This window comes from Rhodococcus sp. G6(2025), from assembly GCF_058628105.1.
In genome coordinates, this window is the sequence record NZ_CP179754.1 from 57,672 (window position 1) to 115,342 (window position 57,671).

Annotated in this window: 39 protein-coding genes (2 of these 39 cut by a window edge); 18 read left to right on the forward strand and 21 right to left on the reverse strand. The window is 64.2% G+C overall.

Features of this window, described 5'->3' with window-relative positions; genetic code table 11:
- Together ACLIVD_RS43970 and mobF are read right to left on the reverse strand one after the other, a co-directional pair.
- Nucleotides 1-952 carry the 5' portion of a hypothetical protein gene (locus tag ACLIVD_RS43970; protein ID WP_242324418.1) on the reverse strand. Its footprint begins 398 nt before the window's first position, so only the first 952 of its 1,350 coding nucleotides appear in the window; the start codon lies at nucleotides 950-952; its stop codon lies beyond the left edge, outside the window.
- Nucleotides 953-1,012: 60 nt separating this feature from the next.
- Nucleotides 1,013-5,374 (reverse strand): MobF family relaxase, encoded by a 4,362-nt coding sequence (gene mobF / locus ACLIVD_RS43975; protein ID WP_242324416.1) that lies wholly within the window; start codon nucleotides 5,372-5,374, stop codon nucleotides 1,013-1,015.
- Nucleotides 5,375-5,609: 235 nt separating this feature from the next.
- On the opposite strand from mobF, the gene ACLIVD_RS43980 reads away from it, so the two are divergent.
- The 3 genes from ACLIVD_RS43980 (at nucleotide 5,610) to ACLIVD_RS43990 (ending at nucleotide 9,060) form a co-directional block, all read left to right on the forward strand.
- Entirely contained in the window at nucleotides 5,610-6,242 is a 633-nt protein-coding gene (locus tag ACLIVD_RS43980; RefSeq protein ID WP_242324414.1) for a hypothetical protein, read from the forward strand.
- Between the two features lie 192 nt (nucleotides 6,243-6,434).
- Nucleotides 6,435-7,010 carry an HNH endonuclease gene (locus tag ACLIVD_RS43985; RefSeq protein ID WP_242324412.1) on the forward strand — a complete coding sequence of 192 codons (576 nt, stop codon included), beginning with the start codon at nucleotides 6,435-6,437 and terminating at the stop codon, nucleotides 7,008-7,010.
- 145 nt (nucleotides 7,011-7,155) lie between these two features.
- Nucleotides 7,156-9,060 carry a hypothetical protein gene (locus tag ACLIVD_RS43990; protein WP_491933895.1) on the forward strand — a complete coding sequence of 635 codons (1,905 nt, stop codon included), beginning with the start codon at nucleotides 7,156-7,158 and terminating at the stop codon, nucleotides 9,058-9,060.
- Between the two features lie 180 nt (nucleotides 9,061-9,240).
- Here ACLIVD_RS43990 and ACLIVD_RS43995 read toward each other — a convergent pair whose 3' ends face one another.
- Nucleotides 9,241-9,783, reverse strand: coding sequence for a hypothetical protein (locus ACLIVD_RS43995; protein WP_242324407.1), 543 nt, complete (start codon nucleotides 9,781-9,783; stop codon nucleotides 9,241-9,243).
- A gap of 192 nt (nucleotides 9,784-9,975) precedes the next feature.
- Nucleotides 9,976-10,272: a hypothetical protein gene (locus ACLIVD_RS44000; protein ID WP_242324405.1), complete on the reverse strand. Its 297-nt coding sequence runs from the start codon at nucleotides 10,270-10,272 to the stop codon at nucleotides 9,976-9,978.
- 178 nt (nucleotides 10,273-10,450) lie between these two features.
- Here ACLIVD_RS44000 and ACLIVD_RS44005 point away from each other — a divergent pair, with 178 nt between their 5' ends.
- The 3 genes from ACLIVD_RS44005 (at nucleotide 10,451) to ACLIVD_RS44015 (ending at nucleotide 15,069) form a co-directional block, all read left to right on the forward strand.
- Nucleotides 10,451-13,738 (forward strand): CHAT domain-containing protein, encoded by a 3,288-nt coding sequence (locus ACLIVD_RS44005; RefSeq protein WP_491933880.1) that lies wholly within the window; start codon nucleotides 10,451-10,453, stop codon nucleotides 13,736-13,738.
- An 81-nt stretch (nucleotides 13,739-13,819) separates the two neighbouring features.
- Nucleotides 13,820-14,374, forward strand: coding sequence for an RNA polymerase sigma factor (locus ACLIVD_RS44010; protein WP_242324402.1), 555 nt, complete (start codon nucleotides 13,820-13,822; stop codon nucleotides 14,372-14,374).
- Nucleotides 14,371-15,069 (forward strand): hypothetical protein, encoded by a 699-nt coding sequence (locus ACLIVD_RS44015; RefSeq protein WP_491933881.1) that lies wholly within the window; start codon nucleotides 14,371-14,373, stop codon nucleotides 15,067-15,069. The genes ACLIVD_RS44010 and ACLIVD_RS44015 overlap by 4 nt, the downstream gene beginning before the upstream one ends.
- Before the next feature lie 339 nt (nucleotides 15,070-15,408).
- Here the strand turns inward: ACLIVD_RS44015 and ACLIVD_RS44020 are convergent, their stop codons facing one another.
- The 16 genes from ACLIVD_RS44020 to ACLIVD_RS44095 form a co-directional block, all read right to left on the reverse strand.
- Nucleotides 15,409-15,612, reverse strand: a complete 204-nt coding sequence (locus tag ACLIVD_RS44020) for a hypothetical protein (RefSeq protein WP_242324398.1) — start codon at nucleotides 15,610-15,612, stop codon at nucleotides 15,409-15,411.
- Nucleotides 15,609-24,653 carry a helicase-like domain-containing protein gene (locus ACLIVD_RS44025; protein ID WP_242324397.1) on the reverse strand — a complete coding sequence of 3,015 codons (9,045 nt, stop codon included), beginning with the start codon at nucleotides 24,651-24,653 and terminating at the stop codon, nucleotides 15,609-15,611. The genes ACLIVD_RS44020 and ACLIVD_RS44025 overlap by 4 nt, the downstream gene beginning before the upstream one ends.
- Before the next feature lie 77 nt (nucleotides 24,654-24,730).
- Entirely contained in the window at nucleotides 24,731-25,390 is a 660-nt protein-coding gene (locus tag ACLIVD_RS44030; protein ID WP_201453180.1) for a hypothetical protein, read from the reverse strand.
- A gap of 190 nt (nucleotides 25,391-25,580) precedes the next feature.
- Nucleotides 25,581-25,793, reverse strand: a complete 213-nt coding sequence (locus tag ACLIVD_RS44035; protein WP_037198229.1) for a hypothetical protein — start codon at nucleotides 25,791-25,793, stop codon at nucleotides 25,581-25,583.
- 25 nt (nucleotides 25,794-25,818) lie between these two features.
- On the reverse strand, nucleotides 25,819-26,241 hold the full coding sequence (locus tag ACLIVD_RS44040; protein ID WP_242324395.1) for a hypothetical protein: 423 nt from the start codon (nucleotides 26,239-26,241) through the stop codon (nucleotides 25,819-25,821).
- 23 nt (nucleotides 26,242-26,264) lie between these two features.
- Complete coding sequence (locus tag ACLIVD_RS44045; protein ID WP_242324393.1) at nucleotides 26,265-26,639, reverse strand: hypothetical protein; 375 nt, start codon at nucleotides 26,637-26,639, stop codon at nucleotides 26,265-26,267.
- Between the two features lie 763 nt (nucleotides 26,640-27,402).
- Entirely contained in the window at nucleotides 27,403-29,034 is a 1,632-nt protein-coding gene (locus ACLIVD_RS44050) for a ParB/RepB/Spo0J family partition protein (RefSeq protein ID WP_242324391.1), read from the reverse strand.
- A gap of 88 nt (nucleotides 29,035-29,122) precedes the next feature.
- Complete coding sequence (locus tag ACLIVD_RS44055) at nucleotides 29,123-29,473, reverse strand: hypothetical protein (RefSeq protein ID WP_242324389.1); 351 nt, start codon at nucleotides 29,471-29,473, stop codon at nucleotides 29,123-29,125.
- A 1,009-nt stretch (nucleotides 29,474-30,482) separates the two neighbouring features.
- The gene (locus tag ACLIVD_RS44060) at nucleotides 30,483-31,232 is read right to left on the reverse strand and encodes a DUF4429 domain-containing protein (protein WP_339329497.1); all 750 of its coding nucleotides are present in this window, start codon (nucleotides 31,230-31,232) and stop codon (nucleotides 30,483-30,485) included.
- Between the two features lie 72 nt (nucleotides 31,233-31,304).
- Nucleotides 31,305-32,102, reverse strand: a complete 798-nt coding sequence (gene imuA', locus ACLIVD_RS44065; RefSeq protein ID WP_242324385.1) for a DnaE2-dependent mutagenesis accessory factor ImuA' — start codon at nucleotides 32,100-32,102, stop codon at nucleotides 31,305-31,307.
- Between the two features lie 153 nt (nucleotides 32,103-32,255).
- A complete protein-coding gene (locus ACLIVD_RS44070) occupies nucleotides 32,256-32,756 on the reverse strand; it encodes an N-formylglutamate amidohydrolase (protein WP_242324383.1) in 501 nt (166 codons plus the stop codon).
- A 126-nt stretch (nucleotides 32,757-32,882) separates the two neighbouring features.
- Nucleotides 32,883-33,056, reverse strand: coding sequence for a hypothetical protein (locus tag ACLIVD_RS44075; protein ID WP_242324382.1), 174 nt, complete (start codon nucleotides 33,054-33,056; stop codon nucleotides 32,883-32,885).
- A gap of 12 nt (nucleotides 33,057-33,068) precedes the next feature.
- Complete coding sequence (locus ACLIVD_RS44080; RefSeq protein WP_242324380.1) at nucleotides 33,069-33,611, reverse strand: DnaB-like helicase N-terminal domain-containing protein; 543 nt, start codon at nucleotides 33,609-33,611, stop codon at nucleotides 33,069-33,071.
- 536 nt (nucleotides 33,612-34,147) lie between these two features.
- Nucleotides 34,148-34,624, reverse strand: coding sequence for a hypothetical protein (locus tag ACLIVD_RS44085; protein WP_242324378.1), 477 nt, complete (start codon nucleotides 34,622-34,624; stop codon nucleotides 34,148-34,150).
- Between the two features lie 893 nt (nucleotides 34,625-35,517).
- Nucleotides 35,518-36,222 carry a DUF3800 domain-containing protein gene (locus ACLIVD_RS44090; RefSeq protein ID WP_242324376.1) on the reverse strand — a complete coding sequence of 235 codons (705 nt, stop codon included), beginning with the start codon at nucleotides 36,220-36,222 and terminating at the stop codon, nucleotides 35,518-35,520.
- A 498-nt stretch (nucleotides 36,223-36,720) separates the two neighbouring features.
- The gene (locus ACLIVD_RS44095; protein ID WP_242324375.1) at nucleotides 36,721-37,068 is read right to left on the reverse strand and encodes a histone-like nucleoid-structuring protein Lsr2; all 348 of its coding nucleotides are present in this window, start codon (nucleotides 37,066-37,068) and stop codon (nucleotides 36,721-36,723) included.
- 611 nt (nucleotides 37,069-37,679) lie between these two features.
- Here ACLIVD_RS44095 and ACLIVD_RS44100 point away from each other — a divergent pair.
- Both ACLIVD_RS44100 and ACLIVD_RS44105 read left to right on the forward strand, forming a co-directional pair.
- Nucleotides 37,680-39,020, forward strand: a complete 1,341-nt coding sequence (locus ACLIVD_RS44100) for a zinc-ribbon domain-containing protein (protein ID WP_242324373.1) — start codon at nucleotides 37,680-37,682, stop codon at nucleotides 39,018-39,020.
- A 321-nt stretch (nucleotides 39,021-39,341) separates the two neighbouring features.
- Nucleotides 39,342-42,173, forward strand: a complete 2,832-nt coding sequence (locus tag ACLIVD_RS44105; RefSeq protein WP_242324371.1) for a double-stranded RNA binding motif domain-containing protein — start codon at nucleotides 39,342-39,344, stop codon at nucleotides 42,171-42,173.
- A 230-nt stretch (nucleotides 42,174-42,403) separates the two neighbouring features.
- Here the strand turns inward: ACLIVD_RS44105 and ACLIVD_RS44110 are convergent, their stop codons facing one another.
- Nucleotides 42,404-42,592 (reverse strand): hypothetical protein, encoded by a 189-nt coding sequence (locus ACLIVD_RS44110; protein WP_242324370.1) that lies wholly within the window; start codon nucleotides 42,590-42,592, stop codon nucleotides 42,404-42,406.
- Nucleotides 42,593-43,544: 952 nt separating this feature from the next.
- Between ACLIVD_RS44110 and ACLIVD_RS44115 the strand changes: the two genes are divergently transcribed.
- The 10 genes from ACLIVD_RS44115 to brxL form a co-directional block, all read left to right on the forward strand.
- Nucleotides 43,545-43,673 carry a hypothetical protein gene (locus ACLIVD_RS44115; protein ID WP_277932495.1) on the forward strand — a complete coding sequence of 43 codons (129 nt, stop codon included), beginning with the start codon at nucleotides 43,545-43,547 and terminating at the stop codon, nucleotides 43,671-43,673.
- Nucleotides 43,674-43,712: 39 nt separating this feature from the next.
- Nucleotides 43,713-44,120, forward strand: coding sequence for a restriction system modified-DNA reader domain-containing protein (locus ACLIVD_RS44120; protein WP_242324368.1), 408 nt, complete (start codon nucleotides 43,713-43,715; stop codon nucleotides 44,118-44,120).
- A 506-nt stretch (nucleotides 44,121-44,626) separates the two neighbouring features.
- Entirely contained in the window at nucleotides 44,627-45,259 is a 633-nt protein-coding gene (locus tag ACLIVD_RS44125) for a DUF1819 family protein (RefSeq protein WP_242324366.1), read from the forward strand.
- 62 nt (nucleotides 45,260-45,321) lie between these two features.
- Nucleotides 45,322-45,882: a DUF1788 domain-containing protein gene (locus ACLIVD_RS44130; RefSeq protein WP_491933885.1), complete on the forward strand. Its 561-nt coding sequence runs from the start codon at nucleotides 45,322-45,324 to the stop codon at nucleotides 45,880-45,882.
- Nucleotides 45,882-49,448 carry a BREX system P-loop protein BrxC gene (brxC, locus tag ACLIVD_RS44135; RefSeq protein ID WP_242324362.1) on the forward strand — a complete coding sequence of 1,189 codons (3,567 nt, stop codon included), beginning with the start codon at nucleotides 45,882-45,884 and terminating at the stop codon, nucleotides 49,446-49,448. Before ACLIVD_RS44130 ends, brxC begins: the two co-directional genes overlap by 1 nt.
- Before the next feature lie 269 nt (nucleotides 49,449-49,717).
- Nucleotides 49,718-53,281: a BREX-1 system adenine-specific DNA-methyltransferase PglX gene (pglX, locus tag ACLIVD_RS44140; RefSeq protein ID WP_242324360.1), complete on the forward strand. Its 3,564-nt coding sequence runs from the start codon at nucleotides 49,718-49,720 to the stop codon at nucleotides 53,279-53,281.
- A complete protein-coding gene (gene pglZ / locus ACLIVD_RS44145; RefSeq protein ID WP_242324358.1) occupies nucleotides 53,278-55,815 on the forward strand; it encodes a BREX-1 system phosphatase PglZ type A in 2,538 nt (845 codons plus the stop codon). Before pglX ends, pglZ begins: the two co-directional genes overlap by 4 nt.
- Before the next feature lie 62 nt (nucleotides 55,816-55,877).
- Nucleotides 55,878-56,528, forward strand: a complete 651-nt coding sequence (locus ACLIVD_RS44150) for a type IV toxin-antitoxin system AbiEi family antitoxin domain-containing protein (protein WP_422631253.1) — start codon at nucleotides 55,878-55,880, stop codon at nucleotides 56,526-56,528.
- Complete coding sequence (locus ACLIVD_RS44155; RefSeq protein WP_242324356.1) at nucleotides 56,525-57,304, forward strand: nucleotidyl transferase AbiEii/AbiGii toxin family protein; 780 nt, start codon at nucleotides 56,525-56,527, stop codon at nucleotides 57,302-57,304. Before ACLIVD_RS44150 ends, ACLIVD_RS44155 begins: the two co-directional genes overlap by 4 nt.
- Nucleotides 57,301-57,671, forward strand: partial view of a BREX system Lon protease-like protein BrxL gene (gene brxL, locus ACLIVD_RS44160; protein WP_242324354.1) — the start only. 1,708 nt of this gene lie beyond the right edge of the window; only the first 371 of its 2,079 coding nucleotides appear in the window; its start codon is at nucleotides 57,301-57,303; its stop codon lies off the right edge, out of view. Before ACLIVD_RS44155 ends, brxL begins: the two co-directional genes overlap by 4 nt.

A 57,671-nucleotide genomic window follows, 5' to 3' on the forward strand; every position in this document is an offset into this window, starting at 1 on the left:
GGGCGAGCTGGTCGTAGGCGGGCAGTCCTCTCGCGGCGACGTATCCGAGTGCGACGGCGGATGCTGCGTCGAAGACGCGGCGGTCGTTGGTCGTCTCGCGCTCGATGCGCTCTTGGTCGGCGGGGGCGATTTCTTCTTTCGTTGTCTCGTTGGCCGTGTGGAAGAGGATCGCGTTCCGGCGTTCGTGCTCGCGCAGCGAGTGCAGCCGTACATCGTTGTCCTGGACGAGCTTGTTCAAGCGTTGCGCGTTGGCCGACTCGGGGCCTTCGAGGTGGCGCGCGGCCGCGGCCGCGGCCAGGACCTGGATTCTGGTTTGGTCGATCGGTGCGCCGCGGTAGACGCCCAGCACCTGTTCGATCGGTTTGGGGCGGGCGACTTTCGCGCCGGTTCGATGGCGCGTCTCGACGTCGGTCAGGAACGCTGCGATGTCATGCACTCGTTGGTTCGGCGGAGGTGCGGTGCGCTGCGGCGGGCGTTTCGACTGCGTGTCACGCGGTACCGCGGCGATGGGGTCGACGCGTACTCCGTCGTCGACAGCTCCTGTTGGGGTGCGGGTGGGTGCGGGTTCTTTGGCGAGGTTCGCCGAATGTGCGTAGTGGTCTGATTGGCCGGTGGCGGTCGGGCCCACCTGAGCGCTGTCGTCGCCTGTTGCCCAGGATGGGTCGAGGTCGAGTTGCTCTTGCGGTTCGAGCGAGCCTGCGTCGGCCGCCGCGGATTCGTTGGACCGGCCGGGGCTCGGTTGGATGCCGGCCTCGCGGTCGTCGGGCTCCTGCTCGTGGTACTCCCACTCTCCCGAGGGAGTTCGTCTCGGTACGAGTGGTCGTCGCGGTGCGTCGAAGTCGAGTTCCTCCTCGTAACCGGTCACCTCTTCCTCGTCGTAATTCCTTTCGGCCCAATCGGCTTCCTCGTCCATGCGTTGCTGGTACTCGTCGGTGGTTCGGTCGATGGCCATGTCTTCTCCTCCTCGGTTCCCCCCTCGCTGGTGCCGGCGAGGATGTTCGGTGGTCCGCTGCTACAGCTCCGGCCCTCGATCGTTTTCCTCGCCATAAGGCGGTTCATCGTCGTACGGCGGCGGCGGTTCATCGTCGTACGGCGGCGGTTCCTGGTCGTAGATCGGTGGTGGTTCCTGGTCGTAGATGCGCGGTTCCGGGTCGTAGCGCGGTTCGGTGACCGGTGCGTTTCGGCGCTGGGGTGTGCGGGTGCTGCTGTCGGGCCGGCGGCGTTGTTCTGCCTCGAGCAACGCCAGCCTCTTCTCGTCGGCGGTGAGCGATTTCTCGAGTCGCGCGATGCGGGTCTGGATCTGCTCGATCACCCGATCGTCGGTCTGTTGGGCGCGATCGAGGCGGCCGCGGTTGGCGCGGTTCGCGGCGGCGGATGCTTCGATGGCACCCCACCGTCGTTCGTTCGGTGCGTCCGCTTCGGCGGACTGCCGTGCGGCGCGAGCCTGCTCGATCTGCTCGGTGGTGGCGGCCGGATCCCGCTGGATCCGCTCATGGACCTCGCGTGCCTGACGCACGGCGAGGATCTTCTGCGCGTCGGCTTCGACGTCGGCGATGACCGAATTGACCGCGCCGGTGTTCGATTGGTGGGTGGCACGGTCGAGTTCGTGCTTCGCCAGTGCGAGCATCTGCCGGGTGTCGGAGATGCGGCGGCGCGCGGCCGCGGCGGCAGCATTGAGCTCGTCGGTCGCGTACGCCGAGTAGACACTGGTGGCCTGGCGTGGCGCGGTGATCTGCTCGATCTGCTTCTTGACTGCGTCGGTGCGGATCTCGTTCAGCGATGCGAACGGGTCGGCCACGTCGTCGCCGACGTTCCACAGAATCCGTGAGACCGCGACCTCGCTGGCGGCGCTGTGGAACAGGGCTTGCTTGCGCGGATCGGTACCGGGGTCGCCGAGTGCTCCGACCCATTCCGCGCCGCCGTCGATCGCCTTCGCGATGTAGGTGTCGACGTAGGCGTGCATCTGTTCCTGGTGCTGGCGGGCGTAGGCGGCGAGAATCTTATCCTCGCCGGCCGCGACCGCGGATAGGAACGGAACGCGGTATCGGGCAACCGCGTCGGTACGGCGACGCGGCAGCTTTCCTTGTGCGGTTGCCTTCTCGAGCGCGTCGGCCATGACCTTGCCGGGGGTGTTCTTCTCGTCGTCGAGCTTGCCCTTCTTGCCGACCGCCCGCATCACATTGGCGGCGTCGGTGAGGAGCTGGCGGGTGTCCCACCCGAACGTCTCTGACTGTGCGACGATCTCAACGATCTTGTCCCAACCGCCGAATGAGTGGACCCAGGTGAACTGCTTGTCGGTGAGGATTCCGTCCAGCAGGGTGGCGGTGTGTTCCTCGTACAGGGCACTGACGGCGGCGATGTAGCCGTCCTTGATGGCGTCGAATGACTCGGCGTGGGCGCGGGCCTCTTCGATCATCTGGTGCGCGGTGCGCTGCGATCCGTCGCGGGCCAAGATCCCCTCGATGACCCCGCGAGCACCGGGGTGCTCATCGGGCAGGTGCTCGAAGTCCCAGTCGGGGAGTTCGTCTTCGGCCGCGTAGGCGATGTTCTTGCTCTTGCCTCGTGTCATCGCGACGTAGAAGCCCTGTCGGTCCATCCCCGCGGAGGTGAGGACGTGGCAGGACCCGACCGTCATTCCCTGCGACCGGTGGACCGTGGCGGCATAGCCGAGTTGGACGTTCTCGGCGATGTAGTCGGAGGCGACGACAACGCGGCCGCCGCTGGCGTGGTTCTCCAGGCGCAGTGAGCCGTCGGCGCCGATCTCGACGATGGTCCACAGATCACCGTTGTTGACGCGTCCGGTGCGCTTGCCCCTGTCGTCCTTCACGACGTACTTGCTGTTGTTCTTGCGGGTGACCACGACGTCACCGACCGCCCCTTCGAGCCCATCGGCGAGCACGATCCCGGGCCCGGTGACGGTGCCGTTGTCCCGGTAGTACGCGGTGGCTTTCAGGTTCAGCTCGCGCACCAGGTCGTTGGTCGGGGCGACCATGAGGGTGACCTCGTCGTCTTCGACGTCGGCGACGTAAGCGTTGAAGACCTTGTCGGCGAGCTCATGAGTCATGGCCGACTGAATGCGGTCGTTGTCCTCGTACCACTCGATCGCGCTCTCGTCGCCGTCACGGAGCATCAGGCTCGCGGCCGCTTCACCCTCGGTGCGGAACCGGTGGATTTTCGACAGGAACGGTGCGAAGGTCCGCTCGGCGAGATCGCGCAGGACACCGCCGGACTCCACGGACGCCAACTGCTGGTGATCGCCGAGAAGGCGCACCACTGCCCCGGCATCCGCCGCGATTCGAGTGAGGTCGGCAAGGTTTCGAGCCGATGCCATGCCAGCCTCGTCCACCAAAAGCAGGTCTCCGGCCTCGATACCAGTCGGGACGCCGTGCTTGTCGCGCGTCAGGATGTCCGCGATGGTGCGGCCCTCGACCTCGATCTCCGATCCGAGAACTTCCGCGGCGCGGGCAGATGGGCCGAGCGCGATGACCTTGCCGTTCGTCTGCTCCCATGCTCGGGCGACAACTTTGGCGGCGGTGGTCTTTCCGGCGCCCGCGGCGCCGACGGCCACAGCGACCATCTTCTTGGCGGTGAGGAAGTGCTCGATCATCGCAATCTGATCGGTTCCGAGGTGGAACCCGTCGATCTTCGTCTCCTTCGCGACGGTCTTCTCGATCTTCCGGATCTGTCGCCGGATGACACGATCCTCGACTGTCAGTTCGCTCTCGGCGTCAGCCTTGCTGCGCATGAATGACTCAGCGGCGAGGACCGACTCGGAGGTGTAGCGCATGGTGGTGCGGTCGACGGTGTGCAGCCGAACCAGACCACCCTCAATTGTCTCAGACAGCTTGTCCGGGGCGACGTAGATCTCGGTGAACACGGGGATGCAATGGTTCTTCACGAGGGTGTCGACAGCCGCGCTGACATAGACGTCAAGGTCGAGGTTGTCGGCGAAGCTGAACGCTCGGGCGTGCCTCTGAACCTCGGCGGCGAGGCCGTAGACGGTCCAGGTTCCGGCCTTGCGGGACAGGTCTTCTTCGACGGTGCGGATCAATTCCGGGAGGTCGGCGGGACCGAACGGAGGTCGATTGTCGTGACCGGTCTGCACCTCTTCCACCAGCTGCCGGGGTGAGGTGTCGACGATGATTGCGCGTGCTCGCTCGTCCCACTCGGCCCGCAGTTCTGCCATCGAGCGGGGCGGGTTCTTCGCGTTGCGGGTGTCCAACGTTGCTTGCTGCGCTTGCGCGAACTGGACCTTCTTCGGCGGGTTCTTGCCGTGGCGGGCGGTGTATTCGCGGGCCAGTTCTGCCTGCCGGTCCACGATGGCCTGACGGCGCGAGAACTCTTCGATCAGTGAGAGTGGGATGCCTTCAACTTCGTATACCGGCTGCTTTCCGGCGGGGGTGTCGGCGCGTGGCGCGAAGCTCACGCCGAGGTCGCGGGCCACCAGATCCGCGACGCGGGTGTTGTACCGCTCGGACGCCGAGACGGCCGCCCGGTAGAACATGCGGCCGTCGATGGTGGTCCACTTACCCTCCGCGTAGACCCGGTTCAGGACCGCGCAGTGGGTGTGCAGGTTCGGGTCGCCGACTCGGTTGTCCCAGTGGTCGAATCGGGCGATGAGCAGACCCTCGGCCTTGATCATCCGCGTTCCTCCGGCGCCGCGCCGGGTGTAGGTCAGTTCGTCCTCGACGTGTCCCAGGGTCTCGTCGACGGCCTGGCGGTGCGCCGCCTCGATGATCTCTTTGACGCGTGGATCGCCCAATCCCCACAGCAGCGAAACCGACTTCATCGGCGTGAAGACCAGGTCGTAGCCCGCGACCGGTTGCCGCATCTTCCGGTAGCTGTCGGCGATGAACTTCGTCACCTCGGCGTCGTCGAGCAGAGCGGCCTTGGCGCCCTTCGCCTTCCCGAGATGGCGCATCGCGACGTCCCGCTTGATGGCGTCCTTCGCCGCGGATTCGGGAAACTTTCCGGTGACGCGCTTGTAGTCGTTGCACCGATCCACGACCTCGTGGACGTACTCCTGCGAGGCGGTGAACCAGCTAAACGGCCGCCCGAGCGCCGTTGCGGCGGACCAGTCGTAGCGCTCCGACTGGGAGGCGGTGACCGGCGGCATCGTGGCGAACGCGTTCGGAGTTCGCGCGGCGCCGAACGACGAGCGCATCGCGCTTTCGGTGACTTCGTCGCCGACGGCGACTCCGGCCCGCGCCGTTGCCTTCCCGTACCAACGCCCGGGCGGGGTGCCCTTGGCGTTGTAGTAGTCGATGACATCGCCCTTTTTCGACTCGGTCGCGTCGCCGGCCGCGACGTGGTTCGTCAGGTACGTGTATCCATCCCCAGCTGAGAGCTTGTGGATGGTCATCATGGCGACCATTGTGCCAGGTGGCACCTTTAGTGCAAAAGGTGTGTAAAAGATTGTGGCCCTGCCGCAGGCAGGGCCTGTTTATACGGTGCCTTCAGGCTCAATTTCTTCTCGCCGGAGGCGAGGGTGTTAGGTAGTTGCTCGCTCGAACGTTGGATGTGTCGATTCACTTCGGATCTGATTTCACAGATCGCTGTCTCCGCGTTGCGCCCGCCCCCGCGCGTGCCGAGCCGATACACTTCGCGCCATGGCCACCTCATCTGAAACGGCGGCGATCCGCTCCCGCCGACTGCATACCGTCAAGAACGTCGAAGAGAACGTCAAGGCAGCACGGCAACGCGCGCTCGAACATCAGAAGCGCATCGAAAGCTTGGCGAAGCCACTGAACTCGGTCTCAGAGAAGCTCGCCCGCCTGGACCGCGAACGGGACTCGGTCGCCGCGGCGCGTGACCGACGGATCGAGTCTTTGCAGAGCGGCCTAGAGAAGAAGATCGAGAAGCTCAAAGCCGATACCGCCGCGAAGATCGAGCAGACCAAGAAGGACACAGAGACCAAGCTCGCGGAGCTTCACAACTCGCAGCGTGGGTCCGAGGATGCACTGCTACTTGAGTACGCCGAGGCGATCGTGCAGTTCTCCTTCGGCGGTTCGAACGCCGACCTCGCCACCGTTCTCGGTGTCTCCCAGAAGGAAGCGAGGAAACTGATCGCGTCGTCGACGGCCGAACTGGAGAAGGCCGGCATCACCGCCTCTCGGTCCGCCGATGCAACGACCGTCACGAACTCTTCGGCGTCGGCCGCGGAGCAGCCCGCGCCCGCAACGGAAACCAAGGACGAGGCGCAGCCCGCGCCGGTCGACGCACCCGCCCTCGCCTCGGCGTGAGGGACCGGACCGGGGCTGAAAATTTCGGAAGGCTAGACCATGACCCTCTACGACGTGGCCCCGTGGTTGCAGCCCGTGTGGCAGGGCGCGATCGACCTGTGGCTCTCGCTGTGGTGGCCGGGGTCGATATGAACGACATGGACCGGCTAGGTAGATCTGACCGGGCGGCACAGGCGCGGGTTCGGGTGATCGGTGATTGAAGAAGTCGAGCCGGGGTTGTGGCCTGCAGAAGAATCTGACGGCGACGGCGACGGCCCCGGCTCCGTTGACGTTCCGGCCGGCACTCGCCGACGGCGCTCCGTCGATACGACACTTGCCCCGAACGCGCGCGCGATTGCGCTGTTCTGGTCGAAGGTAGTGAAGTCCCCGACGTGTTGGTACTGGACTGGTGCAATCAGCGCACCGGACGGGTACGGCCGCTTCAACTACCAACGCGACAACCGCCAGCGGACGGTGCTCGCGCACCGCTTCTCGGTGGAGCTCGTGCACGGTCCGATGGACGACGGGGTCGTGTGCGAGCACAAGTGCAACGAGCCCCTCTGCGTACGTGTGCACGCAAAGCATCTGGTGCAATCGACGTACTCCGAGAACGTCCGCTTCGCGATCGCACTCGGCCGGCTGTCCGGCCACACGCTCCTCGACGGGAGCGGGCGGTCGCGTGTCGACCGCTCCCTCGCCATTCGGGACGCACTGCGGTACGGCTACAACGAAGAGGCTGTGATGCGGGCGAAGACGGACCCCGGCCCGGACCAAGCGACGTTGTTCTGATGGAACCGGTGCGCTAACTCACTGCCTGCGAGTCGCTTCCGAGGTGGTCTGCTGAAGTCGCACGTTGGCAGACACGGAGAGCGCAGTCGAGCTTGTCGGTACCGGCCGTCATAATTGATCCGTGGATATTGGACGCTTGCTGCGTATGGATGACGGTAGCCCCCACATCGCCCGATCAGATGACGTGCCTGCCCTGACATACCTCGACGCTGAAGCCCGCCGTGAGCTGTGGCAGAGAGTGGGCCTCGTGCCCACCCTCGAATGGCTGTCACGCATTTTCGCCGATCTCGATCTGTCGCGTATGAACAACAGCGACGACGACATTGTGCTGGCGTTTCTATCAGACGTAAGTGAACCTGCTCGATCCCAGACTGCGAACGTGTTGGCTCAGGGACATGCCGTGCTTCATCCCATGCCGTTGTTCCTCGCGATCAAGGAGGTCATCGTCAGTGCCGACGAGGACGGTGGTTCTGCGCCGACGAGCGACGAACTCCTAGCCGCGTTCTTGAGTCTGGCGGCTGAGGCGCACGAAGCCGCGATGCCGACGGCGGGGGCTGGGTTCGACCAAACGCTCGCCGAGATGACACTCAACCGCGTAACCCAGGCGACGCTGCTCTTTCCTGAGCCATTGGAGTTTGTCTCCGCGTCGACGGAGGGCATCTGGTTCCGAGGCTGGTCCGACAGGACAGCAGCGAAGACGAAGCGGGATCTTGCTGCAGGACCTGCTGCCCAGTGGGCTGAAATCACAGGGGTCAAGCTTGATGACTTCCTGTCGCTAGGTTGGCTGTTCTACAACCTCTGGAAGCATGAGGGATTCACGCGGATCGATCGAGACTTCTTCGTCCGGAACACGGTCGCGCCGAAGGCAATGGAATTCCTAATCGAGCATTGCACGATTCCGATTGCGGAGCTGAGAGATCAACTAATGATGGAGCGCAGTGAGAACGCTTCATTGTGGACTCGCTACAAGCTGCAACAGACTCCATTCGTGCGGTTGGACGACGGCACATTGCTCCCGATCAGGTTTCAATTCGTGGTACAGCGCATCTTTGGTGATCACCTCTATCTTGAGACCGAGTACATGCTCAGGCTGAAGGATAAGACGAAGGCGGACCACTACGCCGAGGCGATGCGCAACATTTTTGAGGAGCGCGTCGGTGAGGTTCTAGATCGAATCTGCGGGTACGACGCGTCTGGAGAAACGGTTCTCGTCGAAGAAGAAGATATGAAACGTAGCTGGCGTGCGAACAAATCAAAGCTGCCGAAGATCTGCGACTTCGCGCTGTTTCGCAGTCATGGTTGCATTCTCGTCGACGCGAACATGCGTCTCTTGCCTCAACCGTTCGCCGAAGGAGAGGCGACGATCCAACTACTGGAGCAGGAGATCGAGCAACGGTTCACGACCACAAAGTTCCAGCAGTTGCTGAGCACCGTAGAGCTGTTCACGACCAGAGGGTGGAACAAGCTCCGAACGGCAGTCACCGGCCGGACGCGATTCGTCCCCATAGTCGTCGTCCCCGACGCGGGAATCCCAAGCGAGATAACGATGGAGAACGCCGTGTACACGAGGGCATTCGAACTCGTTCGCAAGTACAACGACAACCCGAACTACTTCAGGGTTCATGTGCCGGCGATTCTGACGTGGCGCGACCTGCTCAGGCTCGACGGGTTGGCCGAACGTGGCGTCGACATCTTCGTGGAACTCAAGCGTTGGCGAAATATTGACCCGCTCGGTCTCAACGGGCGCGAGCCACTTCCACTGCCGCTGAGCGAATTCCTCGATCGTCGCCATCCAGGATCGTCGCCCATTAGCCAGGCTGAGCACAGACGCGGTTGGGACCTGTTCGAGCATCTCCGTTCGCACGTCGAGCGACGCGCGATCGACGCAACACCGCCGCCTATGCGTGAATTCTTCGCGAGGCAGCTTGCTGAGCAGCGAAGTCAACTGCCTACGTTCGATAACCGGCACGAGTTCATCGAACGCGATGGTCGAGCGGTACGTCGGTCCGATGCAGAAGGTTCGGCCGGAACCACAACCTCGGTCGGGTGATGCCCTGACGGGTATCGCTGACGATGCGAAGTTCCACTGGTCTCGCGCCAGTGGGGGCGCGCTACCGCTCGTGTCCGGTATCACGCGCGGGCGACCGCTCCGGACCGCGTGCTTCCTACGCGCACGAGCGGCGATCCGGATCTCACTTGAAATGCCGGACCGCCGCTCGTTGGTCGTGCGCTACTTCTTCCAGTTGCAGCTGTAGGGGGTCACGGTGACGATCCCGACCGTGGTCGTATCGAGTCGAGCACACATCCTTCGGCTTGCCGCGTAGTCGAGCTTCGACGCCTGGTCCTGGATGTACCACGCACCAGCTCCGACAATGGCTCCGCAAGCGAGTCCAGGAACCACCGCAACCAAACCCCCCGCGGCGCAGACCGGGAGCGCCGCAGCTGCGCCGCCCCCGGCCGCGACATCCGCCATCCGACGGAACGAGGGCTGAAGCTTCTTCACTTCGGACTGCGAGTACCAAGTCGACTTACCCCACCAGTAGTTCGTGGTGACGCTGGCGTCGGCGGTGGGCGCAGCGGCCGTGCCGATCAGTCCAGCAGCCCCGACTGCCAGGGCAACCGTGCAGATCTTCCGTAGCGGATTCATCACGTGCGTCCTTCCCTTGTGACCAACGAACGGGAACTTCCGGGATATTCGCAGTGGCCGGGTCTTGCTCCCGTCCTTGCCGTAGGTGTTGCGCATCCCGGAGCGGGACTCGTAGGGGTTCGCCATCTCTGGACCTCCTGTAGGGGTTCTGTCCGGAATCCCCGGGCCGGGGCGGAGCACAACCTGTATGTCACGTAGACGCACCCCAAACGAGGAATCTGCGACTACGCCGCCTCGTCCTACAACGAGAAAACTCCCCGGCAGGAACGCAACAGCGCCGGCCAAGAAGGTCTCGGCCGGCGCTGCCGGAATGATGGACTACTTCCACCAAGGCCTGCCGTTCCGCTTAGGTGCGGGACCGAAGAGGATGTCTCCTAATCCCATGCCCTTCTGGTTTTGGCCGGACTTACGGCTGTAGGTCGTCATGCGACCAGCCTTGACCTTGTGGCCGTGCTTGCCGTTGGTACCGCCGTACTTGGTTCCGCCGGAGTAGATGTCGGTTTTGGTGTGGCGGGTGTTGCTGTACGTCGGGCCCGACTGGTAAGTGCGGGTCTTGCTCCCGTCCTTGCCGTAGGTGTTGCGCATCCCGGAGCGGGACTCGTAGGGGTTCGCCATCTCTGGACCTCCTGTAGGGGTTCTGTCCGGAATCCCCGGGCCGGGGCGGAGCACAACCTGTATGTCAGGTAGACGCACCCCAAACGAGGAATCTGCGAAGGGGAGGCGCAGTTCTCGTTTTGGTGGATGCATACGGTGTTTGGGGCGAAGGCCTGAAAGCCCGATTAGGCTTTCGCCCATGCACGCCACCTTGCTTGACGTCGCGGATACCTCTCTGTGGGAAGCATTCGAGGCGTTGGCCCCCCATGAGCGTGTGGTTCTGACGGACGGAAGTCGTGAGAGCCACCAGGTCCTTCTGCGCCTTCTGCATGTGGCACCGGAGCGCTGGGTGTGCATGTCCGATGTTGTAGAGCGTGACTGCCTACTCGACTATGTCGCGGAATTCTTGGCGGCAACCCGGCATCGGGAACGCATTGAACTGGGCAAGGTCCTCGACGGCGCGATCAAGAAACAGCGTCCTGAAGAGGTCTACGCGTTCTACCAGGGTGTGCTCTGCCGCATCCGGCCCGTTCTGAGGGGCCCGGATCACGACCGCTACTCGTGGTGCTCCCTGCTGATCTGCATCGCGCAGCTCAGCTGGCGATGCAGGGACACCGCAACCGCCCTTGCCGTGATCGAGGAGGCGTGGACATGTGCTCGATGGTTTCCGAACCAGTCTTGGAAGGCACGTTTGACGGCCACCCTGGCCCTCCGCGAGGCAATGGTTCGAAGCACCGCCAAGAAATTTGTGAGCGACCATGCGGACCTGGATCGGAACAGGACGCGAATTCAGAACGCTGCGAGCACGATCGAATCTGCTCCCCGCCAGTATGAAGACCTCGCGGTACTCCGGCTGCGGTGTGGCCTGGGTGCGACCTCTCTGTGGCAGATCGACGACAGTATCGGTTGGGTCACTCGAAGCCGTAATGCTCTACAGGCATTGCGCACTAGTTTGACTTGGTACCTCGACCTCGAGGGCTGGGAGATCAACAGCGTCCTTGACCGTCTGCGGGGCACGATGACCGACTCGGCGAAAGACACGATCGTCGAAGTAATGGTCCAGATGCTCAAGCACGGCTCAATGGCCGGAGAAGCCTTCGCTAGCTCCGAGCGTGCGCTCGCCCTCGACTACCTGCACAGCGTGCGGCTGGACCCGCGCCGTCGTGCAGGATTATTGCTCGATCTCGCGTTCGCCGCTTCAGACCAACGCGTCCGCAGCGGCACGCTGCACCAGTTCGCTCACCTTGCTCATACCGGCGAGCTGGATTCCGTTTCTGTGGAGGCGCGGAAGGGTCTCGTCGAGCGGTACGACAAACTTGCGGATCAAGCCGCCAACGTACATCACCGAAATAGTGCTCACTACACCGCATTCTTCTGGCAGTGGGAAGCCCTTCGTGTCCGTGAGCGGCTGTCCACCCCTCATCCTGAGGGCTCTCACTCAACCGACATTACGAATGAAGCGCCCAACCACGTCATCAATACACCAAGTTCCATCCGCTTCGCCAAACAGGCCCCGTTGTCGTCGCGGTTGGTATCCAAGCATCCTGGTCCTGCGCCGGGTACGCGGGAGGGCACGCTTCGTGCCTTGCGCGGGATCAATAGGGCTCTGCGTACAGAAAATCCCCTCGCTATGGCTAGTTCCTTACTCCACCTGGCCAGGGTGGGAGTCGAGGAATGGCCAATTATCGCCGATATCGCAGACCAGATCGTACTCAGTGTCTCCCGCTGGCACAGTCGGTTGTGTACCTCCTTCAGGTCTGAGGTGCTTCCAGCTTCCGTCGCCAGTCCCCGTGGTCGGTTTCGTCTGTCGTGCCTGTTGCTCGCTGATGCTGTGGCTCAGGAGTTTCAGCCAGACCTTCGAGTGCAGATCCAGGAGAATCTCGCAGGTGTCGAGGAGCTGCTCCCGGCTCTCCGCGTAGTGCATGCCCGCAACGCCGTTAGGTGGGCGCATGAGACCGGTCGTTGGATCCAGGCCGCTGGGGCAACCGTCGGTCTTTTACAGGCACTTGACGACAGTGCGGACCGAGCCGGAGTGACCGAGGCGGTGTCGGACCTCTGCGAAGGGTTCCTGGCCGAGATTGCCCATTCCTCAAGTGGAGTTGGGCTTTACGAACTGCTCAAGAGCGGCTCGGAAAACCTGGCTAAAATCGCCGAGTGGCTGGCAGATCACGGCTACGCCCGGGAGTCATTCCTCGTCGTTCGGGTCGCCAGTGGGTGGCTGTGCCAAGCAATGGCCAAGGAACCTGCCCTTGTTGACGACTACGAAGCCATCCAACGGGTGAAGGTTAACAAGCACGACAACGATCGAGAGGCTTTGTTTCTTCGAATGGAGCAGCGGATGTTCCGAGATCGGACAGTGCAGACACTCCCGAAAGGAGTGCTCACTGACGTGCCGCTGGCCCCGAGGCGGGCCTTCGTCCAGTTCCTAGTAGCTCCCCAAGCTGTGTGGGCACTGGTGGCCGTCCCCGGCACTGAAGGTTCCGAAGACGCAGAATTTGTTGCGGTGCAACTTTCCGCTTCCCGAACGGAGTTGGAGTCTCTGGCACAAAGAATCTGGGCAGAGCTACGGCCGGCGCGTGCGATCCCTGGCCCGGACGGCCGGGTACGGAGCACTCGCTCGCTCCAGCAGCTGCATGCATTGTTGATCACCCCGCTCGAGAACCACCTTGTAGGGATGGACGAGATCGTCTTTACTACTGACGGTGTCATCGCCCGGCTTCCGCTGCATGCTGCGCACGGACCCGAGGGATTTCTGATCGAGCACGTGCGATGCAGATACTCCTCCCACCGATGGAACGACCCGGCAACCGGCATAACTTCCCGTAAGTCACGCACCGTGTTTGTCGGCGGCTGGGACCCCGATATAGGGGGACCTGAAGAAGCTCGGCTTGTCACAGGCCGGTTGTGCCAACTCGGTTATCTGCCTGAGCAGGTCAGGAATGCTCAGCAGGGCCGTATTGCACTCCTAGATGCCTCCCGGTCGGCGCGACTGCTCCATCTGGTGGCGCACGGTGAGCTTCGGTCGGGGCCGTTGGCGTCGGAGTCGAAACTACAACTGTCGGCGTCGGTACAGGTAGTTGCTGGTGACTGGATGCGCGCTGGTTGCTTGCCCGACTTCGCATTCCTGAATGCCTGCGGCCTAGGTGGGGCGATCCCGCACTCGGGCGACCTGAGTGGTTTCCCCCTCGCACTTCGCGTTCGCGGTGTGCGGGGGTCACTGACTGCGATTGCCGATCTGCCCTCGCATACTGCCCACCGGTTTGCCGATGCGTTTTATCGCGTGCTTCCCGAGGCCGATACATTCGAAGCGTATCTTTCCGCGACGCGAGGCATGGTGGCCGCCGGGGAGCATCCAGCAGCCTGGGCTCCGTACGTCTACGAAGGCGAGAGCGTCACCATCTCTTCCTGCATCCCCACCCCCACCGAGAGCAGAACCGGTGCTCGTGAGGGTAGGAGTCGCCGGCGGCGCAAGAAAGTTATCCAATGACTCGCAGATCGACGGCACACCATGCGTCTACTTGTCAGAGGGATCCCAGACGACGGAAGAGGTAGGCGTGTGGAAGTCACGATGAAAACCACAATCGGGGGTAGAGGTCATTTACGGATGGGCCGCCATATGGTCGACGTGGGTGATCTTATTTCGTACCTGTGGCCTTACGCGTTGAAGCGCACTGGTGGTCACCATCAAGACAGCGAGGACCTAGTGCTGCAAACACTTGAGCGCATCCTTGAGAACGGCCACAGGTATGACGCTGCGTCGCCCCAAGCCTACGCAATCTCGATCCTCAATAGCCGCTTCCTCAATGAGGTCCGCAAAGCTGGAAGGCGGAAGGAGGATCTGATTGGGGAGTACGACGCCGAGATTGCTGATAGTTCGCGGTCCAACGATTGGCGACTAACGGCACTGAGCAAAATCGAGGCAGCGGTGGCCCGCTTGACTCCCGCGGCGAAACGCGTGTTCGAACTGCTGGTGGACTGGGACAAAGGCAATATGCGAGCTCGCCCTCACGCTGAAGTTGCTGAGATCCTCGGCGTCGAAGTGGCGACAGTTGCCAGCACACTGCGAGACGCCCGCCGCCAGCTCAAAGAGAATCTCCCCGCCAACCTAGAGGACATCGTATGACCGCCTTCGATTCCAACTCCGACCCCAAATTCGATCCGATCGACGCACTGGTCGCCCTACTCGAGACTCGAATTGGACAGGTAGACGGCCAACTCGGGCCGACCGACGAACCCGTCGACCACCTCGAACCGGCACAGGAACCGGCCGCCCATCCCTTGGCAGAGACAGCTGACGAGGAGATCGAGTTCTATGCGATCGAACTGGACGAATCCTCGCGGACGCCGGAAGCGCTCGCTGCGCGCGACCGCATCCTGGCGAAGCTCGGTCTGCCACCTATTCAGCCGGACGACGAAGGTCCGTTGACTCGGGAGTTCGTGGACACCACTTTCAGTGCGCTCATCTCCGTGAACCTATGGGAGGACATCGACGCGGAGCTGGTGGTTGCTCGACGCGGTGGTACTTCGCTGCCACCCCGGGACATAACAGTCCCGGAGTTGGCCGATCTGGGTTACCGACCCGAGGTCGAAGTCGAAATCGACTTCGATCCGACAGAGGAATCTGCAACCTTGACTTTTTTGCTTGATCGGATCGAACCGGAGCAGGACGTCTCTCCGCCACCCCGGCTTCGCATCGTGCTGGAGACTCCTAACGACTTCCGAACGCATGCCTTGGTGTCCGAATACGGAGTCGCCGTACTGACCGGAGTTCCCCGCGACCAGCTTCAGCACCTCAATTTGCGTTGGGAAGGGGCCTGACAGCATCGAATGGATTCCGAAGGAACCGGGGGTACTTGGTCTGGAAGGAGTTCGCTATTCCAGCGGCGCCGGCTGAGACCTTATCGGCCGGCGCTGTGCGTTCCTGCCAGGAGTTTTCTCGTTGTAGGACGAGGCGGCGTATTCGAGTGTGTCAGGTCGTTGGTTGCCACCGGGGATCGGCTTCTCGTCTCAGCTCGGACATGCGCTTGTACGTGGCACCCCTCGTCACCGTCGAGGACCTCGGGGTCGGTGATGCCGTGCGGCCGATCGGCGGACACACGGGCACCGTCGACGGGATGAAGTAGTCGATCCGCTCCTGTGAGAACGGCCGCGGTTGGGTCACTGCTCGGTCTGCCCTCGACGGAGCAGGATCAATTCGAGAGCATCGTCGAGGGTGATGTTCTCCTGCAGCAGTTGGACGAGGAGTTCCTTGGTGGGCTCGTCCATCGTTCGCCCCTCGATCGCCATGATCGGCGCGAGCCGGTCGTATTCAGCTCGCGCCTGCGCTTCGGTCAGCCCACGGGGTGCTTCGTCGTCGTTCATACCGCGCGCTCGCCTTCTTCGTCGATTCCGTAGTCGCGGTCGATCTCGGCTTCCGGGTGGATCGGGGTGACGCTCCCTTTGTCCGCATCGGCGGTGGTGCCGAGGACATCTCGCATCGGGCGGGCGTGTCCGCTGCTCGCGGCCTTGATACCGTCGATGACCGACTGCTCCACGATCGTGGCGACCGGTTGGGTCGGCTCGATGATGGCGTCGGTCGACTGATCCGGTGCCGTGGTGTGTTCGACGCCGCGGTTGAGGCTCGCTTCGTACAGCTTCTCCCGGGGCACCCCGCGTTCCTTGGCGAGCGTGTCGGCGCTCCGTGAACTGGTGGCGAAGGCGTCACCGCGACGATTGGCTGCTCCGCGATCGGTCTGCCCGTTGCCGTCCCAGGATTCCCAGTTCCACTGCCGGCCGTGCCAGTACGTGCGGGCGCCGGGCATTCCGGAGTTGGGGTCGAAGCCGTACCGCCACTCGTATTCGCTGGCGTCGAGAGTTTGCCAGGGCCGCCGTGCGAGGTCGTCGGCGCGAGCCTGGGCGTTTTCTTCCCACTCCTTGCGGGCGGCGGCCATGCGCCCGGGCACGCTCGCGATCACCGCCTCCCGGGTCATCCCTTGCTCCTCCGCCCATCCTTCGGTCGGGTTGAGGTCGAGCGACCATCCTCGGTACTGGCCGTCGGCCCGGCGGCGTTCGGTGTCGAGCCGCTCGCGGCGTAGCGCCTCGGGTGAGTTCTCCCGGGAGTTGACCTCGAGGCTCAGTTCATGGGCCTCGAGCTTCGCCTGTTCGAGTTCGTCTTCCTGGGTGAACACCAGCTCGGGCTCGGCGGTGGCGACGTCGAGTTTGGCCTTGTCGCGTTCGAGTTGAGCGGCGAGTGCGTCGCCGCGGTTGCTGACGGCGGAGAGGTGATTTCGGGTGGACTGAATGAACCCGGTGGTGGCGCTGTCGAGTGCGACGATGTCGATCAGCTTGTCGCGCTCGATGTAGCGCTCCTCCCCCGCGATGTCGACGATGTAGTTGGCGAGGGTGTGCGAGTAGCCGAGAGTGATCGGTACCCCGTTGATCGACCCGATCGGAAGGAACTTGCGTGCCTTCGTGACCTCTTCGCGGGCCTGTGCCAGCGCTTCGGTGATCGCATCGCGGAGTTCGGGTGCCTCGCTGTCGGGCACCGCGCGGCCGGCGACGTGCCAGATGCGTTTGCTGCGGTCCGGGGTGGCGAGCCACTCCTGGAGTTTCCCGCTCTGTTCCCTCAGCTCGGGAAGCCGTTCCGTCCCGGCCGCGATCTGCCGTTCGAGGGAGCGGATCGTGGCCTGCCGGGCGGCGTTGTTGTTGGTGACGGCGTTGCGTTGGGCTTCGAGCATGGTGACGTTCTGCTCGGCCTCGACCTGCTGGACGAACACCGGGTCGCCGGTTGCGGCGGCCTTGGTCTGCGCCCACGACAACGACAGGTCGCCTCCGACGTCCTCCATCGTCTGGGGGACGTCTTCACGGCGCAGCTGGGCCACGAACCCGGACTTGCGGGCGACGTACTGGTACATCATCGCGTCGTAGGAACGCCGGGCCACAACATTGATGACGCTGACCTTCTCGAAGGTGTTGCCCTGGCGGATGATGCGCCCGATCCGCTGTTCCATGTCCGCAGCCGTCCAGGCCGGATCGAGGTTGACCAGCTGCTTGAGTGCGCGCTGGACATTGAGTCCGGTGCCGCCCTTCTTCGTCGAGGTCAGCAGGACCCGGATCCGCCCGTCGCGGCACGCCTCGGTGAGTGTGGCTTTCGCCTTGGGCGAGTTGTGGTCGTGCATGAAGGCGATTTCCTCGGGTTTCATCCCCCGTGCGATCAGGGCGTCGCGCAGTTCGGTGTAGACGTTGCGAGCGCGGCGGCTGTCACCGACCTTCGGTGTCCCGCGGTCGCAGAACACGAGCTGGAAGGCGCCGGTCATGTCCGGGCCGTACTTGTCGGCCGGAATGACCACGTCGGCGTTGTCGACGTAGGCGTTCCAGATGGCGTCGGCGGCGACCTCGACCCGGGAGTTCTCCGGAGGCGGGGACGGCAGGTTCGCCAGTCTCGGGTGCATGGCGACATTGCGCCCGTCGGTGGAAATCTTGAGCGTGTTGTCGATGTGCATCTCATCGCCCTTGACGTTGCCCAGCCGTTCGTCCAGGTCCGCGACGAAATCGAGGACGTCATGGCCCTGGTCGAATTCGAGGATCGTGGGCGTTCCTCCCTCGATCACGGGCAGCCGAACCGGGATCTGGTCGGCGGTCACGACGTCCCGGAACTGGTCGAGCATCGCGACGAGCTGGCGCACGTTCGCGTACTCGGCCATGCGAGTGACCATCCGCAGTTTGGTGCCGGTGATGTTCATTTCGACCGCGGTGACGGGCTTGGCGAAGGTGCCGGCCCAGTTGTCGATCCGGCTCATTCCCGTCCGCACCAACAGGTCCGGCCGCAGCATCTTGGTCATCACCCAGATCTCCGACATGGCGTTGGTGATCGGGGTACCGGTGGCGAAGGCCATCGCCTTGGCGGGCGCGTTGGGTTTGCCCGCCCGGGCGTTGCGGTCCTGAGCTTGCTTGCGCAGGAACCGCGCCTTCATTTCCAGGTCGGTGGCCCGCTGCGACCCTTCCGCTACCGACAGGTCCGCGGAGTTCGAGGGCCTCGAGAGGTTCTTGTAGTCGTGTGCCTCGTCAATCCAGAGGAAGTCAGCCCCTGCCTGCTCAAAACTTAATCCGTCGTCGGTGGACTTCTGCCCGACGATCGTCTCGATGCGCTTCTTCATCGCCTTGATCGCGTTCTCGATCTGCTTGACCGAGAACTCCGATCCGGACTTGGTGGCGGCCGCGAGGGCGCCCCGCAGTTCGGCTTCCTCGTTCTCGAGGTATTCGATCTGCGCCTCGCGTTTCATCGCGATCAGCCCGAACACGGACTGCGGAACGATCACCATGTCCCAGTCACCGACGGCGGTCTGCCCGATGAACCGTTGCCGGTCCTCGATCCCGTCGAGCTCGGAGGCGACGAGGATCTTCGCGTTCGGATAGGCGTCGCGGGCCTCGTTGCCCCACTGCGAGAGCAGGTGGCCCGGGACGACGACCCACGGCTGGCGGACCTGCCCGAGTCGTTTGGCCTCCATGCAGGACACCGTCATGGTCAACGTCTTGCCGGCGCCGACGACGTGATCGAGCAGGATCGTCTCGTCGTGCAGGAACCGTTGGACGGCGGCCGCCTGGTAGTCGTACAGCTCGTACTTGGGGTTCAGCCCGGGGAACTGCTTGAACTCGGTGCCGTACTTCGGTTTGACGAACGAGTTGCACAGCTCGTTGTAGGTGGCGGCGAGTGTGACGTAGCGGTCGCCGTCGGACCACAACCATTCGGCGAACCGCTCCTGCAGGGCGGCCGCGTTCGACCGGGCCGCGGCCGTCAATTCGGGATGGAACCGCGGCTTCGGGGACCGCTCCAGTTCCTCGGCGGTCTTGAGGACCTGAACAGCCTTGTTGTTGGCGATCAGGTTGAACATTTCGACCCCTGAGAGCTGGGCGCTGCCGTACTTGTCGGTGTAGCCGCTGGTGGGGTTCTTGTGGCGGCTGTTCTGCTCGGTCTCGAAATTCCAGTTGCCGCTGACCTTGTCGAACTCGGTCGTGAGCCGGTTCGGGTTGAGGCCGAACTCCTTGATGAGGAATTCCCGGTAGTACTCCATCGGTACCCAGATCGCCCCGGGCCGGACACCGATGGCGGCCGGATCGACATCGGGCGGGATGACCCGTTCGAGGGCTTCGACAGCCCCGCCGTAGAGCTCGGGGTCCTCGGCCGCGAGCCGCTGGGCCTTGGCGTGCTTGTCGCGGACGTGCCCGGACAGGAACGTCTCGGCGATCTCCCATTCGCCGGGGTGATCGAGGGACGGGAACATGCGCCCGCGGGCCTGGTCGATGACATCGCCGACCTCGAGGTCGAGCAACTCCCCCATCCGCTCGGGTGAGAGGTAGCCGAGTTCGTCGAAGCTGATCGCCATTGCCTCGTCGACATGGTCGGCCGTCTCGGCTCGACTCTTGAACGGGGTGGTGTCCTCGGTGAAGATCGGTGACTTGCTGGCCTCGGCGTCGGTGCCGTCGAACCGCGACGTGAAGTTCTCGATCGAGAGCACCATGCCGATTCGAGGATCACGCAGGACCGCACCCTTGAGGTGGTTCTGGTTCTTCTGCGGGATCGGCTCCGTAGCGGCCTTGTCCTGCATGTCCTCGAGGACATCGTCGGGGATCGGCCCCGTGTAGGGGCCGGCCTCGTCGGCGCTGAGCCCTTCCTCCCGGGCCTCGGCCTTGCCGGTCTTGATGCGCCACCGGGTGATGGCCTTGTCGAGGCGTTCGGCGATCTTCTTCTCGGTCAGCGGCGCGGGTTCGGTGAGGGTGAACCTGCCCAGCGGTCCCCACCGGTTGGTGTAGCGGTCGTAGAGGGTGCCCAGCTGAGCTCGCAGGGCGTCGCGTTCGGCCCGGGTGGAGTCGACCTGGCGGCTTGCCTCGGTCAGATTCATGACGGTCTCACCGAGTGCGATGAGTACCTTCCACTGCTCGGCCTTGTCCTTGCCGATGCAGTTGACGTAGGTCCATCCCTGACCGATCTTGAACTGCTCGAACTGGCCTTTGACCTCGTCGAACCGCATCGTTCCGGGTTCGACCGTCGTTGCTTCGATTCCGGTGCCGGTCAACAGGCCAGCGGTGGTGAACGGTGCGGCGGCCGTCGGCGACGGCCGGGGTGCGGTGAATCCGAGTCCGCGCTCGACGGCCCGGTCGATGATCGGGTCAAGCTGGCGGCGGATCTGCTCGGCCAGCGGGGTGTGGGTGCGGGGTTCGACGATCAGATTCAGTTTGCCGTTCGGACCGCTCCCGACCGCCAGGGTGCCGAGCACCCGCTCGGGGTGCTGCTCGAAGTAGCGGTTGATCCAGTACGGCGCTGTCGGTGCGCCGCCCTGGTCCGCGCCCTGTCGATGGTCGAGCGGAATGCTCTTGACCTCGCCGGCCCACGCCGCGGTCTCGGGGGATGGTTCCTGCCCGTCAGGGCGGCGGCGGAACACCAGGACGTCGGTGACGACCGCGGTCTTGGCCTGCCGGTCGAAAGCTCCGGTCGGCAGCCGCACCGCGCCGATCAGGTCCGCGGTCTCGGTGATCTTCTGACGTGCACCCGGCCGTCTCGCGTCGGAGGTGTACGCGGAGGTCACGACCGCGACGTAGCCGCCGGGGGCGGTGAGGGCCAGGGATTTGACGATGAACTGGTTGTGCAGTGAATGGCCGTCGGCGTTGTGGATCGGGTCGTAGACGCCGTCCTTGCCGAAGGGCACGTTGCCGATCGCGCCGGTGAAGGTGTCGTTTCCGGCGAAGTTCCGCTCGAATCCGTGGTTGCGGATCTGCTGCGACGGATACAGGTGGTGCGCGATCTGGGCGCTGATCGGCTCGATTTCGACGCCGACCATGTTCACTCCGGCCGGGGCGGTGCCGACGAAGTACCCGGCTCCGCAGCCGGGTTCGAGCATCAGGGCGTTCTTCGGCATCCCTGCGCGTTCGACGGCACGCCAGAGTTCGTGGACCACGGCCGGATCGGTGTAGTGCGCGTTGAGGGTGGTCTCGCGGGCCTGCGCGAAGCCTCGCTCGCCGAGGAGCTCGTACAACGAGTCGCGTTCGGTGCGCCAGGTATCGCGGAACCGTGCCCGGTTGTCGAATACCTCTGGCACCGCGCCCCAGCCGGACCACTGGGCGAGGACTGTCTGTTCGTCCGCCGTCGCCAGCCGCTGCTCGCGGTCCAGCTCAGTGACCAGCCGGACAGCGGCGATGTTGGCGCGGACACGGGCTTTCGCACCGGACGGGACCAGGATGTCGGTGCCCAGCTCGAAGTCCGCGGGTGCCGCTATGGGCGCTGCCGGCCGCGGGATCTCCGCGATCTCCTCGGCCTCGGCATCCTCGGCGTCCCCGAGCATCGACTCCAGCAGCGCCTGCCGTTGCGCCAGCTCGCCAGTGGTGGCGGTCAGCGGGTCCAGGGCGGCCAGCTCGTCCGGTGTGAGCGGTGCGGCGGCCTCGGGTGCCTGGGTGATCCCCGGCTCCGGCTCCGCGGCCGGTGCGGAATCGGCGGGCGCGTACTGGGCGGCGGTCTCGGGGGAAACCCAGACGTGACCGCCGCTTTCCTTGCGGACCTCGATCAGGCCGCCGTTGCGCCACAGCGGACTGGTGATCGGTTCGCCGTGAACATGATCGGGGACTACCAGCAACTCCGCGTCGGCGGTGCGAGGAGTCTGCTCAGTGGGGGCCGCCTGGTCGGCGACCCCGGGTTGTTCCGACGACGGGTCGGTCCCTTCCTCCTGGGCGGTGGTCTCCTGGTGTTCGTCGAGGACAGGCGGGCTGGCCGGCGCCGCCGCGATCTCGATCTCCTCGGCGGTGGCCTGTTCGGACTGCGTCTGAGCGTCCCGTTCGGCCTCGACCGTCTGAGTCACCTCGGCCGTTTCGGACGAGGCAGCGGCGCGTTTGCGCGGCAGGAGCACGCGGGCCTCGTCGATGGCCTCGCGCCAGGAATGAACCTCGCTGTAGACCTGCCCGTCCAGTTCGGCGGCCGCGGTATCTCGGTTCTGCCGCGGCAGTCTCAGCTCGATGTGGGTGCCCTCGGGGTCACCGACGTACACGCTGTCGTTTTGGTAGATCGTCAGATCGCTGACGTCGAAGGTGGCGTTCGGGTCCTTCGCGTTCTTGTTCTTCCGCAGCCCGGTGATCAGCGCATGGTCCACCTCGGTCCGCAGCACCCAGTCCAGATTGAAGCCCTTCGCTTCGAGCAGGGAGACCTCGCCCGGCAGTGTGCGGCGCAGGTCGTCGATGATGCCGCGGCGCGCTTCCTGCACGGGCCCGGTGTCGGCTGCGGCGGATCCGTTCTTCGAGTACTTCCAGAGCGGATCGCTGTGTGCGGCTGCGTGGTAGAACTCGTGCCCGAGTGCGAGCATGGCGGCGGTGGACGTGACACGATCGCGTGCCTCGCGCACGGGCCGGTAGGTGCGTTCGACCCACGCCGGTATCGGGTGGCCGGCGTCTTCGAGAAGGCCACCGACGGCGACACGGTAGTCGTCACCGCAGTTGACCTCGTTGTCGGCTCCGTTGAGGGTGTACTCCCACCCCACCGAGACGTGGCGGATTCCGGACCGCGGCTTCGATTTCAGTCGCAGTCCGTGCAAGCCGCCTTGTTCGAAGTATTCGTGGCCGTTGTGGGCGTAGACGACCTGCATGTCGTCGTGGAGGTTGGGCACGATGGTGCGCCGCAGTTCGGCGGCGAGTCGCTCTTGGCCGATGCTCGCGGTGGCGTCGACGAGATCGGGACGCTCGAAGCTCAGGACATCGAAGGCGACCTCGATGGCGGCTTCGAGCTGCGGGACACGCGTCGCGGAGGGCAGACCTGCCCAGGGCGCGACGAGCGGATCGCTGCGCAGGTGCGCGCGCATCCACTGCGTCCACTCCTCGCGTACCGACTTGTCCCACGTCAGATCGTCGCGGTGCGCCTCGGTCCAGGCCTGGGTCACCGTGTCGTAGAACCCGGTGTCCCGGAGTTGGCGGCTGTCGCGGACGATGAGTTGGGCGGCTGCTTGTCGGGTTGTGGATCCGTCCCGGGCGAGGTCGACGATCTTGTCGTGGACCATTCGCGCGAATGGGTGGTGCGCCGCGAGGTCGTCGGCGAGGCGGCCGCCGACCGCGTCGATGATGTTCGGATCCGCGGCGGCCGCCGCGTACAGGAATGCCTGGTCGGCGGCCGTGACGTCGCGTTGGGCGTCGACGCAGCCCTTCCACCACTGGTTCGTCATTGCGACCCGGGATTTTTCGCCCTTGAGCTTGCGCAGAGCGGTGACGAAGGCCGGGTCGCAGTCGGGATCCGGCAGGTCCAGCGGTGTGGCGGGGTCGAACTTCGCTCGGGCGCGCCGGTACCAGTCGTTCTCGGGGATGACGCCCAGGTCCAGGGCTTCCTGAACGGCTTCGAGGGTCTCGACTCGGTCGTTGAGTTCGAGGAGTTCGGCCTCTGCCTGTTCGAGACTCATCTCGTCGTCAAGATCGAGATCGGTGTCGATCTCGGTGTTCTCGTCGGCCGCCAGCACGGACTCTGTGGCCCGCTGCGCGGTTTCGAGGTAGGCCTCGCCGACCTCGCGTTCGTCGGCGTCTCGCGCGGCCACCACTGCGTCGGTGATCGCCGTGGTGATCGGGTGTTGGATCGTCTCGGGGCGGCGGGCTTCCCAGTACGCCTCGGCGGCCTTGCGGCCCAGTTCGTGCCACCGGTCGGTGTGGAGCAGAATCGTCCGGCACGCGGTGAACATCTCGTCCGAGATGTTCTGCCGGTCGCTCATCAGGTCCGCCAGCGCCACCTGGGCTTTCGTCTTGAAATGTCCCTCTGCCCAGGCGAGGAACTGGGTGGCGGTGTTCGCCGGGGAGGCGGCGGCGGTATCCGCTTCGGTGTCCGGCTCGGAGAGTGCCTGCAGGATTCTGGCTTCGACCTCGGCGGTCGCGTCCACAGCCGTCGTGACGGGCGCTGCGACCGGTTCGATGTCGGCAGAAGCGTCGGCGGTTGCGGTGTCGACCTGCGCATTGTCGGTGGGCGCGGCCTCTGGGAACAGGGGGCCGGCGGGACGATCGCGGAACTGGACCTCTTTGAGGTTGCCGCTGAGGATGGCTGAGATGAGGTCGTGCGCTTCGCCCTTGGTGATCGTCGTGTCGACCGTGAACGGCTTCTCGACCTCACCGGCCAGCTGTTCGAGCTTGCGGATCTGCGCCCGGCTGATCGCCTCGCTACGCCAACCGGCCTTCGGGGTGCGCTCTGCCGTGGACATTTCCTGCACGAGGGCACGCGGCACCTCACGCGAATTGACGCCCAGCGCCTGAATCTGATTGCGCAGCTCACCCTCTCGGGCCGACTGCACCCGCCACTGCGTTCGCAGCCGCTCGAGCTTCCCGGTGATGCTGTGGATGTTCTCGGTGTTCGCGACGATTCCGGCCTGCAGCCCTCGCTCCTGCGCGGTCGCGAGCGCTCGCTGAGCGGCCGCCAACTGCCGGGTGAGCTTGGCGCCGTGCCGTTCGAGTTCGGCGACCTGCTCGCTGGCGGCCGCCCACTGCGCTTGTGCAGCTAGAACGGAAGATTCGGGTCCTCTGGCGGATTGCGCCGGATCTCCTCGTCGATCATCTCCGCCAGCTCGTCCGCGATCGGGTCGTACGCGGTCATCGGCACCGGCTGGTTGTCCTCGATCCGCTGCGCCACCAGCGCCCGCCCCAACTGCTGGAACCACGCCTGCCGATCGAGCCACACCCGGTGCACGATCTGTTCCGCCACCGGCATCGGCCGCACGTTCAGGCTCTTCCACCGGTCCGGATCGTGTTCCCGACGGGCCCGGTCCTGCTCCGCCTCGATCTGGTTGTCCGCCCAGGCCTCGAATTCCGTCCTGCGGGCGGCGATCTCCGGTGTCACCTGCGGATACAGTTCCTCGGCGAGGATCATCTCCCGCGCCGCCCGCCACGCCGTTTCCTTCGCCTGCACCACGTTCCAGTAGGTCGGGGTCATGCCCCGGTTCGCCTCGGCCCACTGCTCGTGCGCCTGTGTCTCCAGCGGCCCGCTCGCGGACTCGGTCAGCTGCTGCAGGCGCAGAGCCTCCCGGTCGATCTGCTCCAGGTCCTGCGGGGACGTCGGGTCCAGGCCGAGCCACTCGACCAGAATCCGTCGCGTCTCGTCCGCGATCGTCACGTCGATTCCCTCGACCTGCTCGATCGCTTCCTCGCTCTGCGCTTCCATCCCCTGCTCCTTCATCCTCGAAATCGAACGCGCCCTGGTTGACGTTTCCGCGTGCCACTCGACCTCCTCGTCAGCGCCCATCCAGGGCGACACCCCACCCGAAAACGGGGAGTTTCTGAGGTCGATTTTACTACAGAACAACGACAAAAATGGTGCCTGACCTGCACTAATGCCGAATTGCTCGGTGGGTTCAAGAGCTTCGCTGAGCCCCCTGAGGGCGCGCCAGAGCGACGCACACCATCAGCACCAACGGGGCGATGAACAACCCGCCGATACCCGCCATGAACGCCCGTGCAGGGCGGCGATGGCGGTTGTACGAGCGGCGAGCGCAGACCACCGCCCCTGTGATGGACAACACATTGAACGCGACAAACACGGTGGTGGCGAACGCGTTTCCGTCCATCGCAGGCCTACCTCTCTAGCGGGTGTTAGGTGCTTTCGGCTGCAGCGGCAGGGAAGTCGAGGATCGACGTAACCGCTGCAATCCGGGTCCATGGCATTTCGACCTCGATCTTGGTCGGTTGCAGTCGCAGGAGCGAATTGGAGGGATCCAATTCTCTAGCCTTCACGAGCAAGCTCGCGAGAGGGTTCTCCACGGTGAACCACACGGACGAGTGACCGGACTCGAAATCCCCAACGTGCACGCAGCGATACTCTTCGAGCGCCCGCAACGCGGCGACGAACTTGACCTTCTGCGGCCCCAGCTTGGACCGTTCGCACTCGTCGAGGACGTCGTGGCGGCGCGCCCAGTCCTCGAAGAGTTCGTTCAGCTCGACCATTTCGACATCGGTGGCGTAGTAATCGAAGTGCGGAATCGTCACGCCCTCCGCGAGGTGAACAACCTTGGCCATGCCTGCTCCTTCTGGATTCTCGTTCATGCCATCAGTAGTGAGATCAAGTGCCAGGCTGCGTGTGCGATGCTGGCGGCATCGCGCGGGTCGACGGGTCGGTCTGCGACGGTAACCCAGCGCTCCGACGACTTCTCCAACACTCGGAGGCGGAGCGTTCCGGAGACGTCCACAACGGTGAACAGGATGTCGTGGCCGTCGCCGCTGCGCCAGATGAGGTCGCCGTCGTCGAGCGCGATGTTCGAAGCCAGGGATTCGGTCGCGGCACAGGAGTCGCTGTGCTCGTAGAACTCGCGCGCCACCTGCGTCAGTGCCTGTTCGTGGCCGGCGCCCATCGGCTGATGCACCGCCAGCCCTACCCCGCCCCGCAACGCGTCCTGGTCGATCAATAGAACCGTCATAAGCCGTTCACGCTTGATCCGCCTTCCACTCGACCTCGCCACCTACTCTACATAGAGACCTCTCCAAGTAGAGCATTAGTGCGTCAACCGCTGCTCTCCACGTGGCCCGGCTGCGTTGAAGCGCTGACGCCTGGTGGATTGGGCGCCGTACACGGAAGCGCCGCGGCTGTAACGCTCAAGCGGCATAAATGCGATTCACAAGGACATGGTCGGGGAGGACCGGAGCTGGCAAATGGGCAAGAACGGCGACATGTACCCGCCCGAATTGGACTGGCTCCCACCATGGGCCTATCCGCTGTATGCAGCAGGATATGGCTTCTTCTGGCTGCTCAGGAACGGCTACAACCCTCTGACCGGCTATCCCTGGTAAGGAGCATCTGATGTTCGGGCTATTCACCGACGCAGCCAATTGGTTCAGTCTGCACGTCCTGCTGCCGACTCAGCACCTCTGGCAGCCGTTGCTTCAATCCTGGATGGATTGGCGGTACTGAGCATGATCGGCACCTTGCCTGACCTTCCCGGTTGGTTTTCGGTAGGGGAATGGGCCTTTTGGTGCCCCGTTCTCACCCAAATCGCCAACTGGTGGAATCCGTTCTAAGGAGCCATGATGACCGGCATTCTCCCTGACTTCGGCTACGTCCTGTGGCTGTCTCCACTCACAGGACCGTGGAACAACTTCGTAGTTTGGTTCAATCAGTTCTGACAACCGAGTCAACAGAAGCGCCCCTACCAATTTTGGTAGGGGCGCTTCTCGTCGGCAGTCCTATACGTCCAGGTCGAAGACCTGATCCGACGTCCGTCGTCCGACCATGATTTCCTCGATCGGCGTCAGCGGATGCCCCAGGCCCTCGAGGTATTCCAGGTAGGCCTCGGTGCCCCTGCGCTTGGATCGCCACGAGTCCTTGACGATCCGCGACTCCTGGGCGGCGAGGACCAGGGCCAGAGTGAGGACCTGCGCGCGGGATGCGCCGGCCTTGACGACCTGGTCGGCCACGAAATCCGCCTTGTATAGCGCCTTGATCGCCAGCACTTCCTGGAGGACTTCGTCCGCCCGGTACTCGGTGAGCAGGTGCCCGTCACCGGCGAGTGTGGTGGCGACGTACGCGGCAGCGGACTTCGGCGGGGTCTTGGCCGCCAGCAGACCGCTCAAGAATTTTCGCCTGACGACGGTCGCCGCTTCGGCCTTGAGATTGAGCGTGCGGACCATTTTGCGCTCGCGCCGCACGCGTTCCTCGGTCTCGAGTTCCTTACGCCGAGCCTCGGCCTGGGCTTCGAGCCACTCCCGGTGCACGATCCGCTCCGCCTCTGCGCCTGGATCGCCCTCCGTCACCGAAGCGTCCACGCCCGGTCCACCCGTTCGTACCGCCACCATCACCGGTGAGAGTTGCAATCCTGCGGCGTCCGGGTCGGCGCACACGTACTCGGGGAGCCACGTGTCCTCGATATTGACGGTGTTGACGTGAACCAAACCTTCTTCGGCCTCGATGTCCGCCTGTCCCTCGGTGTACCAGTCGATGGCGTCCTCATCGAGCGGTAGCCCGGTCTCGATGTCGAAGATGAGCTGGCCCTTGCTCAGGACTACGGTCCAGTGCTGGGCGTTGGACTCGACGTGCTTGATGGTGACCTCGCCGCCCTCGGGGGTGCGCAGATCAGCCATCGCGAGCACGGTGCCGTAGCCGGGGTGCTCGCGTACAACGAGGAATCCCTTGTCCTCGTAGGGTGCGGCTGCGTCCGCGAATTCTTCTTGTGCGATTCGGTCTGCTCGCAGCTCCTCGGCGGTCGAGACGAATCGCCATCGAGGGCAGGTGAGCAATTGCTGCACGGCCTCCTCGTCACCGTCAAATTCCGCGAGTATTGCGGCACTCTCGAAGTCGAGCTGGTCCTCGTCGACGAGGGTGCGTGCGACCTGAGACCTGCCGACCTTCGCTGCCTTTTCCACCCAAGCCTTGTCCTCGTGGATGGCCTTGGCGACCTTGGTCACCGAGATGCCCAGGTCCAGTAGTTCCGCGGCTCCTGCGGCGCGTTGGCCTGGCGTGAGGGCAAGTCTCTGGTCGTTCGCCTCCATCTGGGCGATCAGGCGTTCGGCGTTGCGCGCACGCTCGTCTGTGGCGGTGTCCAGGCGCACGATCACCGGAATCGACTTCGCGCCGATCTCTCGCGCGGCGAGTAGGCGCCGCTGACCGTCGCGGACGACGATTTGCCCGTCCGCGAGCTGAACGGCGCTGATCGCCTCGAGCACTCCGTGATCGCGGATGGATTCCACGAAGTCGGGTGTCTCGGACAGGTCGACCTGGTCGCGGACGTTGGCGCCGATGTCGAGAGCGTGCGGGTCGAGACGGACGAACATTTCGCCGTCGATGATCTCGGCGACGGGCCCGTTCTGAATTGCAGTCATGCTGGTCTCTCTCCTAGGATTCGGATCAAAGACACCGGGCAGGTACCCACTGCCCGGTGTCTTGTGTTTTCCGGTCGAAATGCCTCAGCTAGCCGGTCGCGGACCTGTGCGGGAGGGTGCACGCCGCTCCCTGGTGGAAGTCGTACTCTGCGCCGTGGAGGTCACGGAGGTCGGCGGCAACCGCGCTGCCTCCCAGTACTTCCAGCAACGCGACGTAGCGGTCGACGTAGCGGCAGTCGAGAAGAGCAACCGATTCGACCATCGACTTGTCCGCGAACACTTCTTCGGCGAACTCGTCTGCGGCCTCGCAGATAGCCAGGATGTCGTACACCTTGTGTGCCTTTCGTTCGGTGAGTGGTGCCTGAGCCAGTTCGGCGCGGGCGACATCGGGACTGCTGGTGATGACTCCGTTGACCACGAAATCGTTTGTGCCGCTCACAGTTACCTCCAGTTCGGATCAGGTCACCTGCCGCCCTGATCGTTCTTTTTGCCTTGCTGGCAAGGGAGAGTCGGATCGGCGGTATCAGGGCGTGGCGCAACCTCTGGGCCGGGAAGTTTCTCTGCGAGCGAAGCGAGTGCGGGTTGAGAAAGTTCTCGGAGCCGAAAGGCCGGCGAAGCCGTCAGGGGTTTTGCCAGGACCGCCGTCGATCAGGATCGGAAGGCCAGCAAGTCAACAAGAACGATGTTCTTCAACAGGGCGGAGCGAAGCGGAGCTGCATCATCCTCTTGGGGGACACCGAAGGTGGCCAGGCCGCCGGGCAGGCGGGTCCCAGCTGGTAGACGGTCGCGTTCGGTCGCGTCACCGGTTCACGACGTCGCAGCGCGGAGTTGCTCACGGCGAGTGGGGGCCGACTGCGGATCCGTCACCGTTGTGAGACCCCACAGGTACCGTTCCGCATATGACGGACGCAACCAGGCGGAGGCGAATCAAGAGGGGCGCGACTAAGCAACGGCGCGTCGGGATATGCGCCTCGTGCGGCTGGCGGCCCGGGCAGCTGACCGCCAGCAAGCGAGTGCCGGCACACGACGCCTACCGAGGCGGCAGGTGTCGCGGCGCCGACGAGAAACCCGCGTGGGCTGTCGTGCCGAACTGGGTTGAGCCCGGCGGGTATGCACCGGCGTTTGCCACGAAGCAATCTGGCTTGGAGTTCACCGCGCCGCAGCGGCCACGCCCCGGTACCCACAAACCGCAGATCGTCGCCGAGCCACGCCCGCTACCAGATAGCAGCGCCGACACTGACCGGGTACGCCAGCCAGGCGTGTTCTCCGGCGGCGCGCCATCGCTGGGTCGTCGGCGATAAGAGCCGACTCAAGCTGGACCTTAAGCACGTACTAGCTTCAATCGGTGATCGTCTCGTAAGAGCAAGCGCAGTGGTTGACCCGCCTACTGAGGTTCTGGCGTCGCAAGATCGGAGCGTGATTCTTATTCAATGAGCAGATTCGTAGCCCTAGCGCGATGCTGAGCGGCTGGCAGAGTTGAGCGCCGATGCGAAACTGCGAGCGAACAACTCATAGTTTCCGGGCGCTTCGACCATGATCTCCGTTCCGTTCGGGAACTCGACCGTCAGGTAGACATAGCTCGTCTGCTTCTTCGCCATCGCCCCGATGAGCGTCCCTTTACCGGGGTCGATTGCGGTCCCGACGACAACGCGTGTGAGGGTCGTGCGTCGCTGAGTCCCCCCGATGTCTACCGACGCCTTTATACCGGCGACGCCATATCGCACGCCTTTGTAGGTAAGGATCTTTCCGTTCAGTTTGAATCCGCCGAACTCCTCCTTGTCGGGCGCCGGCGGGCCGCCAGCGACAGGGATGTTGACTGACACCGCCGGCGGCGCAGGTGCCTGTCGCGGGGTCAGCTCGTCCCCGAATCCGAGTACGGGCTCAGCGGTTTGGACAGCGGCGTTGATCGCTGCAACCAAGACACCAATCTTGTCTTTACCGGTGATGTAGTTGAAGTCAGCTCGGCCGTCCTTGCTGTGCCCTACGCGTCCACGGAGGAGCAACCTCATCTGGGCAGCCTTGGACGCAGTGGCCTCACGCCAGGAAATGCCTTCGATCGCGCCTACCGGAACGGTCCACGGAGATGCCGCCCGCTTCGTGCGGGGCTGACGCCAGTGGGTGTGCTCAAACGTGACAGTTCCCGAGACGTCGTCGAACGAGACGGTGGACCCTGCACCGGCGTATGTGTGAACGGCCATCGGAATATCAAAGCAGACCGCCCGCGACCGCGAATGGTTCTGGCCATCGTTCGGTCCTGCCGTCGGTGTTGATCACAATGCAACTCGCAGTGGGGTGTGGCCGGTGGACTGGATCTCGGGGACCGTGCGCCAGGCCACCGAACCGGCGTCGCTGCGGATCTCCATACGGAGCGTGCGCCGTTGGAATCCTTTGCCGGCGGCCGCGACGTCGAGGTGCACCCCTGTGACGCGGCCGTGTCCCTCGCCGAGGCCGGAGTATCCGGCGACGCGGGATTCGATCCGCAGATCCACCCCGTCCCACAGCCCGTCGGTGACCAGCAAAACGGCGCCCTTCGACCGGGCCCTGGCCACCACCGCCCTCGCCCTAGACGGTGTCACGGACGCACCCGCAAGCCCGAGAATGACGAGGTCAACTCCGTCGAGAAGGATCGCCGCGATCTCGACAGCGGTGTCCTTCGGCTCGGGCACGATCGCGATTCGGGAGAGGTCTGCGCCTTGCTCGACCGCGGCGAGCAGACTCAGGTCCGGCATTCCGATCACGGCCGCGTGTGAACCCGCTGCCGTGACCGAGGCGAGTAGGCCGATCAGCACCGACGTCGTTCCGGCGACGCTGGCAACGGTGCCGCGGGCGAGTCCTCCCCACGGAAGAAGTTCTGCGATTGGAGGGGGCACGGGCAGTGTCCGCAGCGCGGTCTGGGCGGTGGCCGCTATCGGTGTCGGTTCGTCGACGGACCGAAGCATCGCCGCGGGCATCGCCGGCTCGGCGCTGTCGGCTCGGGCGGGAATCGCCGCCATCTTCCGGCGCAGCTGTTCGAGCTTCTCCGCTTTGGTGAGTGCGTCCGATACGTACGCCGGGGACAGTTCGCTCATGCTTGCCCTCCGTCAACCCGATCCATCTACAGCACCCCAGTGTAGCCAGCTAATCGAACGCATGTTCGATAGATGGGAGATCGGCGGGCGTCCCCGATCTCTCCTCGCAGGTCAGGGGTCAGATGGGGGCGGCATCCTTCCGGGAATCCCCGGTCAGGCGGTGGTGGGGATGGTGATGTCCGTGCGGGCTTCGATGGCGGGGAGAAGGTACTGGGGGCAGGTGACCAGTTGCCGGGGCGCGGGAATCGCTCGACGGTCGGTGTCGAGGTAGAGGCGATAGGCGAGTTGCCCGCGGCGATGGGTGCCGGTGTCTGGGTCGACGGCGCCGAGGAAGTATCCGCGCGTGGCATCGGCGGTGGAGAAGATCGCTCGCGCCCACTCGTCGGGCTCCGCGGGCGGCAGATACCGCACCTCACCGGTGGCCGCATCGAGGGTGTGCACGATGACCGTGACGGTGACCCCGGCCGCTGCGGGAAACCACTGCTCGGCCGGGACGTCGTACGGCACGATCGAGGTGTGGATCCGCAACTCGATATTCGTTCCGGTGCGGGCCACCGCCGTGATGAGGTGCGGATCCGCCGGGACGTCCCCGCTGGCCAGATTCGGTAGCGGCTGGTCGGCGTCGGCGCGCAGGTTGTCGGGGTCGGCGGACATGGGGCCAGGGTACGGACCCTCGATACCCCGGCCGGCTAAGCGACGGCGATGCACTCGGACCGTGCCCGGCACCCACAGAATGCGGGGCGCCGACCTGGTCTGCCCCGGTTCTGCGGGCTCTCCGATTCAGAACAGAGCCGTCTGGTGTTCCGCGGCCGCGGCGTCGGTGTGGCGCCGATAGGCGTTGGCGAAGGATTCGGCCGCGGCCGCGGTGCAGCCGAGTTCACGGCCCACTTCGATCCAGCTCCTTCCCTGGGTGTGCAGGGTGTAGGCATCCTTCTCGTAGTCGTCGACGAACATGCGGTTCTCCCCTCAATTGATGGTGGCGCAGATGGCTGCGTAGCGGGTGTGGGCGTCGCGTTGGCGGCGGCCGAGCTGGCACATGTACTCGTAGAGATCGTCGGTGGCCACGGTCACGGTGGCTTCGCTCAGTGCGTGAGCCGCAGTCTCGAAGGAGCGTCGGTAGGACTGGGCGATAACGGCTTTGGCGTAATAGGGGGCGCGCTCGGGAAACGGCGCCGAGCCGATGATGCGCACGAGCTGCTGGCGCAACGGCACCGGGTGGTGCTCGATGCCGGCGGGCTTACTGTCGATCTCGTGGGCGACCATGACGTAGTCGTGTGGCTGTCCCCGGCGGATCAGGTCGTGGATCAGTCCATAGAGGGCGGCGTACGCGGGGTCGGTGAAGTCATCGCGGCCCAGGATGTCGACGATCGGACGCGCCTGATCCGCTGGGATTTGCATCAGTGCGGCCAGGCAGCACGCTTCGGGGCCCAGATGCGGCGCGGCGGCGGACAGCTCCGCTTCGCCGACCATATCCTCGCTCACCGGTGCAATTCGAAGTGGCGAAGCCATTTTCCCTCCCATTATTTTGACAATTCTTATTGTAGTCGATAAAGCGGATTTTCTCGCGATTCCAAGAGACTATATTTCCATTAGATCGCGTCGCTTACAACGCTCCAGACGAGTGCGTAAGTTTGCACCTAGAACCCCCATGCCAGCAACGATGCGACCCGAACCGGGAGATCTAGGAGGTTCTTGGTTTCAGACTAGAGACTGAACTTTGCCAAATAGAGCAATGTTCGAAATTCAAAACATTTGAGCTCTCATTGCGGTGAGTAAAATTTTCAAATCCAAATTCTTACACGAACTCGAATCGCGAGGAAATAAACTTTCCCGAAAGCGCGAGTGCCGCATCGCGAGTTCCCTATTCGGGGAATCCCGGGGTTCCGTCCGTTGCGGTGACGGGGTGTCGGTGACACTTGCGCATACGGGGTGGAGCTGCGGAATGGCTGCCTACGTGTAGGTTCGGCGAGCACACCGGGCAGATAGCTGCTGCCCGGTGTGCTCCTTCCGGTGGATCGGGATGTGTGCCTGTCCGCGATTGGTCGTTACGCGGGAATCCAGGTCAATCCTTGGTCCCCGATCAGTGCGGTCTTCCCGTCCGGCGCACTGCCGGCGTACTGGTGCAGCGCCGTGCAAGCGCGGGTGATCGCGCAGCCGAGTGCATCGGGTGAGTCGCCGAGCGCCTCAACGCTGGCCTCGCCCATCGCGAGGGCGACCGAGTCGCCCTGGTCCTCGTACAGGCCGACAACCCAGCTCGTGATCGGCGTATTGGTGGTCAGAGCGGGGTCGCCGTTGGTGGTGGCGAGGAGGTAGATCGACCGGCCGTCGGCAGTGCGGCCGGGATTGCCGGTGAGGGCGTAGCAGTTCCCGCCGGTCGAGGTCACCTCCGGGTCTGCGACGCCCGCCTCTGCCAGTCGGTCCAGCTCGTGGGCGTAGTTCTCCTCCAGAGTGCCGTAGTGGCGGTAGTCGAGCAGCTCGGACGTCCCCACGATGGGAGCCGCGGATGCTGTTGCTGTGCGCATAGGTCGGTGACCTTTCGTACGGGATCGGATCACTCGCGTGCCCCGATCGTTCGTTTTGCCGTGCTGGCAAAGGAGAGTCGGATCGGCGGTATCAGGGCATGGCGCAACCCCTGGGCCGGGAAGTTTCTCTGCGAGCGCCAGCGAGTGCGGGTGGAGAAAGTTCTCGGAGCCTTGTGCCGGCGAAGCCGCCAGGGGTTTTGCCGGGACCGCCGTCGATCAGGATCGGAAGGCCAGCACGTCAAACGAACGATGTTCTTCCACAGCGCGGAGCGCAGCGGAGTTCGAATCAGGGGACGCCGCAGGCGGTCCGGTAGCCGGCCGGAGGCGGGTACATCGCAAGTGATTCCCGGTGAAAGGTCATCTCCGCGTGGGCAGCAGCCCCGGGTTTAATCCTTTAGATGCGCAGAAGGATTGGCTCCTCCGGTAGGGCGGTGGTGCGGGTCTGATTCTGGAAGTGCACGATGACATCGCTGTCACTGCGCTGGACTGAGCCCAGCTGCCTGCACTTAGGGCATTGTGGACCGAACACGCCCAGTCAACAGCCCGACCGGGAAGACGAGGATCAGGAGGTACCCGGCACCTACCGGAAAGTGCATCACGGATGGTGCAGGTCAACCGGTTCGAGTGCAGCCGTCCGGCCCGCGAGGCGCGGCATAGCCCACGGCGCCGTCTGCAGGGCGTGCGGCCTGGGCTTCAGACACTGTACGGGCGGATCGGCGCTGGATACATTCAGGTGCATCATGTGGTGGCCGAACTCAGGAAGCGTTTGACGCGTTGTTCCTAATTGCCGGGGCCCGGCCTGCCAACTTGTTCCATATGGAACAGAGGCGTAATCTTGCTCGTGCAGACCCCCCCACACCTGTGGAGCAGGGGGTCTAGCTGTTTCTGGGGGTCTAAATCTCTAGGGGTCCCCGCCGCGGGTCGCGCTCAGTCAAGAAGTCGCTGTACCACTGAGTAGCAAATTCGTTCTTCGGATGACGATCTACTGTGACGTTGGCGGACCATGCCACCAGATCGGCCATCTGGATCAGCTGTGACCCGGACGAATCGATGTGTATGGCGTCCTCGATGACTCGCCGCTCTGCCAGCGGAAGGCTCCGATGGGTGGTCCTGTAGGAGCTGTCGCTGCCGTCGCCGTCCATGAAAATCAGCCCCAGCGAGTCGGTTGCGGCCAGCTCACCCTCGAAGCGACTGATGAGGTCCGTGTACAGCTCCTTTTTGGTCCGGGCGAGGTCATCGGGCTTACCCCGCCGGTACACCGCCCCCAGGGACAGCCCTTCGGCGCACCGCAGCGTCTCCAAACAATGATGGGCAACTTCGCGGCCGAAGTCTTTCCAGTATTCGTGCCCGCCATGAATGTGCCGCTCGGGGATACGTTTCGAGATTCGACCACGGCCATTCACGTACTCGGTGGTGTGGAGTTCGGTCGTGACGGGGACGCCGAACTCGCGCCACAGGAATTTTCGTGTGTCCAGCCAACTTCGAAGCACCGAGCGCCAATGGTCCGGACTGAACTCGATCCATCCGTACACGGCCAGTCCGGACTGTGGATGACCGGAGTCATCGACGTACATCATGCGATCGAGACGCGGAGGCATGATCCCGATGATCGCTCACCCGTTCCGCCCTGCTGTCACCGGGAGTCAATGTTTCTGCCCGCGTCCGCTGGGGCGCATCCCAGTGGTGTTCGGTGGCTCGAACCTGTCACTGCATTGGAATCGAGTATCGCCAGATCACACCGAACATGGTGAGCTCCGGCGTCCGAGCCTCAAGGGCCGGCGGTTCGACACCGAGCCGGGGTCCGTCCGGGAGGAGGATCTGTAGGCGGACCAGAGGAAAGCCGCCGACACCTTCCCCGATGTCAGCGGCTCCTCATCCCCTACTGTCCCGAGAACGCTACGCAATGTAGGTCTTACCCGGGTCGGGGGTGACAGTGACGCCATATCGCCTCTCGGCAAGTGGTCGCTCGCAGCGACTTTTCTGGTGTGGTACCCGGGGTATGCGCGCCACCGTCAGCCTCTTCAACAGCGGTCTATCCGGGGGTATTCCTGCGGGTGTGTCCGCGCAAGGGCGGCCCTGGACGTACCGGACCCCCGTCAGTGCGCGTCGTGGAACCACTGCTCGACCTCGGTGGGGATACGTCCGCGGGCGGCGATCTCGTAGCCCTGCTCGATCGCCCAGGCGCGGATCTTCTTCGTTTCACCCCGCGGCCGCTTCCCGCCAGTGGGGTTGCCCGTCCGGTCCGAACGGTGCTTGCGGCCGCCGACCCGGGTGGAGTGCGCGATGTAGTACTCGAAGGTCTCTCGAAGTTCCTTGGCGTGCTCGTCCTTCAGGTCGATCACGTACTCGACGCCCTCGACGGCATAGTGGATGCTCTCGCCGTCCTCACCGAAGGCGGTGCCGTCGATGTCGTCGACCATCTCTACTACGACCTTGCGTGCCACAGATTCCACTCCTCGAGGTCTTCGGTACGGACCAGATGACAGTACTGACCTGCCGCCGGTGGCTGCGGCGCTGGAGGTCACCCGGAAACGCGCGCATGCGGACACAGGGACGGTGTCAGCGAAACTCCGTAGGACCAGCGGCGACACGCCCGACGTTTGGTGGTCTTGTTAGGCTCAGCGATGCCAGCTGGCATCGCTGCTGGTCAGGGCCGCCGACATCCTCACCTGCGTCCTCGGGATCTGGTCTAACGTGCGCAGTCATGACGAACTTCCCCGCCCTGTACGGCGGCGCCCTGGAATCCGCCCCTGCTGATACGGAGTCAAGGCTGCCGACGATCGAAGGTGTCATCGAGTTCATCGGCCCGGGGGGGCCGGCTTTCTGATGATGCTGGGCGGGATCGCCGCCCTGGTCGGGTCCATCTCGTCCACGGGTGTTGTCGGCCGGATGAACATGAGCAACGAAGGCACATGCTCCTCGGCGGCCCGGGAACGTTCGTCACCGGATTCATGGCCTGCCGGCGTAGCGGCCCCCGGGCACGCGATCCCAGTGGCGACGGTGCCGGTGGTGCCCGAGAGTGTTGATACACCAAGAGTGAGCCTTGAGGGGGCGTGTGCGTTTCAAAGAGAAGCACCCAGAACTGTTTCGCCAGCTACATCCGACCCGCAATACCGGGGTCGATCTCGACTCGACCACGAACTCGTCCCACGAGATGCTGTGGTGGCGCTGCCCTGCCGGGCACGAGTGGCGCGAAACACCGCTGCAACGGCGCTCGCCCGCTGCGTGGAAGAACGGGGACCTGCACGCCTGCCTGTACTGCGTCGCTCCCGGCGCCATCGTGCACAGTTGCGGCCACCGGCGGTTCCAGCCCTCCGAATCCACCTTCCGGGTGCTCGCGCACCCGTGCCGCAAGTGCGAGGTCACCGAGCACGCACGCCTGATCCTCGACGCCCACGTCGAGTCGGCGGCCGCCACGGTCCGCCTCCTCGACGACAGTCCCCTCTACGCCCTGTTCTGCGCCAGGGCGGCCGATACGGTCGGGTGGTGGGATCAGATCTTTCCCCTGGTGGAGGCGTACTTCGTGCGGATGGTCAGCGTGTACGTCGCCATCGCGGCCGTCGAGCATCGACCCGCGCCCAGCTACCCGACATCGAGTCTGCTCGGCGCGTGCATGCTGCGCATCCTCGACGCGCTGCCGCCCCGCTACCAAGAGGAGATGCACGCGGCCGTGCCGGACGACGCCGGCCACTTCCGTCACACGTATCTTCCCGGCCACCACCACGGCGAGATCGGATGGGCGCTCAAGAAACTCGGCTTCGACATCCTCGACACACCCCTCCACGGCGATATCGAGCGACGCCTGCAATTCTGCGAGCAACAACGCTTCACCGCGACCGGTCAGCGGCCCCCGGTCAACCTCGCCGACAGGCACTACCCCTCGTTCCTGCACCTTCCCCGGGACCGCGAGAGCGGGGCGTCGTCCGAGCTGCGGGGCTTCCGCCCGAAGCAGCCCCCACCGCGCATCACCGCAGTCCGGGTCACGCTCGCCGAATCCTGCCCCGCCGATCCCGACGACCCCCTGGGCCGGACACACCTCGGCTACGCCGAAGGTCTCACGCCGCAGGAGTTGTGGGAGCGCGGCCGCGGGGTGTGGAAGCTACGTGCCGATCACGTCGCTGCCTCGACGATCACCCTCATCGTGTTCGACAAGACCGTTGTGCTGGTCGCGTCGATCACCGGACTGACCCTGCACCGCGGCGGTCTGGCCATTCTCGGTGAACCCGTTCCCGATCACCCTCTCATAGGCAGACCGGACCCCCTGCATACACCGAATCCTCTTGCCCATGGCGTCATCAAAGGTGACGTCGAACGTGGAGGGAGGGAGTCGGAGCACCGCATCAGTTCGTCATCGCGGCGACCCGCACCGATCCCACTGCCACGAACGGCGTCATAGCGCCGATGTCGTCAGGTCGCCGGATGGACGGGTCGAGCAGAACAACGGCCGCGACGAAAGCGTGCCACGGGCGTGTGCGACCGGTATCGCGAAGATCAGGCACTGGGTTCTTGCGGCCGTACCGGCCATCTCGCCACACCCGCGCGGCCTCGAACCGGCTGCGGTGGGGATGTGTTGTTACCGGCCATCTCTTCGCGGTGATCGGCACCGGCATCGTCGAGCGTGCCGTCGCCCGCCGCGGACTTCGGCGGCGCGGTCACGTCGTGTCCCCGGCGTGCCTTTGTGGCGTTTGTCGGAGCACCGGTTAGCTTGAGTCGCATCATGACCGCATACAGTTTCGGCAATCGCTGGGTCGGCGTCGTGGCGCTTGGTACCCCACCGCCTCCGGAGCCGTTGCACAAGATGGCGCTGCGCCTTCGCGCGAAGCTGCTGTCCCGCACGGTGTCCCTCGATCCGACCCTCGCCGTTCCGGTCGACACGTTTCTGCAGTCGCTGGCCCGGCTGCGGGTGCGGATGACCGTCTCCGGTCAGGATGCGCGGTCGCAGGAATGTCTCGATGTGGAACGCAAGTTCCGCGCCGGACGCACTCCGGTACTGCGGCCCTGGCTGAAAAGCGCACTCCTCGAGGTACACGCACCACGACCATCGCTACCGCCGGCGGCGAGTGCATCCGCCCCGACTGGGGCGCTGTCGGTCTCGACGGAAAGCATCCTCCCCACCGGGTGGGGACAGTCCTATCCCCAGGCCCCGCTGTCCCCGTGGGTGCCGCCGGTGCCGCCGCGGCTTCTGCAGGATCTGCAGAAGATGGACCTGGTCCTGGACGAGAACGCGTTGCTGTGGGTGCGGTGGGCGTGCTTGCACAGCAGCTACCTCCACGATTCGGTATCCGACAGCCCGATCAGCGCTGCGGTGCTGGATCTGCTGGCCACCCTCGGGCGGGGCTGGATGCGCCTGGCGATGCTCGACCGGGTCCGTGCCCAGCGCGGTGACCTGACCACGAATGTGGAGGTCAGCGGCGTCCTGGCCTCCGACCACCACGCCCGCGCCCTCCTCGCCGCCTGGACCAGCGACGTCCAGGCGGCGTTCTACGGCAAGGGCGAAGCAGCCCTGATCGCGGCCGGTCGGCCGACCTCCGCGCCCGAGGCGGTCGCGATGCAGATCCTCGGGGCCCTGTCGCTGGTCACCGCATCCCAGGCTCCGGCAGATGCGCTCCTCGAGTGGGTGTCGTTTTCCCCGCTGCGCCCGGAGCCTGAGTGGGTGACGCTGCTGAGTTCGGCGCTGAAACGCGAACCGGAGATCGTGCGTTCCTCATCAGGTCCGGACCACGACAAGAACTTCACCGTGACGGTGACGGCCAACGGGCTGTCAGCATCGGCCATCGGCAGATCTGTCAAGGCTGCTCGCAAGGCCGCGTCCCGCTCGTACGTTTTGCAGTACCTGCCTCACGCGGCACCAGGCGAGGCGCCCGGTCGTGCACAGATGCATCCGGCGCCGCGCCTGTACCGAGGCGACTTCCCGCAGCACGTACGTGCAGTCCGGTGGGCGCAACAGGCATTCGAGGTCGCCGACGCCGCGTGGATGAGTCAGGCACTGACCCACCGATCCTGGATTCAGGAGAACCGCGCGGTGGTGACCGAAGCGAACCAGCGGGACTACGGGGCTCTGGCCACCGAAGGCGCCGAAGTCCTGACCACCCTGGTACGTCATCACTATGTGCTGCAGACTCTGGGTGCCTCGTCCCGGCTCGCGACGACCGTGGCCACCCACCCGGCGGTGTCGCGCGAGGTCGTGCTCACCCTGTTCGACGCGATGCCGGTGGAAGCCGGGGTGCTCCGGTCGAAGGGCCTGCAACAGCTGAGCCTCGACGTCAAAGAAGATGTCACACAGGCCATCGCGGCGGTCGCGTGGCGCGCCAACGGTGACCTGCTCATGGAGCGTCAACCACTGACGGTGGCGAACTGGATCCAAGCTTTCGAGCCGCCCGTCGATTCGTCGACACAGCTGCAGGAATACTGCGCCCGGCTGAAGGTCTGCTACGACGTCGACTACGAACGTCGCGGCCCCGACCACCAATTGCAGCTGCGCGCGACGATCACCTTCGACGTGGAAGGCAGTCCGCGCTGCCGCGGCTCGTGGAGTCCCGGGAGGATCCCCGCGAGACAGGCCGCAGCAGCGGCAGCCCTGGGCTGGGTGTTCGGCCACGACGAGGCCGGTGCTCCCCCGACCGAGGATCGCCTGGTGCTGTTGCGCGCCCTGTTTCTCGCCGAGCTGCGCACCGTCGACCCCGAACGGCGGGTCCATATCGGCACCGACATCGTGGCGGGCACGCTCGGTGTCGATTTCCTCGCCGCCGCGGACTACGGCGGGTATCTGCGTTGGGCTCGTACGCGAGCACAGTTGGTCCCTGGCTCGGGGACCGCGATCGCCGCCCGTCTCGAAGGGTTTTACGAGGCGGTGTTGATCCAGCATCGCCGGGCGGCGGTGCGCCAGTGGAGTGTCCAGAACACACCGTTCCACGGCGCGGAGGTACTGCCGCCGAGTCCCGACGAGCACGTCCGCACCTGGCGCGCCGGACCGTACGCCGGTCGGCTGGCGCTGCTCGAAGACCTGCTGACCATGCTGCGCCGCACCGACCCGGTCACGGCCACCCTCGAGTACGTGCAGCGGCAGGCACAGACCGTCGCGGCTGCCGCGGGGGTCCCGCTCGACACCGAGCGCAGCAGCAGTGAGGACATTGGGCGGTCCGTGATCCTGCACCTTCCCGGCGCGCAGTGGTCGGACGCGTTCGAACCGGTTGTCGAGATCGTCGACAGCATCGTCGGAGGTGCGATCTGGGCCAGGGAGGACGAGGTCGTCTCGGTCACGATCCCGACCGCGCCGACCGTCGCCGACCCGATTTCGTGTGCCGGCCTCGATGCGGTGCAGCGGGTGTGGAACGACCCGTGGCTCGATCGGGTGCGCGATGCACTCACCGACGTCCTGCTACTGGCGGAATATTTTCCCGAATCCGAGGACGAACCCTCGTCCGCGCAGATCGAGGAACTGGCCCGCGCCGAATACGCCCTCATGCTGTGTCTGCGTACCAATGGCGATGCAGGCGGTGACCAGAACACATTAGGCTGCGAGCCGAAACCCGCTGAGACAACCGGATAGGCGTGGTGCGGTCGCGCCGAGCATCGGCGACGCACAGGAATCCCACAATCACGTCGACAGGTACAACGAGTTCGTCTACGGCTAATCATTTGGGCATCGCGACGGGCTGCGCGGCGGGGATCTATCACAGAGATCGACGACTGGGGCGGGTGGGGCTACGGAGGAGAACGGTGATCGCGTTCAGGCCTTCTGCCATCGAGTCGCTGTGCTCGAATCGTCATCGCAGGCGCTCATGAGCGGTACCACTGGTCATCCCAAAGGATCGCAGCAGCGTCGTTGAGGTACCGGGTCACATCGGAAAGTGCGTCGACGACGTCGGGCTTGTCCTGCTCGCCAGCCGCTTCCGTCACCGCAATCACTCGTCGGGACAGCGCGTTCAACTGCTCGCGCAGTTCCGCTATCTGCTGGTCGAGGGTCATGCAGACATCTTGCCCGACTCACGGCTGCAAGCATCGCCGACCTAGCCGATGAAAGGCTTGCCCCGCGGCCCTGGATTCAGGTTGCTCCACGGAATGGATGCCATGGACTGGGAAATCACCGTCCGGGACCTCCAGGACAAGCCGGCACGGAAGGGTCACCTCAGCGAAGAAGGTGCCGTCGCGCGGTACCTCGCCACAGGTGAAGCAAACTCTCCGTGGAAGTAACGAGCGGAGAATCGCCTTTAGCTGCTCGTGGGAGCGAAACCGTAGTAGTTGACTCCGTTCCAGTCGGTATCGACGACCATTACCATCCCTCCCTCGACCTCGAGACGCTCTGCAAGTTCATCCGGTTCACTGTCCTCAACATTCCCCGGAAACTGATCCGATAACCGAGGACTGATGTAGCCCCAAGTGCTAGCCGCCCCGTGATAGACGAACAACTAGGTCGAGTCACCCTCGTTTGGACCATCGTCCGATTCGGCCGCCTCACCGCTAAAAGGAGAATGAACTGTGCCGAGATAGCTGAATTCTATGACCGGAAGGGGCATTCACTGTTTCCTATCTGATCGCTGCTCTTGCTGGGAAGGACCTTGAGTCTAACCAGGTCAGGGCACCTCCTTCGGTGGCACTGATGTAGGCAAGACTAATTGCATGCCTCTTGTCTCCCAGCACATCCCCCGGATTGGGGCTCCTTGCGAACACGCGTCATCGGAGGTGGACGTCGGCAACTCGGATGGTCGGCCACGTTTCCCGGTCCGCGGGTCGATCCAACCGCCGCCGTAGGCCACTCGCCTTCGAGCATCGGCGTCTCGGAAACCTCCAACGCGGCTCCAGTTGGTCGGCGGTGTCGCCTCTTCACTCGTCGTATGCGTCGTTCGGACCCTGACAAGCGCTGGAAGCATCCGGTAGCAGTGCACGATCGCGTTCGTGCGGCGCGACCACGTCCGAACTGGTGGACGACCTCGAAGAACACGTCGCCGCCGAACACGAAGCACACGCGGCGCCCGGCAACGCGGCCGAGCGTGCCCACACCACCTCCAGCGATACCGACGACCAAATCTTCCACTACTTGCTACTCTAAGATCTCCAAGATTTGAAGATTGCAGTGAGGGCGGGCGACATGGGACGCAAGATTGAAATTGATGACGAGGTCTACCACGTGCTCGAACAGAACGTGCGTGGCTTTGAACAACCAAACGACGTACTTCGACGGCTACTCATCGCCGGCGATGTCGATTCCGGCGCTCCCAATGCAGAAGAATTATCTCATCGAGGGCGGCTCGCACCACTCCTTGATTCAGGGTTGGTTGCGATCGGTGACGAACTTCGTCATGAGCGTGTACGGAAGGGCCAGGTCTGTACCGCCGTGATTGCAAGCGGAGGACAGATACAGACCCCGAGGGGGATTTATAGCGCACCGTCGCCTGCACTGAAAGATCTGGTGGGATCTGAAATTGATGGTTGGCACAACTGGACCCACACGCGCTCGGGTAAGAGCTTGCGGGAGCTGCGAAATTCCTTGAAATGATGACGCCCAGGCGAGAGTTCCGAGAACCGATTGGGGCGTCTCGGAACTGCGCAAATAGTACACAGCGACCATGGGGTGAGGTTGGGTGAATACGGCGGTCACACCTATTTGAGCGCCCGGTTATACTCCGATCCTTTGAGTATGTGCCGTCACCGGGGCGGGATTCGCACCTCTTCGCGCAGGTTGCAGTAGAAAGTTCAGTACCCCTTGGTGCTGGTGGCCGCGGTCGTGTGACCGGCCCGGACAGGTGACAACTGTCCGCCGGGGACGCACTGAGCTTCATGACCTTGCTGGTGTTCACCGCGACGTCTACCGCCACGCCCCTGAGCCTGCCGTGATACGACCCGGCCCAGTGGCTGGCCAAGAACGTGGGCGACCTTTACGCGCCGACAGGTTGTCGGTCCCTTCAACTAATGTCAGACGGCTCGGCAGAGGTGGTTTTCGTTCTGCCTACGATCATGCTGTGAATGCGTCTCCCCGATGCGTCCACGACCAGTCGATTGGAGATGTTCGTGCCTGACGATGCATACCGCTTGTCGTTCACGACTGGTGGGCTGCTGCGGGCTGAGGCGGTTGCGATCGCTGGGTTGCTGGTCACTGAACCCGACGCGGCGACTGCGCGCGCGCGGGCGGTCGAGTTGAACCTCGTCCAGCAACGCACCGCAGCGTCGACCGCACGCGTGACGCGTGAGGTCGTTCAGCGCGTCGACGAACTGCCCCGAGCAGGTGTCGAACTGGTTGCGCACGGCTCAGTCGACGACTCCCGGCAGGTGATGTGGCTGGCGGCGTGCCTGCGCTACCGCTTCCTGCGCGACTTCGGTCGGGAGGTTGTTCGTGACCGCCTGTTGTCAGGGCGCAACACCGTGGAGCACGCCGACTTCGACATGTTCTGGAATCTACAGTCGTCCTGGGTGGACGCACTTCGGGACGCGGCCGACTCAACGAGAGTCAGGCTGCGTCAGAACACCTTCCTGATGTTGCGCCAGGCAGGACTCCTAGATGACGAGGGTCGAGTGCTGCCGACCAATCTTTCGCCGGGTGTGGCGGCTGTTGTCGCCGCCGCCGGTGATGAACTTCTGCTGAGCTTCCCGATCCACGATGCACAGGTGGCCGCGCTCGCCGGCCGGGACGGAGCATGATGACCGCTCGACCGACGGATGAAATGCCTCTCACGGCGCGATTCGAAATCGCGTACCGGGTCATGCGGTCATCGAGCTTCCTGGAGATGAAGGGGCAGATCGGCGAAGTCCCCTACTTCGTGCTGGCATACCGGCCGTCGGACGAGCCGAACGTCGCCGGCGAACACCGGCGGCTGGTCACGCGGCTGCGCACCGAGGGTATCGAGGTCTGTGACATCGACCTGTGGGAGTTGGCTACCGAATTGTGGTCCGAGACGGGGCAATGGGAGCAGATCCTTGCGCAGGAGACCGCGCTGCCGAAGGACATGTTCGGCGAGGCCGTCGGCAATGTGATTTCACCGCGGGAGCACCTGTCGCCCCGCATCGCCCGGATCGTCGAGGGACAGCAGCCCCGGCCGGGGGTTGTTCTGCTGTCGAACGTGGGGCGGCTGTACCCGCTGGTTCGCGCGCACACGGTCCTCAACACCCTGCAACCCCTGCTGGCGGATCTGCCTGTGGTTCTGGTGTTCCCGGGCACCTACCGACAGTCACCCACGCAGGGGTCGTCATTGGTCCTGTTCGATCGGCTCACCGACGACGACTACTACCGCGCTTTCGATCTACTGGAATTGGAGAACTCCTGATGCACATCGAGCAGATCCTCGCGAAGGACATCGATCGGCCGCTCGACGGTGTCGTCAAGGCGTCGAGTTCCGCTCAGCTCGAGACCGAGGTGCGCGAGTACGTCGTCACCGACGAAGTGGCGAAGCACCTGACCGACCTGCTGGAGGCGTACACACACCCGGGTAAGCCGGAGTCGAACGGTGTGTGGATCGCCGGTTTCTTCGGCTCGGGTAAGTCACACCTGCTGAAGATGCTGGCCTACCTGCTCGGTGATGTGAACGGGGCCGGGATCGCGCGGGCCGATGTGGTCGACGCCTTCCTCGACAAGGTACCCGGGCACGAGGCGATCCTGCGGGGCGCGCTGGAGCGGTCCGCCGCGATCCCGTCCCGCTCACTGCTGTTCAACATCGACGAGAAGGTCGACAAGAACGAGAAGAACCAGCCTGACGCGCTGCTGAAAGTGTTCGTACAGGTCTTCTACGAGGCTGCGGGCTACTTCGGGAAGACGCCCTACATTGCCCGCTTCGAACGGGACCTCACCGGGCAGGGGGTCTTCGATCAGTTCAAGGATGCGTTCGCGGGGATCTACGGGAAGCCGTGGGAACAGGGGCGTGAACTCGCCGTCCTCGTCGAGCCAGCCGTGGAGAAGGCCTACGCCGAAGCGACTGGTGCGTCGCTGGAGCGGCCCTTGACCGCGTACCGCGAGAACTACTCCGTGTCGATCGAGTCCTTCGCGGAGGAAGTCGCGGAGTGGCTCGACATGCAGCCCGAACCGCTTGCCCGGGTCGGCTTCTACGTGGACGAGATCGGCCAATTCATCGGTCAGGACACCAAGCTGATGCTGAGCCTGCAGACGATCGCCGAGTCTCTTTATGTCAAGTGTCGTGGCCGCGCGTGGGTCATGGTGACTTCTCAGGAGGTCATGGACTCCATCCTCGGAGACCGCACGAAGGAGCAGCAGCAAGACTTCTCGAAGATCCAGGCGCGCTTCGCGATTCAGCTGAAACTCGATTCGAAAAATGTGCGTGAGGTGGTGTCGAAGCGCTTGCTCGAGAAGACCACGGACGGGGCCTCTCGGCTGGGTGCTGTCTACGCCGCGAACGAGGACCGATTCCGCTCGCTCTTCGCCTTCCAGGACCAGCGGACTTACAAGAATTACTCGACCGTCGATGACTTCGTTGACACTTATCCGTTCGTCGACTACCAGTTCGAACTCTTCCACGACGCGATGCGGGGATTGTCGGACTTCAACGCCTTCACAGGCCGGCACGCATCGGTGGGTGAGCGGTCACTGCTCGGCGTCACCAGGGACATCGGGTCGGTGATGAAGGCCACCGACGTCGGTGCGCTCGCCACATTCGACATGTTCTACGACGGCATCGACAAGTCGGTGAACGCATCCGTCAAACAGAACGTCGCCACTGCAGCCCGCAACCTGGATGGGCCGGATAGGGACCTCGCGCTGCGGGTGCTCAAGGCGCTGCTCATGACCAAGTACATCGAGCAGTTCGAGGCCACCCCTCAGGCCCTTTCGGTGCTGCTCACGCCGGCGATCGAGACGAACGTTGCGGCGCTCCATGACGACATCGAGCGGGCCCTGCGCCTCCTCGAGAACAACACTTACGTCCAGCGTACGGGCTCGACGTACGCCTACCTCACCAACGAGGAACAGGATGTCGAGAAGGCGATCAAGAACCACGAACGCAACGACTCCGCGATCAGGAAGCTGCTCAACGAGGAGATCGTGAACGCCTCGGGAGTGGGCGCGAAGGTACGGCACGGCGTGACGGGCGTCGATCTGGGACTGGAACGGATGCTCGACGGAGAGCGGCAGGGCCGCTCGGAGGAGTTGAGCGTGCGCTTCGTGACCCCGTATAGCGGGCACCCACTGGAGGACGTCAAACACCACTCGATGGGTCACGCAGGGGCGGTGTTCGTGGTGCTGGACCTGAGCCAGCGCACCCGCGACGACATCGACCTGTATGTGCGGACCCGTGACTACGTGCAGCTGCAGATGAAATCGGCGCTGCCGGAGCCGCGTAGACGAATTCTGGACTCACACCAGCGCGCCAACGTGGAACGCCAGCGCGAGGTGCTCGGTGAGATCAGGAAGGCCGTCACGGCCGCTGATCTGGTGCACAACGGCAGTGTGCTCGACATCGGCGGCGGGCTCGCGAAGGACCGTGTGCAGGCCGCGCTGCAGGTTGCCATCGAGTCCCGGTACACGAGGATCAGCGAGGCGCGGGGCATCTCCACGCTCAAGGAGACCGATCTCGGGCGGATCCTCCGAGACGAGGCCACACTGGATCTCGACGTCGCTTCCACACTCGACACCCTCGCGAAGTCGATCGTGGTGTCCGTGCGCAACGCGAAGGTGCGCCAGATCGCATCGACGGTCGGCTCGCTGGTGGAGGACTTCGCCGGCCCGCCGTTCGGGTGGTCGATGACGACAGTGCTGGCGGCGATTGCACACGGGACGAAGTCGGGTCTGGTGCGACTGAAGCTCGACAGCCGGGTCCTGGTGCGCACCGAGATAGCCGAGGAGCTGCGCAACACCAAGAAGCACCGCCAAATCGCGGTGGAGGAGGTGCGTGCACAGGATCCGGCGAAGGTGCGAAAACTCCAGTCGTTCCTGGGCGACTACCGTGACACTTCCGATATGCCCTCCAGTCCTGAGGAATTGGTGGTTCGCGTGCGGTCCGCGCTTGGTGAGGACGCGGCCGAACTCGACGACTGGGCGAAGCTTCCGTACCCGTTCGGGGCGGCTGTTGCTGACGCGCTGACTGTAATTCGGTCCGCGGTGGGTCACGATGAGGACTGGTACCTCGACGGCTTCCTCGCCGACTCCGACACGCTACTCGACGTCAAAGAGGACGTGCTGGACCCGATCCGTAGCTTTCTGCGCGGACAGCAGCGCGGCATCGTCGACGATGCCCGCGTATTCCTGGAACGGCGGGGGGCGGAGGTCGACGACGTCGACTGCGGGGACGTCGAGGCCCTGCGGTCCGCACTTGAGAGTTCGACGTTCTACCGAGGTGTCCCACAGATCAAGCAGCTGCATCTGCGTCTGGTCGAGCGACTCAATGCCGCGGTCACCTCCGACCGGGAGGCATTGCGCAGCCTCATCGAGGAACGTCTGGAGTCGCTGCTGCGGGAGCAGGCGTTCCTCGACGCCACTGACAAGGCGCAGGAGCAGGCTCGGGGTGCGCTGCGGGTTGTTCTGGACGGCCTCGGGGCACACACGACTCGGGGGCAGGTGGCACTGGCCCGGAAGTCGTTCGACACCGCCTACCAGTCGGCGATCGAGGTGTTGATCAACTCGCCTACTGCGGAGTCGGAGGACGCATTCGGAGGTGAGCAGGGAGGGGGAGACACTCCCACACGTGACGGTGGCGGTGGAACGGCCGGGTCGAAGAGTGCCGGAAGGTCGAAGGGCGCTGCGAAGTCGACGGTGAGGCTGAGCGCGGTCTCAGTCGAGGATGTTCCGGCGATGCTCACGAGCCCTGCCCAGGTTGACCTGTATGTGCAGCGGTTGCGGGTCAGCTTGCTTGCTGCGATTGACGAGGGAAAGACGATCGTCCTGTGACCCGTGCACCGGAGACCTCGCCTCCTACTTCCAGACCGCGCGGATGAGGCGGCCACGTACCTGGCTGACTTCGACATGGCCATCTGGGTCCACGATCACCGCGACCAGTCGGACACCGCCTACGCCAAGTTCATCCCCGACCCTGGCGTGACGGGTCGGGTCTTCGCCTCAACCTTGCTTACTGGTGGCGCACACACCCTGCACCTGAACACCTGGCCGTAGGGCGCCCGCCGCACCGGACACCCAGACACCGATCGAGAAAGCGAACGATGAAGAACACCGCCGCACTAAAGACCTTCGCCACCTCGTCGCGGACCACGCTGATCGAGCAGATGCGGGGACGAGTCAAGCAGCTGCTCGACGACCCCAAGGCCGCCGCCGAGTACCCGCACGATGTGCGGGCGTTGCGGGATTCCGTAGATGAGCACGGGCTGGCCTGGGTAGCGGACACCGCCGCCTACACCTGGTTCAACCGGCTCACCGCAGCACGGTACATGGACGCCAACGGATTCTCTGGCTCGTTCGGGGTGGTTTCTCCAGCCGCGGGTTCGTCGTCGGCGCTGCCGGAGATCCTCACCCGCGCACAGGCTGGGGAGTTCCCGCATGAGGTGCCGCAGCACGTGCAGGTGTCGGTGGTGGACCTGCTGACCGGCAAGCGGACGTCCACCGACCCGGACGCCGAGGCGTACACGCTTCTGCTGAGTGCGATGTTTGCGTCCTGGCACAAACCGATGCCGGAGGTGTTCCCGGCTGCGGTGGACTGGATCCGGCTGCTCACACCGCTGGATATGCTGGCGCCGGCCTCGGTGCGTGCCCGCGCGGTCCAGGTGATGGACGCGGCCGCGTGCGGGAACGTAGAGGTGGTGGGCTGGCTGTACCAGTTCTACAACTCCGACCTCAAGGACCAGATCAACAACTCGAACGTCGCGATCGACGCCGCGAAACTGCCGGCGGTCACCCAGTTGTTCACGCCGGAGTACATCGTGCGGTACTTGGTGCAGAACTCCCTCGGCCGGCTCTGGCTGCGCTCACGGCCGTCGAGCGGGCTGCGCGAACATATGGAGTACTACATCGAACCCGTTGCGGGACAAGAGGACACAGGCGTAACAGTAGCCTCGCCGGAGGAGATTCGGGTGCTCGATCCCGCTTGCGGATCGGGACACATGCTCACGTATGCATTCGATCTGCTGTTCCGGATCTACGAGGAAGAGGGATACACGCCGAGCTCCATACCGCAGATGATCCTCACCCACAACCTGCGCGGCCTCGAAATCGACGAACGCGCCGCACAGCTCGCATCTTTTGCCCTGGCGATGAAGGCGCGCGACAAGGATCGCCGGTTCTTCGCTCGCCGCAATAGCGATGACCAGCCGGTGCAGCCGGACATCGTGCGGGTCACGCCGCTCGAATTCGACGAGCTGGAGACGAAACTCATCACCGGCGCCGTTTCGCCCGAGAAACGGGACAAGTTGGCGCGACTGATGTTTGCATTCAACGATGCGGATACGTACGGCTCTCTGATACGCGTCGATCCGGATGCGCTAGACCTCCTCAACGTCTCGATCGACCAGTACGAGCAACCTGATGCCGAGATGGGTATCACCAGTGAGGTCGAGTTCAGGCTGATGGGCAAGGCTCGGACACTTGGACGCCAGGCGCGTGCGCTGGCGGACAACCAATACCACGTGGTGGTCGCCAACCCGCCGTACCTGGGCAGCGGGAATATGGGGGACGCACTCAACGGGTTCGCCAAGAAAAACTACCCCAATAGCTATGCCGACCTGTGCGTGACCTTTATCGAGCGCAGTTGGTCCCTGGCTCGCAGGTCGGGGTCGGTAGCTATGGTTACGAAGCATCAGTGGATGTTCATTTCGTCGTATCGTAAGTTTCGGCCTGATCTCTTCTCTCAGGGGCGCCTGAGCTCGATGGCTCACCTCGGCGCCCGCGCATTCGATGCAATCAGCGGGGAGGTGGTTCAAGCATGCGCCTTCGTTATTGATGTCGAATCCCGATCAATGAAATCTGGACGGTTCCTACGCTTGGTGGAAGGTCGGAATGAGGACGAGAAAGCGCGGATCTTACGGCGAATCTTGAATGGCGATTCAGATTTGGCATTCTCGGCGTCGTATTCTGATTTTTCAATGATTCCAGATTGCCCAATAGTGTACTGGGCATCAGATCATTTGAAGGCGGCGTTTCAATCCAAGCCACCACTCTCCGCTGCGGTAGTGACCCGAGAGGGGTTGACGACTGGAAATAATGACGAGTTTCTTCGATGGTGGCACGAAGTCCCCCGCGCGGGATTTTCTCGCCCCCTGCAGAACTCGCCTGATGACAAGAAATGGGAAGCTCGATGGTATCCCTACCAGAAGGGCGGGGAGTATCGGAAGTGGCACGGAAACGTTGGACTCGTGGTCGACTGGCAGGACGATGGCCGTCGCCAGAGGATGAACGTCGATCCTGCAACCGGTCGCATTCGGTCGCACAACTACAACGGAGAGTTCGCATTTCTTCCGGGTTTTACGTGGACAAACCTCTCGGGTGGCGACGTTTCGGTGCGAATTTCGGATTCGGGATTCATGTTCGACACGAAGGGGCCGATGGGGTATCCGATCTCGACTGTCCCGTGTGAGCACGTTGTTGGGCTTTTAAACTCGGTGATTGGTGGATTCTTCCTCAGTGCACTTTCTCCTACGCTAGACCTTAAGCTCGGGCACATGCTTGCCGTTCCATATGTTGGTCCCGATGTAAACCTGTGCGGCGCGGATGCGGCAACACAACTGGTCGCACTATCTCGCGATGACTGGAACAGTTACGAGACCTCATGGGAATTCGAGAACAACCCACTCGTTGCTATGGGGTGTGGGACCCTCGAAGCCCAGGCCAAGTCTCTGTGGGACGATGCCCTCACGTACACGACGCGTGCCCAGGAACTGGAAGTGGCAAACAACCGCTATTTCGCCGAGCTCTACGAGCTCGAGGACGAAGTGGACTGCGAGGTGCCGCGCAACCGGATCTCGCTGACCCAGAACCCGTACTTCCGGTACGCACAAAAGGGTGCGACGCACACCGAGGACGAGTACCGCACACTCTTCGACCTCGACCTCGCGAAGGAACTCACGTCCTACGCGGTTGGCTGCATGATGGGTCGCTACAGCCTCGACAAGCCCGGCCTGATCCTCGCCGACGCTGGCTCGACAATCGCGGACTTCAACGAGACGGTGCCGAGCGCACGGTTCCGGCCTGACGCCGACGGAATCATCCCCATCACCGCCGAGCATTACTTCGAGGACGACATCGTCGCCCGGATGCGTGAGTTCCTCACCGTCGCATTCGGTAAAGAGAACGTCGAAGCGAACGTCGCATGGCTCGAGTTCGCACTCGGCTCCGGAAATCGAAAGTCGCTGCGCGACTATTTTCTCAAGGACTTCTACAACGACCACGTCAAGCTCTACTCGAAGCGACCCATCTACTGGCAGGTGTCGTCGAACAGCAAGACCGACAAGGGTTTCAACGCACTGTTCTACCTGCACCGGTACACGCCCGCCACTCTCGGCATCATCCGCGAGAACTACGCCAACCAGATGACGGACAAGCAGCAGGCCCGCCTCGAAACCATCGAGCACGCCCTGCCCACCGCCGGCAAAGCGGAGGCGACGAAGCTCAGCAAGGAACGCGACCTGCTCACCGCCCAGCGCCGCGAGATCCGGGAATGGATCACCAACAAACTCTTCCCGCTGTCGACCACAGAGGTTCCGCTTGATCTCGACGACGGCGTTAAGCGGAACTACCTGAAGCTGAAGGACGTGCTGCGGAAGGTCACCGGACTGTGAGCGCCGCCTCGGCGGCGCGCATTGCCGAGCTGCTCGTCGATCGTTTCACTTTCAGCCCGGTGCTCACGTGGCGAGACACGGACGGCGACTACGCACCGCACCTCGACGCGATTGCCGAGGCAGTTGCCGAACACGGCCTTGTCCTGACCGTGCACCGCGTCGAGGGCAACGAACTCGCTGTCAAACACCGCATCTACTCCACACTGGACGGCGGACCATCAGAACCCGGGCACCACCTTGTGTACCGCACCGGCCTGCCCCCGGAACTGCGCGAGAACTGGCTACTCGACATCGAAGTCGGATACGGCACCTTTACCGCCGACACCACCGCGATTCTCGTCCACGATCTCGGAATCGCTGACCGCGGCGTCACCGACGTCGTCGCCGCTCACCTGGGGGTCTTCGACGACGCACACCGCACCGACCGCATCCGTGAGCACCTCGCAGACCTGCCCCCGGATCTGTCTGTGGACAAGCTGTCCGATGTGCTTCGCGCCCTCATGAGCGCCGCCGTCCTCGACCTCGATGGCCCTGGCGGGCACCGACTGCATCGCATCGTCGAAGACCTCCTCGCCGACCACGTCGCCGACCGGTCCGGCGGGTACGAAACCCTGCAGGAGCACAAACTCACCGGATACCTGTGGACCGGGTGCGCGAAGATCTACGGCTACCGATCCGACGAACCTTCCGTCGCCGGCCTCGCCACGTGGCTGTTCGACCAGGCGTGGCGTGGCTGGCCCGACGCGCGAAACCCCGCCCGCATCGACTTCGAACGCCTCCGCGACGACCGCCAACTGCGCCCGCTCTTCACCGACCTCGCTGAACGCGCCCAGGCCGACCTCAACATCGGCGAACGACTGCGCGCCGACCCGCCGCCCGTCGAGGACCTCGCCGCCCGCGACGTGTTCCCGCTCGTCGACGAGGCCATCATTTACGCCCTCGCGTCCGCCGTCCTCGACCGCGGTCTGTCACCCGACCGGATCGCCGACCTCGTCCGAACTCGCTCGACCACCACCTGGTACGACGATCACCGGCATGGCTACCTGGCGCTCTCCGCGGCATCCGACTGCCTCAGCCGGATCGAAACCTTTGCTCCCGTCATCGCGGACCCCGCCGACGGCATCCGCAGCTACTCCGACGCCTGGTCGAGCATCGACGGCGCCTACCGGCGGTTCCGCCACCACCGCAACCGCGCTGAAACCGACCTGCCCGCCGACCTCGCCGACCGCATCGAACACCGGTACGTCCACGACTATCAACGCCCCCTCGCGCAGGCCTGGCAACAGCAGGTCGACACCCTGGACACCTGGGACATCCCCGGTGTCGAACGGCTCCGCGGATTCGCCCGCTATGACCTGCCCGCCAAGGCGAAGACTCTCGTAGTCGTCTCCGACGCACTCCGTTACGAGGTCGGCGCCGAACTCGCCGCCCGCATGAACGGCGACGACTGGTTCAGCGCCACCATCGAACCGCGGCTCGCGCCGCTGCCGTCGTACACCCAGCTCGGCATGGCCGCGATGCTGCCCCACACCCGGCTCGAGTTGAGTGACGACGGCACCGCCCGCGTGGACGGGGCATCGGCCTCCGGACTACCCGCGCGCCGTGCGCAGTGGGCAAGCATGAATGCTGCGGCAGTCGACTACGCGGCGGTCATGTCGATGAGCGCCGCCGACCGGGCCGCGCTGTGGTCTGCCCACGACGCCGTCGTCGTCTACCACGACGCCATCGACGCGGTTGGGCACAAGACCCCGTACCAGACGCCGGAGGCGTGCGACCGTGCCCTCGACGAGATCACGCGGGTGATCAAGCGTTTCGGCAGTGGCAAGACCCGGGCCAGCCGCGTTCTTGTCACCGCTGACCACGGCTTCCTTTACCAAGACTCGGACCTCCAGCCCGGCGATTACCTCAGCGAAGCCGCGCAAGGCGAGCAGATTGTCGACCGGACTCGCCGCTACGTTATCGGCCGCGGCCTGCGGGAGCACCCCGCGTTCACGACGTGGACGGCCGCGCAGCTCGGTCTTGAGGGCGACTTGCAGGTGCAGGTGCCGCGGGCGCTGCACCGGCTGCGGATGCAGGGCGCCGGCTACCAGTACGTGCACGGCGGTGCCACCCTGCAGGAAATCGTGGTGCCGCTGGTGACACTGACCCAGTCCCGCAGCAAGGAAACCAGCAAGGTCACCGTCGACGTCAACGTCAGCAGCCCCACCATCACCTCCAGCACCGTCCTCGTCACGCTGCTGCAGCGAGAAGTGGTCACGGGCAAGCGTCGAGCGCGGACCTTGATCGTCGGCGCGTATGCCGAGGACGGCACGGCACTGTCGGGGGAGCGGACCGTGGTCGTGGATAGCACAGCCGAAGACCTCCGGGACCGGAACCTCACCGTCGAACTCGTACTGAACGAGGCCGCCGAGCGCTTCAACGGAAAGTCCGTGTTCATCCGTGCCGACGAGGTCACCAACGGCACCCGCACCGAGTACCGCCACACCACTGCGTCCCTGCAGCGCGGGTTCGGCGGCTTCTTCGACCCGCTCTGATTGCCGATTCAGTACGCGTTTCGTAGGGTAGGGGCCTACGAAACGCGTACCAAAGGGGAATTGTGGAACACACGCGCGGGACCCCACTGCCAGCCGAGCTGGCGCGGACCGCGCTGCGGACCATACGCCCACAGGACGCCACCCATGTGTATGCCCATCCCCGGCCCGAGATGTCCCGGCTCGCCGATCGGGGCGTCCTTCACCGAGTAGCCCATGGCTATTACATCGTCGTGCCGCAGGAACAGGTCGGACGCCCGTGGCTGCCCGCCCTCGAAGCCGCTGCTGCGGGGATCGCATCGACGATCTACGGAGCTCACCGGGTGGTGGTGATGGGTGTCAGCGCGGCGCGCCTGCTCGGTGCGATACCGCGGGCGCTAGCCACAGCCGTCGTCGCGGTCCCATACAGACACAGGCTTATCGAGCTGAGCGACCGAGCCGCCACCCTCCGGTTCGTGCAACGCGACACCGAAGCGCTCGATGCGGAACGTGTTGACACGCCACTCGGTCCCGCGCTGGTCACGACGCCGGAACAAACAGTGCTTGACCTGTCGCGGCGGCCACTTCTCGGGAACGCGGAAACCGAAATCCCCGGTGCCATCGCGGCACTCTATCGTCGCAGCGACCGTGAGCGACTCGAAGAACTGGCGAAAGAGCAGCGGATGCTTGCCAGCCTCCGGCGCGCCGAGATCTGGGCCGAGGTGAGGAAGCCATGAACCTCGACGAACGAGACACTGTCGCAGACCAGTTCGGTGTCGCACCCGATCAAGTGGAACGCGACCACCTCATCTCGCACCTCCTCGCAACGCTCTCCGGCCGCTTTGCAGATCGGCTCCACTTCATAGGCGGCACAGCGCTCGCACGTACCCATCTCGCGAACGGTCGCCTCAGTGAGGACATCGATCTTGTGGCCCTGGGCAACCGCACTGAACTGGCTGCTGACATCGACGCTGCGCTTCCGCGTGCGGTAGCGCGCACTTATGGCCGGCTGAGCTGGGAACCGGCACTCAGCGCCGCCCGCGACACCGAGACCGCTCACCTCCGAACCGATGGCGGATTGTCCGTGAAGGTCCAGTTGCTGTCTTCGAGGGAGCGTATGGTGTGGCCCGCTGAACTGCGCATACTCGAGCAGCGTTACAGCGATGCGCCACAGGCGCAGTTGTTGGTTCCCACACTTCCCGCGTTTGCCGCTTCCAAGACCGCAACGTGGCACGACCGTCGCGCCTCGCGTGATCTGTGGGATCTGTGGTCGTTGGCGGCGCTCGGCGCGATCGATGACGAGGCTGCCGCGTTGTTCACGCGATACGGGCCGACGAACAGAGCTCCCGGTCAGCACCTGTTCGATACAGCGCCAGACGAGAATGATTGGACAGCGCAACTGGCGGGCCAGACCAAACTGAACGTGACAGCGGAAGCGGCATTGACAATTGTCCGTGATGCCTGGGCGCGCGCAATCGAGCCCGACGTCATGCAGGAAGATGGAGAATCGTGACCGACACCGTAGACGACACCGCCGCCGCGCCGCCCCGGCTCACCCCTCTCGATGCCAAGGCCAACACCGAATTCCCTGGTCTGGTGGTCCGTAAGGATCTGGTGGGCCGCGTCCGCGGAAACGCCGTCGTACCTGGTTACGTGCTCGAGTTCCTTCTCGCCCAGTACTGCGCCACCGACGATGAGGCAACGATCGATGCTGGCATCGAGAGCGTGCGCAACATCCTGGCTCAGCACTACGTGCATCGGGGCGAAGCGGAACTCGTGAAGTCGACGATTCGCGACCGTGGCCGACACCGCGTCATCGACAAAGTCACCGTCGTCCTCGACGACCGCAAGGACATCCACACAGCGTCCTTCTCCAACCT

What these genes read in the sequence shown, in the direction of transcription:
- pglX (WP_242324360.1), top strand. Translation starts at nt 49,718, where the DNA reads ATGAAGAACACCGCCGCACTAAAGACCTTCGCCACCTCGTCGCGGACC.
- ACLIVD_RS44040 (WP_242324395.1), bottom strand. Translation starts at nt 26,241, where the DNA reads ATGGCCAAGGTTGTTCACCTCGCGGAGGGCGTGACGATTCCGCACTTC.
- ACLIVD_RS44010 (WP_242324402.1), top strand. Translation starts at nt 13,820, where the DNA reads ATGAAAACCACAATCGGGGGTAGAGGTCATTTACGGATGGGCCGCCAT.
- ACLIVD_RS44155 (WP_242324356.1), top strand. Translation starts at nt 56,525, where the DNA reads ATGAACCTCGACGAACGAGACACTGTCGCAGACCAGTTCGGTGTCGCA.
- ACLIVD_RS44105 (WP_242324371.1), top strand. Translation starts at nt 39,342, where the DNA reads ATGACCGCATACAGTTTCGGCAATCGCTGGGTCGGCGTCGTGGCGCTT.
- imuA' (WP_242324385.1), bottom strand. Translation starts at nt 32,102, where the DNA reads ATGAGCGAACTGTCCCCGGCGTACGTATCGGACGCACTCACCAAAGCG.
- ACLIVD_RS43990 (WP_491933895.1), top strand. Translation starts at nt 7,156, where the DNA reads ATGGATGACGGTAGCCCCCACATCGCCCGATCAGATGACGTGCCTGCC.
- ACLIVD_RS44075 (WP_242324382.1), bottom strand. Translation starts at nt 33,056, where the DNA reads ATGTTCGTCGACGACTACGAGAAGGATGCCTACACCCTGCACACCCAG.
- ACLIVD_RS44045 (WP_242324393.1), bottom strand. Translation starts at nt 26,639, where the DNA reads ATGACGGTTCTATTGATCGACCAGGACGCGTTGCGGGGCGGGGTAGGG.
- ACLIVD_RS44035 (WP_037198229.1), bottom strand. Translation starts at nt 25,793, where the DNA reads ATGGACGGAAACGCGTTCGCCACCACCGTGTTTGTCGCGTTCAATGTG.
- ACLIVD_RS44085 (WP_242324378.1), bottom strand. Translation starts at nt 34,624, where the DNA reads ATGCGCACAGCAACAGCATCCGCGGCTCCCATCGTGGGGACGTCCGAG.
- ACLIVD_RS44070 (WP_242324383.1), bottom strand. Translation starts at nt 32,756, where the DNA reads ATGTCCGCCGACCCCGACAACCTGCGCGCCGACGCCGACCAGCCGCTA.
- brxC (WP_242324362.1), top strand. Translation starts at nt 45,882, where the DNA reads ATGCACATCGAGCAGATCCTCGCGAAGGACATCGATCGGCCGCTCGAC.
- mobF (WP_242324416.1), bottom strand. Translation starts at nt 5,374, where the DNA reads ATGGTCGCCATGATGACCATCCACAAGCTCTCAGCTGGGGATGGATAC.
- ACLIVD_RS44090 (WP_242324376.1), bottom strand. Translation starts at nt 36,222, where the DNA reads ATGCCTCCGCGTCTCGATCGCATGATGTACGTCGATGACTCCGGTCAT.
- ACLIVD_RS44015 (WP_491933881.1), top strand. Translation starts at nt 14,371, where the DNA reads ATGACCGCCTTCGATTCCAACTCCGACCCCAAATTCGATCCGATCGAC.
- ACLIVD_RS44125 (WP_242324366.1), top strand. Translation starts at nt 44,627, where the DNA reads ATGTTCGTGCCTGACGATGCATACCGCTTGTCGTTCACGACTGGTGGG.
- ACLIVD_RS43980 (WP_242324414.1), top strand. Translation starts at nt 5,610, where the DNA reads ATGGCCACCTCATCTGAAACGGCGGCGATCCGCTCCCGCCGACTGCAT.
- ACLIVD_RS44060 (WP_339329497.1), bottom strand. Translation starts at nt 31,232, where the DNA reads ATGGCCGTTCACACATACGCCGGTGCAGGGTCCACCGTCTCGTTCGAC.
- ACLIVD_RS44000 (WP_242324405.1), bottom strand. Translation starts at nt 10,272, where the DNA reads ATGGCGAACCCCTACGAGTCCCGCTCCGGGATGCGCAACACCTACGGC.
- ACLIVD_RS44030 (WP_201453180.1), bottom strand. Translation starts at nt 25,390, where the DNA reads ATGGAAGCGCAGAGCGAGGAAGCGATCGAGCAGGTCGAGGGAATCGAC.
- ACLIVD_RS44110 (WP_242324370.1), bottom strand. Translation starts at nt 42,592, where the DNA reads ATGACCCTCGACCAGCAGATAGCGGAACTGCGCGAGCAGTTGAACGCG.
- ACLIVD_RS44020 (WP_242324398.1), bottom strand. Translation starts at nt 15,612, where the DNA reads ATGAACGACGACGAAGCACCCCGTGGGCTGACCGAAGCGCAGGCGCGA.
- ACLIVD_RS43995 (WP_242324407.1), bottom strand. Translation starts at nt 9,783, where the DNA reads ATGGCGAACCCCTACGAGTCCCGCTCCGGGATGCGCAACACCTACGGC.
- ACLIVD_RS44120 (WP_242324368.1), top strand. Translation starts at nt 43,713, where the DNA reads ATGGGACGCAAGATTGAAATTGATGACGAGGTCTACCACGTGCTCGAA.
- ACLIVD_RS44130 (WP_491933885.1), top strand. Translation starts at nt 45,322, where the DNA reads ATGCGGTCATCGAGCTTCCTGGAGATGAAGGGGCAGATCGGCGAAGTC.
- ACLIVD_RS44050 (WP_242324391.1), bottom strand. Translation starts at nt 29,034, where the DNA reads ATGACTGCAATTCAGAACGGGCCCGTCGCCGAGATCATCGACGGCGAA.
- ACLIVD_RS44080 (WP_242324380.1), bottom strand. Translation starts at nt 33,611, where the DNA reads ATGGCTTCGCCACTTCGAATTGCACCGGTGAGCGAGGATATGGTCGGC.
- ACLIVD_RS44005 (WP_491933880.1), top strand. Translation starts at nt 10,451, where the DNA reads ATGCACGCCACCTTGCTTGACGTCGCGGATACCTCTCTGTGGGAAGCA.